This is a genomic window from Streptomyces sp. NPDC001020, from assembly GCF_053599115.1.
Genome location: NZ_JBSFLQ010000010.1, coordinates 170936 through 224551, shown reverse-complemented (window position 1 = coordinate 224551; position 53616 = coordinate 170936). Strand labels below are relative to the sequence as shown.

Below are 53616 nucleotides of genomic sequence, written 5' to 3'. Positions count from 1 at the left end.
TGTTGATGTCGCAATCCACACCGAACCCGGAAGGCCCTCACTCGTTCAAGATCACTCCACCGTGAACCCTGTCACCAACCTCCGTGGACAGAACACCTAGGGCGTGTGGGTCGGCACAGTCCCTGCGACTCTCCCGGCTACGCTCGCGCGGGAGCGCCCCGCAGCGCGTGGCTGCGGGGCGCCTTGTGGGATCTAGTCGATCTTCTGCCCGTCGTACGTACCGCCCTTGCAGGTGTTGTCCGTCAGATCGGCCGTTCCGCCGCCCTGCTTGCACTGAGAAGGGGTGACGTAAGACGGGGCGCCCTGTGCGGCGGTGGCGGTGGCGGTGGCGGCGCCTGCGAGGCCGAGTCCAGCTAGGGCTGCCGTGGCGATGGCGGCGGCGAGGATTCGTCGAATGCGCATTTGGTTCCCCTTTCACGGATTGCCTCGGTTGGGACACTTGCCAGTTTGATCTTCACCCATGTGGGTGGCACGTCATGTTGAGCCATCCGGGTGACAGCGCTGTCGGGTGCGGGGTCGGTGACGCCGCCCGTCGGACAGCCCTAGAAGCGTCCTGAAGATCTTGAAATTGCGCCCGGCTCACGCCAATTCATGCCGATTGGCATTTACCGGCATTCCAGGGCGAGTCGGGCGGCCGGGGCGCCCGTCACGCGGGTACCAGTCGGCGAAGTCCTCGTCCCCCACAGCCCGTCCAGCCGGTCTCTCACCCACATCGCTGCCGTACCGTCCGGGTTGCTCGCCCGCGCGATCTGCGTAGTCAGAGAAGGGACTTGCTCACCGGAATGCGGGCGGAGCGACAACGGACACCTCGAGAACTGCATCGGCCTTCGAAACAGCCCGAGCATGCCCGCTGATCATGCTGCCGCACCGGGAAACACCAAGATCCCCGACAGAGTCAAGCTAGTGGCTCGTCACGAAGCCTTGACCTGGTAATCGACCTGCTGCTCGTTGGTCAGCAGACTGTCTCCAAGACATGATCTTGGAGGTGGTCGTGGGGCGTCGACCGAGTGTGTTTGTCCGGCCGGTGAGCATGGAGGAGGGCCGTCGGCTGCAGCGGATCAGCCGGAGTGCGAAGGACCCGGTGAAACTCCGCCGGGCGATCGTGGTGCTGATGTCCGCCCAGGGGCAGACAGTCAAGGACATCACCGCGCTGATGCAGGTCAGCGAGGACTACGTCCGCGATGTCATCCACGCCTTCAACGAGCGGGGGTTCGACGCCTTGGCCCCAAAATGGAGCGGGGGACGCCGCAAGACGATCAGTGACAAGGTGCGTGAGCACATCTGCCTGATCGCCCGGACGTCCCCCGCCGCCTGGAAAATCACCGCGTTCTCGACCTGGAGCCTGAGCAAGCTCGCCGAGCACCTCGTCAAGCAGAAGGTGGTGGCGGCCATCAGCCGGGAGACCCTGCGCCGGATCCTGCGCGAGGGCAAGATCTCCTGGAAGACCACCACCACGTGGAAGGCCTCCACTGACCCGGAGTTCATCGCCAAGATGCACCGCGTCCTGGCGTTGTATGACACCCCGCCGACGGACGGGCGGGTGATATGCGTCGACGAGTTCGGGCCGGTGAACCTGATGCCACGCAAGGGCAAGGCGTGGGGGCCGGTGAGGCGTCCGCGCAGGCTGCGGGCCACCTACAATCGCCACGACGGCGTGATGCACATGCTCGCTGCCCTCGATCTGGCCACCGGCAAGCTGTACTACCGCATCCGCCCGCGAAAGCGCTGGCGGGAGTTCCTCGGCCTGCTCAAGGCACTGCGTGCCCGCTGGCCTGGGGAGAAACTGTATGTGGTGCTGGACAACTTCTCCCCACACAAGCACGCCAAAGTCCGCGAGTGGGTGGCTGACCACCAGGTCGAACTGGTCTTCCTGCCGACCTACGGCTCCTGGCTGAACTGGATCGAGGCCGAGTTCGCAGCCCTGCGCTACTTCGCACTCAACGGCACCGACCACCGCAGCCACGACGAGCAGAACGCGGCCATCGCCGCCTACATCCGATGGCGCAATGCCCGCGCCGCACCGAAGACAGCCTTCGCGCCCGACTCACCGATCCGTTCATGGACCGATTACCCGGCCAAGGCTGCGTGACGAGCCAACTAGCTCCCCGTGACGAACCAGTGAGATTGCCACGTTGGTTGGGTCCTGCAGACATCGATCTCGGTAGTGACGCCCGGCTCGGTGTGTGACGGGCGGGAAGTCGAACGTGCGCCGCTTCGGCGGTTGTTGAAGCGGCGCCAGCGATGTCAGGCCAGGGAAACCCCGCGGCCGGCGAAGAACTCGGCGAACTCGGCCACAGGCAGGCTCGCGGTACGAGCCTGTTCGGTGTGGCCGGAGGGGTTGCGGAACTGCACGGTGTCGCCCTGGCGACCGGTGACGAGCACGAGGTGCCCGCCCTTTCCCGGGGCCGGGTTCTCGGGGCGTCGGATCTCTTTGTGAACGGAGGCCATCACCAGCCGCTCCTCGTCGAGCAGGTCGAGGAGGCTGGGCATCGTCAGGTTCGGGTGTACCTCGGCGCCCAGGTGGTGGACGGCACGGACTCGGACGCCTGGGCGAGGAAACTGACGCTCGCCTGGCCGAGAACGCCTGCGCAGGCGCGGACGGTCTCAGGTCTGCCCCGTGACAGGCCTTGCCCGTCCGCTGCTTGCTGAAGAAGCTACGAGCCGCCGGCAACAAACCGCCAACTTCTCCGGACCCTCCCGCCGTTGTCCTTCGGTTGGTGCCGTGTTGGGCAATCCCTCGCTTTCCGGTGACCGAGAATCGAGCTTGATCGCAAAAACGGTTACTACGATCCTTTTCGATCCTCAAATGGTCCTTATTCAGGGGGAATTGGGATGAGACCCAAGAGTATGGTCGACGGCCGCCGGGCGCGGGCCACGCCCTGTGCCCGGCCAGTCAGGCGGCTCGGCGGTCTGCCGAGGGGCTGTTGGCGTAGTCGCGGATCCGTGCGCAGCTATGGGTGATCAGACGGGACACATGCATCTGGGAGATGCCCATCCGCTCGGCGATGCTCGCTTGGGTCATGTCCTCGAAGAAGCGGAGGTAGAGGATGGTGCGTTCGCGTTCGGCGAGGTGCTTGAGTCCGTCCTTGGCTGCTTCACGGTCGACGACGAGGTTGTAGCCGGGCTCGGTTTCCCCGAGGGTGTCGGACAGGCTGAAACCGTCGTCGAACGTGCCGACTTCGGCATCCAGGGACAGCGCGCTGTAGCTCCCCAGGGCCTCCAATCCGGTGCGGACCTCGTCGAGGGTCAGGCCGGATGCTGCGGCGATCTCGTCGATGCCGAGCTCGGTGTCGTGGCCGGGCTGGTTCAGCAGCTCGCGGCGTGCACTGCGGACCTTGTTCCTCAGGTCCTGCACGCGTCGGGGTACGCGGACGTCCCAGGCATGGTCGCGGAAGTAGCGGCGTAGTTCGCCGGTGATGGTCGGTACGGCGTACGGCTCGAAGGCGCCGCGCTCGGGCTCATAGCGATCGACGGCCTTGACCAGCCCCATTGCCGCGACCTGCCGAAGATCCTCCTGGTTCTCGCCCTTGTTCCGGAAGCGGCCGGCGATGCGGTGGGCCATCGGCAGCCACGCTTCGACAAGTTCGGCGTTCAACAGGTCGTGTTCCGGGCCCGATGAGGCCCTGGCGAGTCGTTCGAAGGTCTGCTGGGTGTCAGGGGCGTCGTCGTGTGGGTGACGGGTTCGTCATCAGGAAGGTACTCCTCAGGACTTGCTGTCAACGATGTGACTGCGAGACGCACGTGACCGGCATCCGGGCACACTGCTCCCGCAGCTGCGCCTGTGGTCCCAAGCACTCCACTTCGACTGCCCTGCGGCCCGGCGGGCAAACAGCACTGGTCCGGACGGGGGCGCCCGTGGCTTCGCCGAGGAGGCGCCCTTCTCGCGGAGTCTGGTGGAGGCGATCCACTCGGCTCGCTCGCACTGTCAGGTGTCGCCTTGCGCGTCCTCCTGTGCGGAGCGGCTCGGGGTGAGGGTGTCGGCCGCCTCGCCGATGCGGCCCCCACGCTGCCTGCCTCGGTCGTCGGCCTTGAGCACGGCCTGTTCCAGCTCGTCGAGGACCTCTTCGCGCGCAGTCCGCGCCGGGGCTTCGCTGTGTCCCTCGCGCTGGCCGGGTTCCGCGTCTGCGCCGTGTTCTTGTGCCACCTTTCCTCCTTGGGCCAGTGGGTGTATGTGCCGTTCGCAGACCGCCGTGCGGCCTGAATCGGGACGAGTTCGCTCATCCGCATGACGCCGGAGTACCCATCGGCGAGCCGGCCATGCCGGACCAGCAGTTTCCGCACTGCAAGAGGGGGAACCCGGACCGGACTTGTGATCGTGACGAATGCTTGACGGACGACCATCGGAAGGAGCGCCGCCATGGCGGAAGCAGGAACGACGCAGACCTGGGCGACGACCGGGTTCTCTCCCGATACTCCGCAAGGGGCGACGGAGCCCACCCCGGACTTCCCCGCGAACAAGCAGCAACCTCCGGGGCTGGAAAGGGGCCGGCGTACGTGTACCTGGCGTCCGACGCGGACTCCAGTTTCACCGTGGGTGAGGTGCTCGCGGTGACCGGCGGGGAGACGGACACCCGCTGACCTGCGGCCGGTCACGCACGCCGACGGCCTATGTGCAGCAGGCGGTCCATCTGTGCGTACGGGGATCGCAGCGGGCATGAACATCCCCGACGCCGCCGGTCCGAGCCTGGGCACGATGCGGGTCGTCCGCAGGCGATGAACGCGGACTCTGATGGCGTCGGCTGGAGAAGGATCCGTGCTGGATGGCAGTTCCTGGGTACCCGGCCCCTATGGACGCTCCCACCGCTTTCCCTTCCCTCTCCGCCGCGATCGCCCCGTTCGCCTCCGGTTCCGTCATCGCACTCGCTCTGGTCTGGGCCGTGTGGCTCGGTATCAGGATCCGGCAACGCGAACCCGGCCACCCGGACCCTGCCGAGCAGCCGAAGCTCCCTGTGTCGGGCTCCATCCGCGAGGTGCAGGAGGTGCGGGAACCCGACGAGGTGCCACAAACGGACGAGCACAACGCCCGGCTCACCCCGCATCAGCTCAGGGGCCACGGCAACATGCCCACCAAACGCAGCGAGAACCAGAGGCCTCGTCGTTGGAGCCGTAACAGCAGTGGAGGCTTCGGCAGTGGCGGTCCCGGTCGTACATGAGCTTTCGCTCCCTCAACGATGGACTCAAGAGAGTGAGTTCGGCCCCACAGGCGGCACTGCGGCGATCGGCGGGCTCGGGCTCTGCTCAGCCTCGGACCTCGGGATCAGGTCCCTCCCGGCGGAATTGGTCGGCCGTCGCGATCACCGAGTCCCGGCCCGGAACCGCACGGCCCGCTCCGTCTCCGAAGTACCGCCCCACACCCCGGTCGTCTGCCCCGTCGACATGGCCCACTCCAGGCACTCGTCGGTCACCGGACAGCCGCTGCATACCCGCTTGGCGGCCTGGGTGTCCTGCAGGGAGCGGCCGGCCGTGCCGATCGGAAAGAACAACTCGGGGTCCTCACCCACGCAAGCAGCGCTGTCCATCCAATTCATCTTCGTTACCGGCATGCGCCGTCGAGTGCCCTCGCCTCTGTGCCGAAAACGCGGGGACCCGCGTCGGGGTCGAAAGGCCACAGGGGATCAAGGCGAATCGGGGACCGCGGAAGTCAACCCGCGGCCTGCCAGGCACCAGTTGCGCCCCTGCCGTGAACAGGCTTCTACCGACGGGTCGTTGCGCGGCGCGCCCAAGCGGGTGCGGTTGACTCCGAGGGCCGCCGACCCAGGGCTCGGCAGTCGGTTGTGGCAACTGTCGGAGCGGCTGACCGGGGTGAACTTCGCACTTCCGGCTGCCGCCTGAGCCGCGTACGTGACCGTCGGGCCCCCGCCACCGGCGGAACTGTTTCAAGTCAATTTCGCAGGTGGGGTGGGGAGTTGTCGCATGACGAGTGGACATCTCCCGCGCCTCCGGTACGTTCTCGGGCAACCCGGGCCGAGGGGTTTCCGGGCGGACGGGGATGTCCGATGCCGAACGATGTCAGTGAGCCCGGTGTCCACGAGCTCGAGGAGCTGCTGGACGGGCTGGTGCCCTCGCTCGTGGGGCGGCGGCGGGACGGCGAGCGGTGTGACGCCGTGCGACCGCGGGGCCGCCTGCCGGTGCTGCGGGTGGCGGGTGAGCCCGGTACCGGCAAGAGCGCCCTCCTGGAAACCCTCCGGGAGTCGTACGGGCCGTGGGTGCCGCTGGTCCGGGTGGACTGCGGGGACGAGAGGCTGGGACAGCCCGCGCTGCGCAGGGGCGCCGACACCCTGGAGACCTCTGACGTCTCACCGGTGACGAGTCTGCTGTACGTGTTCTCCGACCGGCTGACCGCGCGGGCGGACCGCTCACCGCTGCGTATCGTGTTCCCCCGGCTGCTGACCGGTCTTCTCCTAGTGTCCGCGTGGCAGACCGAGGAGGACGGACTGGCGCCCGCGGCCCTCCGTCAGGCGCAGAGCGATCTGGAGGCGCACCTTCCCGAGCGGGGGGCGAAGTTCCGGAAGGCGCTGCTGGCGTGGCTCACAACCGTTCTGGGGTTGCTGCCCGGCCTGATTCCCGGCTTTCCGCAGCCCGGGACGTTCGACGAGCTACGGGTGCTGATCACGCGTCAGCTCGAACATCCCGACAAGGGAGCACTCGACTGGTGGTACAGACAGCTGAGCGGTTACCAGGGCGACGGTCTGCGCCGGCTGGTGGATTCGGTATGGGATTTCCGGCGGGGCGGGGAGCGGCGGTACATCGCCGAGGCCCGGCTGGTGGCGGCGTTCCTGGCGGACGTCTGCGAGCACTACGGGACCCGGGCGCGGCTGGCGGCGGCCGGGCGTCCGCTGGTCCTGCTCGACAACACCCACTCCGCGCTCGGCGAACGGTTCCTGGCGCTGCTGACGGAGGCCGCGGGGACCGTGCCGGAGGGCCAGGGGTGGCCGGTCGTGGTGGCCACCGCGCTGGGCCGGTCCGCCGCGCACCCCACACCGTCGGCCGCTGCCGCGTGCCTGTCGGACGAGCGTCTGGTGACCTGTGGCATGCCGGCCCTCACCGACGGCGACATCCGGGTCCTGCTGCGGGCCGTCCCCGACCACGAGGACGAACTCCCGCACTTGGTGCACCGGTTCGGGCAGGGACGTCGGGGCTGTACGCACACCCTGGTGACGCGGGCCGTCCGTGCCCACCGCGAGGGCGGAACCGTCCGTGGCCGGGACCTCCTCGACCTCACCGGCCCGGAGCTCCTGGCCGCGCTCCTCCCCGACGCCGGGCTGCGGGACACGCTGACCGTGCTCTCGGCGGCCCGGGACCGGGCGGCGGCCGAGCGGCTGTGGCACCAGTTGCGTCCCGAGGACGACGCCGGGGCCCGGGTGGAACAGGCCGAGCGCTACCTGCGTGAGCGGTGCCTGGACGGGGACCCGGCCGTGGGTGTCCTGCTCGAACACGCCCTGCTGAGGGACCCGCGCCGGGAGCGCGTCCATCTGATCCTGCGCGCCGGGTGCAACCCCCGCAACCGCGAGGAGTACGAGCCGGGTCACGAGGACGGCTACCTCTTCCACACCCTGGCCCTCGGCCGTCTCGAACCGGTCGTTCGCGCGCTGCACCACCGTTACGCCACCGGGGACCCCACGGCGTGGCTCGCCTCGGTCGACCGCCTCTGCGCGGCGCCCCGGCCGCCCGTCGCCCCGGACCCGGGACCCGCCGACGCGGGGGAGGTGCGGCCGTGCCCAGCCTGCCCGGCCGGGGAGAACAGCCGGGAGCACTGGGCGGTCCGGCGGCTCGTCGGCACGGTGTGGGAGCTGTCCGCCCCGGACCGCTGGAGGGTCGACGAGCGCGAACTCGACGCCGTCCACGGCGATCTGGAAATCCTGCACGGCGGCCGCGGCGGCGCCGACACCATCTACCGGGAGGCCGCCCGGCGGTGGCGGGACCGGCTGGCGAAGCACCACCAGGCCCCGTACCTGAACGCGGACGAGGAGGGCACACGGTGATACGTCGGGTAGGGGAGTGGTTCAGGCGTCTGGGCCGTGCGCTCCGGCACCGGTGGCGTGTGATGGGCCCGCTCGGGCACGTGGTGACCGGCGTGGTGGTACTCGTGGTCGTCGCTGTGGTCGTCCTGGGCACGTACCGGCTGACCCGGCCGGAGCTGTCCTGCGCCGCCGGGGTGGCCCGGCACAGCCGCGGAGCGGAGTGCATCGGGGTCACCGACGGCTGGTACAGCTTCTCCGGGCAGCTCGACGCGGTCAGCGCGCGGATCGCCGAGGAGAACCGGCGGGCGGAGAAGAGCCCGTACGTCACGATCGCGCTGGTGTTGCCGATGGCGGCGGTCGAGCCGTTCGAACGCCACAAGGTGCTGGAGCAGGTGCAGGGCGCCTACCTGGCGCAGTACCGCGCCAACGAGCTGTCCAACGACCAGACGCCGAAGATCCGGCTGCTGCTGGCCAACGCCGGCCGCAACCACGAGTACTGGCGTCAGATCAGCGACGACCTCGCCGGCCGGGCGGCCACGAAGGAGAACCTGCGGGCCGTCCTCGGGTTCGACGTCAGCGTGGCCGCCACCAAGCAGGCGATCGAGTACCTCACCGTCCAGAAGGGCATCCCCGTGGTGGCCGGTCCGGTCACCGCCGCCGACATCGGCCCCTACCGCGGCTTCGCCCGCATCGTGCCGACCACCTCCGACCAGGCGCAGGCGCTGGCCTCGTACGCCAAGGGAACCGACCCGCGCACCACACTCGTCGTCGAGGACCAGCGCGACGACGACAACTACATCTCCGAGCTGCGCAACGCCTTCCACCGGCTGACCGCCGGGTCCCCGCGCGCGCCCGAGCGCTACTACTCACCGGACGACTTCAACGCGGACGGCAACACCTCCACCGTCTTCCGGCAGATGGTCACCAGCCTGTGCGGCTCGAAGGCCAAGGTGCTGTACTTCGCCGGCCGTCCCGTGCAGTTGCGCCAGCTCATCAACGAACTCGGCCAACGGCCGTGTGTCGAGAAGACCTACAAGATCATCACCGGTTCCGGCGCCTCCACCATCACCTCCGACCCCAAACTCGACTGGGGTGCCCTGTCCAAGGGGGTCACGGTCCAGTACGCCGCCAACGCCCACCCCGGCGCCTGGAAACCACGGCCGGGCATGCCCAGGACCGGCGGCTCACCGGCCGCGTTCACCACGCTCCAAGACCTCACCGCGCGGGCCGCGTACCCCCCGGCCGGGCGCATCGGACCAGTCAGCCTGACCGACTCGCGCACGATCATCGCCTACGACGCCGCGCTCACCGCCGTCACAGCGGTCCGCGCCAACGCGGTCGGCCAGGGGTCGAACATCCCCTCCCTGGAGGACATCCGCAGCGCCTGGCTGCGGCTGCACGGCACCAACAAGGTGGAGGGCGCCTCCGGCTGGATCTGTCTGGACAACCACGGCAACCCGTACGACAAGGCGGTCTCGGTCGTCCAGCTCGACCCGCGGACCAAGGACCTCGACTTCGTCGCCACGGCCTGGCCCAACGGCGCTCCTCCGGCGGCGGACTGCACAGCGGCGAGGTCCTGATGACCGGCGGCTTCCGGGGAGCCCCGGCACCACCGGACCGTGCGAGCACCACCCGCCTGCCGACCAGTGGGCTGACCGCGGCCAGGAGCAGCGAGAGCAGGATCGGGGTGCAGACGTCGATCCTCACGCACCGTCTCGCGCGGACCGCCGGGCGTTCCCGCTGTCACCCGATCGGCTCAGCCGTGCCCGTGGGGCCGGGCGGGCACCGCCGGTCCGTACTGCACCCTTGGGGTGCCCGCGTTAACTTGTCCCTGTCTTGCGGACTTCTTTCCTGATTTCCACCATCGGCCCTACGGCTCGCGGGTGAGATTCCCTTACGGTCTGTGGGGGGTGAGGGGTGGACATGGCCAAAAGCTCGAACACCACACTTGCGGGCGTCCGTCGGCTCGCGGCGCCGTCGGTCGCAGGCGTGTCGTGGCGCGACCGCGGACAGAGCCTGATCGCCCTCGTGGCGGCCGCCTTCACGCTGGCCCAACTCGTCCTCGTACGGCCGGGCATGGGACTCGGCTGGGACGAGACGGTCTACGTCAGCCAGATCAGCCCCCATGCCCCTGCCGCGTTCTTCAGCGCACCGCGTGCCCGGGGCATCTCTTTGCTGGTCGCCCCGATCACCTCATGGTCCTCGTCCACCGCCCTGCTCAGGGTCTATCTGGCAGTGCTGTCGGGAGCCGCGCTCTTCCTCGCCCTGCGGGTGTGGCGGGACCTGTTCCCGGCCCGTGTCCTCGCCCTCGGCGGCGCGCTCTTCGCCGGCCTGTGGGTGACCCTCTTCTACGGCCCCCAGGTCATGCCCAACTACTGGGTCGCGATCGGTGCCCTGGCCTGCACCGGCTGCTTCCTGCGCGCCCATGCGGACGGCACCGACCGGGCCGCCCTGTGGGGCGTCGCCGTGAACGCCGCGCTGATGGCCTGGATGCGGCCCACCGACGCGGTCTGGACGACCCTGCCGCTGCTCGTCCTGCTGGTCCTCGTACGGAGGTGGCGGCGTCTGCCGCTGCTCCTGGCGCTGGTGGGCGGGCTGGCCGCCGGAGCGCTCGAGTGGATCATCGAGGCGTACGTCGGCTACGGGGGGCTCCTCCAGCGCCTGTCCGACGGGTCCCGGGTCCAGGGCGGCCTGGGCTGGCACCTCGCCGTCGCCGACCAGTTACGGAGCCTCAACGGGCGCTCGCTGTGCCGACCCTGCACCGGCGCGATGCCCAACCCGATGGTGACCGCGTGGTGGTGCGTGCTGCCCCTGCTCGCCGTGCTCGCGGTGGCCGTGGCCGTCCGGGCCGGGCGCCCGGCCCGCACCCTGGTGCCGCTGGCCTGCGCGGCGACCGCGGCGATCCCCTACCTCTTCCTGATCGGGTACGCCGCGCCCCGCTTCCTGCTCCCCGCCTACGCCCTGCTCGCCATCCCCGTCGCTGACGCCCTCCTGAGCGTGGTCACCGCGCCGGACGGCAGATGGCGGCCGATCACCTCGATCGTCGTGGCGATCGTGCTCGCCGTGCACCTGGGGGTGCAGTACACGGTCCTGCACGGCGTCGTGAACCGCACCACCGCCAGCCACCGAGCCTGGTCCCGCACCGCCGCCGAACTCCACCGGCTCGGGGTCCGGCCGCCCTGTCTGCTCACCGGGAACGAGGCCATCCCGATCGCCTTCTACGCCGGCTGCTCCTCCGCCGCGACCAGCGGTAACAACGCCAACAGCACCGCCGCCGACATCGCCCGCACCGCACGCCGCATGCCCGCCGCCCACCTGGACACACCCAACGGGCGTCCGCCGTCGTACGCGCGTGACTGGCCCGCCCACACCGTTGACGGCGTTCGCATTCTCGTGGCCCCCACGACCGGAGGGGGCGGACACGGATGACTCCTGAGACGGGCACCGACCTGGCACCCGTCACACGACAGCCGCCCGGCACGTCGGCGGCGGCCCTGCGCAGACGGGTCCCCTGGCGTGCGGCCGGTACCCTCGCCGTACTGGTGGGCGCCGCGTTCGTCGCCTGGCACCACTGGCCCGTGATCGAGACCGGCGCCGACCGGCTCGCGGGAGCCGACCGGGGTTGGCTGCTGCTGGGGGCGTTGGCCACAGTGTCGACCTGGATGTGCTCCGCGCTCGCCCAGCAGGGCGCGGTGGCCGAGGCGCTGCCCGGCGGGCGGTTGCTGGCAGTGCAGTTCGCCGCGTCCGCCGCCAATCATGTGCTGCCCCAGGGGATCGGCGCGGGCGCCGTCAACCTGCGCTTCCTGAGCCGCTGCGGACTGCCCGTGGCCCGTGCGGCGACCGCGCTAGCGGTCAAGACCGCCGCCGGGGCCGTGACGCGGGGCGCGCTGATCGCAGGCCTCGCGCTCACCGGCCCCGGTCTGCTGAGCCTTCCGCATGTCTCCCCGGTGGCCGTCGCGGTCACGCTCCTGGCGGCCGTCGTGCTCGCGGTGGTGCCCGGACCGCTGCGACGCGCCGTGCGGAGAGTGCTGGCGGACGCACGGACCGTGCACCGGCTGCCCGGCCGGGCAGCCGCCCTGTGGGGCGGCTCGCTCGCCTTCGCGTCACTGCACTCGCTGGTGGTGGTCGCCGTCACCCGGTCCCTGGGCCTGCCGCTGCCGCCCGGCCGGGTCGCGCTCGCCTATCTCGTGGCGAGCAGCGCGGCCGTGCTGCTGCCCACCCCCGGCGGCATCGGCTCCCTGGACGCCGCGCTCGCCCTCGCGCTCACGTTCGCCGGAACTCCCGGCGGCGCGGCGGCCACCGTGGTCCTCGGCTACCGCCTGCTGACGGTGTGGCTGCCGCTGGTGCCCGGTCTCGTACTGCTCGGCGTGCTCGTACGGCGCAAGGTGCTGTAGACACGCGGGACCGGCGATGAGCGTGAGCGTTATGCGCCGCCGCGGTCAGGATGCGTTCAGGCTTCCGGTGAAACCGTCGGGCCTCATGACCTATGAGACGTCCGAGACGGCGGGGCCGCAGAGCTCCGCCACAGCCGCACACGCCCCCCGCCTCCGCTGGAACAAGGTCCCCGAAGTCACCGTCTACTTCTGGGTCATCAAGGTCCTGTGCACGACGGTCGGCGAGACCGCGGCCGACTTCCTGAACTCGAACATGGGCATGGGCCTGACCGGTGTGTCGCTGCTGATGAGCGCGCTGCTCGCGGTGCTGCTCGTGGTGCAGTTCCGCACCAAGGCATACCGCCCCGGCGTGTACTGGCTCACCGTGGCCCTGATCAGCGTCGTCGGCACCCTGATCAGCGACAACCTCACCGACAACATGGGTGTCCCACTGACGACCAGCACCACGGTGTTCGCGATCGCCCTCGCGATCGTGTTCGCCGCCTGGTACCGCACCGAGCGGACCCTGTCCATCCACCACATCGACTCCGTGCGCCGCGAGTCCTTCTACTGGCTGGCGGTTCTGTTCACGTTCGCCCTCGGTACCGCGGCCGGTGACCTGGTCGCCGAGAAGATGGACCTGGGCTACTGGGTCTCCGCCGTCCTGTTCGCCCTGGCGATCGCGGCGGTCGCGGTGGCGCGCCTCACGCTCGGTCTGAACGCCGTCTGGAGCTTCTGGATCGCCTACATCCTCACCCGTCCGCTCGGCGCCTCGATGGGTGATTACCTCTCCCAGCCGACCGGCGACGGCGGCCTGGGGCTGGGCACCACGGTGACCAGCGTGCTGTTCCTCGCGGTCATCCTCGGCCTGGTGATCTATCTGTCGGCGACCCGGAAGGACGTCACCGAATCCCAAGCGGCGCGACACGCGAGGTGAGGGCCCTTCAGGCATTCGGGATCGGCGTGAAGAGGCTGCTGCCGGCGAGCGGGGGGGGGGGTGATTCACCCGGCGGGCAGGTGGACCACGAACCGCGCCCCCGGGGTGTGGTCCGGCTCGTGGCGCACCTCGCCGCCCGCCGAGCGGGCCAGGCGTCGCGAGAGTGGCAGTCCCAGGCCTGCTCCGCCGTGCCCGTCGTCCGGATCGGCCCGCCGTCCGGGCTGGAAGAGCTGCCCGGTGAACGACTGCGGTACGCCGGGCCCGTCGTCCGTGACGTCGATGCGTATGCCGTCGAGGGTGCGCCGGGCCTCGACGGCGACGTACGAGCGGGCGTAGCGCAGGGCGTTGGTGAGCAGCGGGCCGACGATCCGTTCCAGGAGGGCGTCCTGGGTTCCGACCTTCAGGTGTGTGTCCTGGGCGCGTACCTCGACCGTCACTCGGGCCGGGGCGTCCAGACTCGCGGCGAGGTGTCGTAGCGTCGGCAGGACCTCGGCCGTGCCGGGAACCGTGGGGGCGCCCTCACGGGCGTCTTTCAAGAGGGTGTCGCAGATGGTGCGCATCGACTGGGCGGCGTCCGCGATCGCCGCGTGGGTGGCCAGGGTGTCGGTGTCCGAGCGTGGACGGGCTTGCCACCAGTCGAGCTCGGCGACGATCCGGCTGAGCGGTGTGCGCAGCTCGTGCGACAGCTCGGCGGTCAGCTGCCGCTCGTGGCGAAGCACGGCCCGGATGCGGTCCAGGAGCGCGTCCAGCGAAGTACCGAGGCGGGCCAGTTCGGTCGGCCGCTCCACCGCACCGAACCGTTCCTGGGAGGCGACGGCGCTCCACTGCGTGGCCTGGTCGGTCATCGTGCCCACCGGGCGCAGCGCCCGCCGCACGGCCAGGCGTGTCAGGGCGTAGGTGCAGGCGAGCATCACCGCGTCCAGGGCGAACGACCCGAGCAGCAGCGTGTTCGCCGAACTGCGGTACGGGGACAGGTCCAGGGCGGTGACCACCGTGGCCGTGGTGCCTGCGGCGTGGTGGGGTACGGGCCGTGCGCACAGCCGGACCGGATCGTGGGGGCGGCTGTCGGCCGTGACGCAGTGCTGACTGCCGCGAGCCACCAGCCCGTCCGCGATCCGCGTCAGCGGCCCGTGCGCCGTCGTCGAGGAGGGCTGTTCGAGCAGGCGCCCGTCGGCGTAGATCCATACGTTGGCGTCGAGCAGCGCGTCGTCGGCGGCCTCCAGGACGCGTACCTTCGGGCCACGGGTGTCGACGGTCGCGGCGACCGCGGCGGCTCGGGCGCGCAACTCGTCGTCCGCCTGGTGGGCGAGGTGCCGCCGGACCACGGCGTTGAAGGCGATGGTGAGGATCACCATCAGCAGCGTGGCGGTGGTGAGCGCCACCAGGGAGAGCCGGCCGCGCAGGGTGCGCGGCACGAACAGGCTTGCCGTCCGGGCCGTCATGACAGCCGGTGGCCGATGCCGCGCGCGGTGCCGATCGTCAGGGAGCTTCCCGACTCGCGCAGCTTGCGGCGCAGCCGGGTCAGATACTGGTCGAGCGTGTTGTCGCTGACCAGGGCGCCTTCGGGCCAGCCGGCCCGGATCAGCTCGCGGCGGCGCACGATGTCCCCGGGTGCCGCCAGGAGCGCCGCGAGGAGCCGGAACTCCGTCGGTGTCAGGTCGACCTGACGGCCGTGCACCCTGAAGCCGTGCCGGACGGCGTCCAGGATCAGGTCCCCGGTGGCGGCCGCCGGGCGGGGTGCCGCCCGCTTGAGTGCCGCCCGCAGCCGGGCGGCGAGTTCGCTGAGGTGGAAGGGCTTGGGCAGGTAGTCGTCGCCCCCGGCGGAGAAACCGGAGAGCCGGTCGGTGAGCCGGTGGCGGGCTGTCAGGAAGATCACCGGGGCGAGGAAGCCGTTCCCCCGGATCGCCTGGCACACGTCCCGTCCGTCCGCGTCGGGCAGCCCGATGTCCAGGACGGCCGCGGAGACGTCGTCACCGGCCAGCCGCAGGGCGGTCGCGCCGTCGGAGGCGGGCACGGTGTCGTATCCCTCGTCGCGCAGGCCGCGCAGCAACACGTCCCGCAGGGCGTGGTCGTCCTCGACGACCAGGATCTTGTGGCGCATGGTTCTCCGTCGGCTCGTTCGTCCGGTCCGCGGCATCCTGGGGGAGCCGCCCGTCCCGGGGACCTACATGGGCGTACTCACCCGCCCCGGGCCGGCCTCCTGCCGGGGCGCGGACGCTGTGAGCAGGGGGCGCAGCCGAGTGGCCTCCAGCCGCAGTGCCAGGGCGTCCGGGCGACGGCGCAGCGGAAGCACCGTGACGGCCGAGACGAGGGCTCCGACAACGAATCCGACCGCCACGTCGTGCGGGTAGTGGGCGCCGACCCAGACCCGGGAGGCCGCCATCGCGGCCGCCGCCACCAGTGCGACGTAACCGATCCGGCGCGAGACGAAGAACAGGGCCACCGCGGCGGCCGCGGCTATCGCCGCGTGGTTGCTGGGGAACGACCAGTCGCCCGGCGCCGGACACGCCTCCAGCGTGGTCACGTGCAGGCTCTGGCAGGGACGATTCTCGCGGATCAGAAGCTTCAGCCCGGAGTTCGCCGCGTATGCGAGGACGACCACCAGCGGGACCGCCAGGGCCACGAGCGCGGCGCCGGAGCCCGTGCGGCGCGCCCGCCACCAGGCGAGAACCATCAAGGCGGCGAACAGTCCCAGCCCGTACGCCGACCAGGCGGAGATCACGGAGTCCAGCCAGGAGGGGGCGCGACGGGCCAGGTCCACCACGTCCGTGTAGGCCGAGCCGTCGATCGTCGAACCGTCGAACGCGTCCATCATCGGCGGACACCCTCCTTGGCGGTCTTACGGGAGCGCAGCAGCTCCAGGGCGAGTGGGATCAGCGAGACCGCGATGATCAGCGCGATCAGCGGCAGCAGGTACTTGTCCACGTTCGGCACGGAGGAACCGAGGGCGTATCCGGCCAGAGTCAGGCCGACGCTCCATACGAGGCCACCGACCACCTGCCAGAGGGTGAACGTCCGCGCGGGCACGTGCAGGGCCCCTGCCATCGGGTTGAGGACCGTACGCACCACGGGGACGAAGCGGGCCAGGACGATCGCCTTCGCGTGTCCGTACCGCGCCAGGAGCTCCTCGGCGCGCTTCGCGCCGTCGTGGAGCCGGGGCGAGCGGCTGCGGGCCAGCAGCGCGCCGCCCGCCTTGCGTCCGAGCAGATAGCCGCACTGGGAACCGGCGAGGGCGCCGACGACGGCGGCCACCAGCAGCGGGAGCAGCGACAGCTTCACCCCGTGCTGGCCCGAACCCGTGCACAGCAGACCCGCCGTGAACAGCAGGGAGTCGCCGGGCAGGAAGAAGCCGATGAGCAGGCCCGTCTCGGCGAACATCACGATGCCCACCCCCAGCACGCCGAAAGCGGCGAGCAGGGACTGGGCGTCCAGCACATTGACCGCCAGCTGTGACCCCAGGGACCAGGATGTGGCCATCGTCGCGAGCCCTTCCGTGAGGGAGGCCGGGCGCGACGCGGCGTCACCCGGCGGCTGACTACAAATATGTAGACCGTCTACTGAACTGTAGACGATGATGGGATGGCGAGCGTTCCCGCGCTCACCGTGACGGGTGAACGCGGCCTGATCCCACGGTGGCCACGCCACGGGCTCCGGCCCCTGTGCCGGCCACGGTAGCCGCGGGCGCCGACCGTATGCGCGCGGCGCGTCAGGCCGGGTACGCGTGCGTCTGCGCAGCCTTGACGGCCGCCCAGACCGGAGCGCCCGGATGCAGGCCCAACTCGGCCGCGGCGACGGTGGTCAGGTCCGCGGCGAGGGACAGTTCGCCGGAGAGGTCCACACGGATCTGGTCCCCGTGGATCTCCAGCCCCGCGACCTCGCACCGCCACAGGTTGCGTGCGCTGGAGCCGCTCGGCCGGTCCCGGTACAGGGTCACCGCTCTCGGCGGGAACGCCACGAAGACGGGCCCGGACAACTCCTCCGTGGTCGCGATCACCGCACCGGAGTCGAGCCGCACGGTGTGACCGTCGGCCCGTCCCCGGTAGAGGTTCAGGCCGACCAACTGCGCGATGTAGTCCGTACGAGGGCGGCGGGCGATGTCGGCGGGGGATCCCTCCTGGACCACACGGCCCCGCTCGATCACGACCAGCCGGTCGGCGAGCACCATGGCGTCCAGCGGATCGTGCGTGACCAGGACGGCGACCGCCTCGAACTCGGTCAGATGGCGGCGGAGCTGGGCGCGCACCTCGAGGCGAGTGCGGGCGTCGAGCGCGGCGAGCGGCTCGTCGAGCAGTAGCAGCCGGGGGTGGATGGCCAGGGCGCGGGCGAGGGCGACGCGCTGGGCCTGGCCGCCGGAGAGCCTGCGGGGTCTGGCGCTCGCGTGGTCGGCGAGACCCATGCGTGTCAGCCACACGGCGGCCTGCGCGCGCGCCTCCGCTTTGGCCGCGCCCCGGCAGCGCGGCCCGAAGGCCACGTTGTCCAGTGCGGACAGGTGCGGGAAGAGCAGATAGTCCTGGAAGACCACGCCGACCGGGCGGCTCTCGGGCGGCGTACCGTCCAACCGGGCGCCGTCCAGCCGCAGATGTCCGTCGGAGAGTGGGACGAGACCGGCGAGCGCGCGCAGGACAGTGGTCTTGCCGGCGCCGTTCGGGCCGAGTACGGCGACGACGTCGCCCTGCGCGGCGGTCAGCGTGACGTCCAGCCGGAAGGAGCCGCGGTCGACGACGAGCCGAGCGTCAAGACCTGCCTCCCGCGCGTCCTTGGTGACGCCTTTGGCGCTGCCGTCGTGGATGCTGGTCATGAGGGGACCGTCCAGAAAGGGCGCGGTGCACGGGAACCGGTGGTCATGACGCCCGCACCCAGCGGTCGCGCAGCCCCGCCAGGACAGCGATCGAGACGGCCAGCAGCACCAGGCTCAGCGCGATCGCCGCGGCCGGGTCGTTCTGCAGGGCCAGATACACGGCCAACGGCATCGTCTGCGTACGGCCGGGGAAGTTGCCCGCGAAGGTGATCGTCGCCCCGAACTCGCCGAGCGCCCGCGCCCACGCCAGCACGGCACCCGCCGCGATGCCCGGCGCGATCAGCGGCAGAGTGACCCGGCGGAACGCGGTGAAGCGGGAGGCGCCGAGCGTAGCGGCCGCCTCCTCGTAGCGCGGATCGGCGGCCCGTAGCGTGCCCTCGACGCTGATCACGAGGAACGGCATCGCCACGAACGCCTCGGCCACCACCACCCCGGCCGTGGTGAACGGCAGCGTTGTCCCGAACCACGCCTCCAGCCACCGCCCCACGATCCCGTTACGCCCGAGCGCCAGCAGCAATGCCACACCGCCCACCACGGGCGGCAGTACGAGGGGAAGGGTGACCAGGGCCCGCACAAGGCCCCGACCCGGAAAGTCCGTCCGCGCCAGCAGCCACGCCAGCGGCACGCCCAGCACCAGGCTCACCGCGGTGGCGGCGGTCGCGCTCACCAGGGACAGGCGCAGCGCCTGCCACACCTCCGCACTGGTCAGCTGGGCCGGCAGACTGCGCCAGGGGGCCCGAACGAGCAGGGCGACCAGCGGCAGCAGCAAGAAGGCCAGGCCGGCCAGTGCGGGCAGCAGCAGCGGCAGCGGGGTCCTGGGGCGGCGGACACGCCCGCGCCGAGGCCCGGCCGCCGGGGGGCCGGGTGCGGCGTCGGTCGTGTCGAGGGGGGTCATGGCGTGAGGAACCCGGCCTCGGTCAGGACCTTCTGGCCTTCCGCGGACCGCACGAGCGCGATGAACTTCGTCGCCGCCGTCGCGTTGGGCGCGTTCTTGAGCAGGACGATCGGGTAGTCGTTGATGGCCTTGGCCGACTCGGGGAACTCCACGCCCTCCACCTTGGCGCCCGCCGCCCGCACGTCGGTGCGATAGACCACCGCGGCGTCGGCCTCCCTCAGCTCCACCTTCGTCAGCGCGCCCTTGACGTCCTGCTCGTACGACACCGGCGTCAGTTTCAGACCGCCCGCGTCCAGCGCCTTCTGCGTCGCGGCTCCGCACGGCACCGTCTTGTCGCACAGCACGACCTTCAGGCCGGACGTGGTGAGGTCCTTGAGGGAGGAGATCTTGCCCGGGTTGCCGGGCAGGGTGGCGATCTCCAACTGGTTGCGCACGAAGGTGACGGGAGCGCCGGCCGCCTCCTTCTTGTCCGTCACCATCGCCATGGTCTTGGGGCTGGCCGCAGCGAAGACGTCCGCCGGGGCGCCGCCGGTGATGCCGGCGGCGAGCGTGTCACTGCCGCCGAAGTTGAAGGACACCTTCGTACCGGGGTGCTCCCTCTCGAATTCCTTCCCGAGCGTCGTGAAGCCCTCCTTGAGGGAGGCCGCGGCGAAGACCGTGACCGTGCCGGACGGCTTCGCGGACGCCGACGAGGAGCCCGAGTCGGAGGAGGAGCAGGCGCTCAGGGCCAGCAGCGCGGCGGCCCCCGCACCGGTCACCCGCAGTGTCCGGCCGGTCCGGCGCGCGAAAAGTGTCATCACGGATCCACTCCCTCCTGTTCGCCCAGAAGGGATTCCCAGACCCCTCCGACGCGTCGATCACCGATCATCATACTGACGCAGATGCGAGCCGTATGTCTTCTGTCGCGTTGCATAAGCTGACTGAAGAGCGGTGCACGGTATGCATATGCGTTCGTAGAGCGGTGGTGGTCGGGTGGGGTGTTCGCTGGGATACGCCCGCGCAGGTCGCGGAGGAGTCCGGCTCAGGCCCGGTCGATGTGCACGTTCGTCGATTTCACGCGGGCGGTGGCCTCCACCCCGACCTCCAGGCCCAGCTCCTCCACGGCCTCCCGGGTCAGCAGCGAGACCAGACGGTGTGGCCCCGCCTGGATCTCCACCTGGGCGGCCACGTCACCGAGCTTCACGGCGGTGACGATCCCCGGGAACGCGTTACGGACCGAGGTGTACGAGGGGGCGTCCTCGCCACCGGTGTCGTCACTGGCCAACTCGACCGAGAACGCGGCCAGGTCCCGGCCGTCGATGACCCGGCGCCCGCTCTCGTCACGCCGGGTGGCGACCCGGCCGGCGTCCGCCCACCGACGCGCGGTGTCCGGGCTCACCCCCAGAAGGCGGGCGGCCTGACCGATTGTGTAGGACTGCATGAGCGCCACGATAGGCGCCCGCGCCGCCCCGGCCGAAACACGCCCGGACGGGTTCCTCCCGCGCCGGATCTGCAGGAAACCGGCGTGGCCGCCCGCCCCCGCGTGGCAGGATCCGGGCCCATGGGTGTGTCCTGGACGGTACGGGGCCTGCGCGCGGCGGTGTTCGCCCTCGTGTGCGTGCTGCTGGCCGCGGGTGGACACACGCTGGCCACCGGCGCCGTACCGCCGGTGTGGGTGGACGCGGCCGGCTTCCTGCCCGTGTTCGCGGGCAGTGCGGTGCTCGCCGGGCGTGAGCGCTCGTTGCCCGGGATCGCCGCCGCGATGCTCGCCGTGCAGGGCGGACTGCACCTCGCTTTCGGAGCGGCCGGCTCGCCTCGGACGCCGATGGGCATGCCGGGCATGTCTCAAGGCATGCACATGGTCGCCCGGTCACATGCGCTGGCCTTCCATGCCGGCGCCGCGCACCTGGCAGCGGCTCTGCTCGCCTCCTGGTGCCTGCGGTGCGGTGAGGCCGCCCTGTGGTCGCTGCTACGCAGGGCAGCCGCCCTCGTCCCGGGCATCGCGGCCTGGTGGCGCGCGGCGCCACTGCCCGCGTACGCCAGACCGCCGCGCCCGCGCACCCGTGGGCGCCACCTCATCCGGCAGGTGCTGCTGCGCCACTCCCTGTCCCGGCGCGGCCCGCCCCCGGCAGCCCCGTACGCGAACTGACCCCCCCAACCACGAGCACGAGTACGGAGCTTGACCACCCATGTTCCCGATGCGTACCACCCTGCGCCGCGCCGGCGTCGTCGCCGCCCTAGCCGCCACCGGCATCCTCACCACGGCGGGCGCTGCCTTCGCCCACATCACCGTCCACCCCGAGAGCTACGCCAAGGGTGCCACCGACGGCGTGCTGACCTTCCGGGTGCCCAATGAGGAGGACACCGCCGCGACCACCAAGGTGCAGGTCTTCCTGCCCACCGACCACCCGGTCCTGGGCGTGCTGGTCAACCCGAAGGACGGCTGGACCGCGCGGGTGACCACCACCAAGCTCAAGACGCCGGTCAAGACCGACGACGGCACCGTCACGGACGCCGTGTCCGAGATCACCTGGACCGGCGGGCGTATCCGGCCCGGCCAGTACCAGGACTTCAATGTCGCCTTCGGTCAACTCCCCGAAAACGTGGATCGGTTGACCTTCAAGACGTTGCAGACCTACTCCGACGGGAAGGTCGTCCGTTGGATCGACGCGGCCCAGAAGAGCGGGGCGGAGCCGGAGAACCCGGCGCCGGTCCTCCAACTCACCGCCAAGAGCGCCGACGGCGAGGGCAGTTCCGCCTCCTCCTCCGCCCCCACCGCCGAGAAGTCGGGCGGTTCCACCACGAAGGCGGCCTCCACCAGCGACTCCACCGCCCGTGGGCTCGGCGCCGCCGGCCTGGTCCTCGGGGTACTGGGTCTGGCCGCCGCGGGCTTCGCCATCGTCCGCGGCCGTGGCGCCCGCACTTCGGCCGAGTGATCCGGTCCGCGCCCGCCGACGTCAACTGTCAACCGCCGCTCATGCGGTGGTTACTCCGCTGGCCGGGCCGCCGGCAGAGGATATAGACGGCTGAGGCGCAGCCTGCGATCCGGTGTCGTGCCTCCGCGAGCGCGGCACGCATACGGCTGGCGGACTTGTGTGGCCGCTGCCTCTTCGAGACCCGACAATCTCGAAGAGCGCAGCGGCCAACAGGGCCATGGATCACGTGCGTCGAAGCCTCCAGCCCAAAGCCGCTACACCGACCGCGTGGGCATCAGCACGCTGTGAAGTGTGTGCTCGAAGCGTGCTCGTCATGCTCGTCACAGCGTGGCGAGGAACTCCGGGATACGGGCTCCGGCACGGACCAGGGCGACGAGGTGGGGCGCGTTCGCTGCGCGCCAACGGGCCCGGGGGACTCGACGAGCTTGAACACCATCGCTCCCGTCCTCGCGGTCGGGGACGGCGTCCTCGGCTTCTGGAAAGCCCTGGCCGGGATGGCCGGAGGCAATGGATCGGCCTCAGCCTGCCTGCCCTACGGGCGGGAGTCAGGTCATGGATGCGAGCGTGAAGTGACGCACCTGAAGTGGTGCAACGAGGTACTCGTCCTCGCCCGGCAGAACCACGGGCTGGTCACGCCAGTGTTCGCCCGCGTAGTTCACCAAGTCCTCCTCGCTGCGCCAACGGCTCACATACAGCAGCGAGTCAGGCGGCGCGAGCAGTACCTCGTGGTCCACCAGACCTGGGTAGCGGTCGGGGAACTCGCGCACCGCTGAGATGATCACGTCGCGGAATGCTTCGAAACGTTCGGGACGTACGCGTGCCTCACTCACCCTGACGATCACGTCCACCACAGTGTCACACCCGCAGACGCGGTGCCCCCTTCTTGCCGCCAACTCCACAACCTTGCTCTCGCGGACCAGGCTGAGGCAGCGGGGCACAGCTCAGTCGGGCCACGGCCAGCCAACCCTGGATCGGCTCCCGAAACGCTTGCAGGGCTGCACGACCGCATGGATGTTCCGGCGTATCGAAGATCACATGGAGGTGCCTGGGGACGTGCCCGTAGGTGTCTCGTCGCCGCCGACTGTCGGCCTGGAGGTGAAGAATCCGGTGCGAGGGCGGTAAGAGCGCTCCGCGGGACGGGGGTTGGCTACTGCGTGTCGCTGTTGGGCCGAACAGGTGACCATGAGTAAGAATTGGGCGGTGCAGACAATGAGTGCGAGCCAGCGCGGGGAGGGCCGGTGAACAGTCACGATGTCACCGACGAACAGTGGGAAGGGCTCGCTCAGGTCGTTCCGTTGCGTGGCCGGGACGCCTGGCCGTCCGCGGTCAACCACCGATCGATCCCCGAGGCCGAGACCGAGGCGCGGCGCCGTTTCGTGGTCCTGCGGATCAACGTGTTCGCGGACGCCCGCGAGGTCGCCGAGACACTGATGGCCGGGATCCCCGTGCTGCTCGACCTCACGGGCGCGGAGACCGAGGTCGCCAAACGGGTGCTGGACTTCAGCACTGGCGTGGTCTTCGGCCTGGGCAGCGGGATGCACCGGGTCGACCGCAACGTGTTCCTGCTGACGCCTCCGGGAACCGAGGTGCGGGGGCTGATGGAAGGCGCGGGGGTTCCCGGCGTCTGAGGTCTGGCGGGGCGAGGCTGGGGAGGTGTTCCCGGCTCCGTCGGTCCGCGTACCCGAGCGGGGGCGGGCCGGCGGGGGTGGACCGGCGACGGTGGTAGACCTGAGCCGTGACAGAAGAACCCGGACACCAGCGGAAAGACCTTGACGTGGCGCGGTTGCAGCGGCGGCTCGCGGACTTCGCCGCGGCGCGCGACTGGCAGCCGTACCACACACCCAAGAACCTGACGGCAGCGCTCAGCGTGGAGGCGTCCGAACTGGTCGAGATCTTCCAGTGGTTGACGCCGGAGGAGTCGGCGCGGGTGATGGAGGACCCCAGTACTGCCCACCGGGTGACCGACGAGGTCGCGGATGTGCTCGCGTATCTGCTCCAGCTGTGCGAGGTGCTGGGCATCGATGTGCTGGCGGCGCTGGACGCGAAGATCGACCGCAACGAGGAGAGGTTCCCGAAGCCGGGGCAGGAGTGAGGGGACGCGGGCCGGACGCCATGGCCGGCTTGCGTTTCGCGGCCGGACCTCGCACATCCGACTGTCACTCTCCGGAGTTATAGAGTTGATTCCGGCCTCCTGGTTATCCACAGATTTCGGACTAGCTCTGGCTTTTCGTCTCGCGTTCCCTCACTCTGGGTAGTGGACAACGGAGTTCGCTTGGACGTGCGGGAGCGCGTCGGGACAGAGCGGGGGAAACGCATGGACGCGGTGCGGCTCATCATGGCGAGCAGGGTTGCCCTCGCGGGGGATTGCGACGGGCCGAGGGTCATGACGGAGGCGTGGCAGGCGTACGCCCTGGCGCAGGCGATCGGCAGTCGCCTCGCGGTTTCGGGACCACCCCAACTCCGCGGTGAGGCACTGGGGTTGACCGAGTTGGCGGGCAGAGGGTGCGGCGTCCTGGACACACCGTGCATCGATGTGGCCGACCTTCGCGCCGCCCAGCTGACAGACCTGGGCGATGCCCGCATGGCACTCCTCGACCTTGGCGCCCTCCTCATGGAACTGGGCATGGCCCTCGTCGCGGTCGCGAGCGCGGCGGACGATGAGGGAACGTACTGGCAGTGCATGGAGGCCATAGACGCGGCGGACGAGTCGCGGGACCGGGTCAGGGAGATGCTGCGCAGACTGGCGGCAAAGGACGGAGAGACCAGGGAACGGAACAGGACGGCAGGCTGAGCCCGCATTCTCCGACCGGCGGAGCTTTCCCCGACCGGCGACCGGAGAGCCCGGTTGGACCGGTAGGGCTCACGGGCAGCCGGACGTGCAGGATGGAGGCATGGATTTCCGCATTTTCACCGAGCCCCAGCAGGGGGCGACCTACGACACCCTCCTCAGCGTCGCCAAGGCCACCGAGGACCTGGGCTTCGACGCCTTCTTCCGGTCCGACCACTATCTGAAGATGGGCTCCGTGGACGGCCTCCCCGGCCCCACTGATGCCTGGATCACCCTCGCCGGCCTCGCCCGCGAGACCAAGCGCATCCGCCTGGGCACCCTGATGACCGCCGCCACCTTCCGTCTGCCCGGCGTCCTCGCCATCCAGGTGGCGCAGGTCGACCAGATGTCCGGCGGCCGCATCGAGCTGGGCCTGGGCGCGGGCTGGTTCGAGGAGGAGCACAAGGCGTACGGCATCCCGTTCCCGAAGGAGAAGTTCCCCCGCCTGGAGGAGCAGCTGGCAATCGTCACCGGGCTGTGGGGGACCGAGGTCGGCAAGACCTTCAGCTTCCACGGGAAGCACTATGACCTCACTGACTCGCCCGCCCTGCCCAAGCCGGCCCAGGCCAACGTCCCGGTGCTCATCGGCGGTTTCGGCGCGACCCGCACCCCGCGGCTGGCCGCGCAGTACGCCAGCGAGTTCAACATGCCGTTCGCATCGATCGAGGACAGCGAGCGCCAGTTCGGCCGGGTCCGCGCCGCCGCGCAGGAGGCCGGACGCGCCGCGGACGCCCTGACGTACTCGAACGCGCTGGTGGCCTGTGTCGGCAGGGACGACCAGGAGGTGGCACGCCGAGCCGCCGTGATCGGCCGCGAGGTGGACGAGCTGAAGGCCAACGGCCTGGCGGGCACCCCGGCCGAGGTCGTCGACAAGATCGGCCGGTACGCGGAGATCGGCTGTCAGCGGGTTTACTTCCAGATCCTCGACCTCGAGGATCTCGACCATCTGGAGCTGATCTCCTCGCAGGTCCAGTCGCAGCTGACGTGAGCGGACACGGCCTCGTCCCGGTTCCGGCACAGCCCGGCCCGGGGTGAGGTCGGCACGGGACGTCATGGCATCCGGGCGGAACGCCGGTCGTCGGCCCGGAGCGCTCGCCCGGCGATAAACGAAGGCGGTGGTCGGCCGTGATGTGCGAAGGTGAGGTCGTCGTCCTGCCGCGCCCTCAGGATCACCGGCCCCTGAGGGCTTTCGTGTGTACGGCGCCAGCAGATGTCCACCCCGTCGGAGAGGTTCTCCGCATGTTCCTGACCATCACCACCACCGGCACTCCCGAGCGCCCGGCGACCGACCTCGGTTTCCTGCTGCACAAGCACCCCGATCGGGCTCAGTCGTTCTCCACCTCTCATGGCAGGGCGCACGTCCTCTACCCCGAGGCGGATGACGCGCGCTGCACGGTCGCGCTGCTGCTGGAGGTCGATGCGGTGGCGCTGGTACGCAAGGGCAGGGGCAAGGGCCGTGGTGGCGCCCCCGGCGCGGCGCTCGCACAGTACGTCAACGACCGCCCGTACGCGGCGTCCTCACTGCTCGCGGTGGCGCTGAGCAGCGTGTTCTCCAGTGCGATGAAGGGCGTGTGCGCGGCACGACCCGAACGCGTAGGTGCGGCACTGCCGTTGCGGATCGAGATACCCGCACTGCCCGCGCGCGGCGGCCCCGGTCTCGTAAGCCGTCTGTTCGAACCGCTCGGCTGGACGGTCACCGCCGTAGCGGTGGCACTGGACGCAGAGTTCCCGGAGTGGGGCGAGTCCCGTTACGTGGGCCTCGTGCTGGAGTCCTCGGAACTGACGCTGGCCGAGGCCCTGCGTCACCTCTATGTTCTTCTGCCGGTGCTCGACGACGCCAAGCACTACTGGGTCTCCGCGGACGAGGTCGACAAGCTGCTGCGGGCCGGCGAGGGCTGGCTGCCCGACCACCCCGAGCAGCAGTTGATCACCAACCGCTATCTGTCGCGCCGCTGGTCCCTGACTCGGCAGGCGAGGGAACGCCTGGAGCTGGTGCGGCTGGCCGAGGCGGACGACAGTGAGGTCGAGGAGATCGACAACGCGGTCGGGGAGGAGACCGGGACCGAGGAGATGGCCGGGGCCGAGCACGGGACCGGAGCCGGGACCGGGGCCGACGGTGAGGTCGGGACGCAGGAGAAGGCGACGTCCCTGGCCGTGCAGCGGCGGGACGCCATCGTCGCGGCGCTTCGGGCATCCGGTGCCGGCCGGGTTCTCGATCTCGGTTGCGGACAGGGCCAGTTGATACAGGCGCTGCTCAAGGACCCGCGGTTCACGGAGATCGTCGGTGTCGACGTGTCGATGCGGGCACTCACCATCGCCTCGCGGCGGCTGAAGACGGACCGCATGGGGGAGCGGCAGGCGTCGCGCGTCACGCTGTTCCAGGGCTCGCTCGCCTACACCGACAAACGGCTCAAGGGGTACGACGCCGCCGTGCTGAGCGAGGTCGTCGAGCACGTCGACCTGCCCCGGCTGCCCGCTCTTGAGTACGCGGTGTTCGGCTCGGCCCGTCCCCGTACGGTGCTCGTGACGACCCCGAACGTCGAGTACAACGTCCGCTGGGAGACCCTTCCGGCCGGGCACACCCGCCACGGCGACCACCGCTTCGAATGGACGCGGGAGGAGTTCCGGGCCTGGGCGATCCGGGTCGCCGAACAACACGGCTACACCGTGGAGTTCACCCCGGTCGGACCCGACGACCCCGAGGTGGGGCCGCCCACGCAGATGGCCACGTTCGAACTGAGCGCGGCGCCGATCAGTCCGAAGGAGGAGAAGGCGGCATGACCGAGACCAAGGGGCGCACCCTGCCCGTCACCGACCTCTCCCTCGTGGTCCTGATCGGCGCGTCGGGGTCGGGCAAGTCGACTTTCGCCCGCCGTCACTTCAAGCCGACCGAGGTCCTCTCGTCGGACTTCTGCCGTGGCCTGGTGGCCGACGACGAGAACGACCAGAGCGCCAGCCGCGACGCGTTCGACGTGCTGCACTACATCGCGGGCAAGCGCCTTGCGGCGGGGCGGCGTACGGTCGTCGACGCGACCAGCGTGCAGCAGGACAGCCGACGTCAGCTGATCGAACTGGCCAAGAAGCACGACGTTCTGCCCATCGCGATCGTGCTCGACGTACCGGAGGAGGTGTGCGTCGAGCGCAACGCGGCCCGCTCCGACCGGGCGGACATGCCGCGCCGGGTCATCGGACGGCACACGCGCGAACTGCGTCGCTCCCTGAGGCATCTGGAGCGGGAGGGCTTCCGCAAGGTGCACGTCCTGCGGGGCGTGGAGGAGGTCGAGAACGCGACGGTCGTGACCGAGAAGCGGTTCAACGACCTGACCCACCTCACCGGCCCCTTCGACATCATCGGTGACATCCACGGCTGCTCGTCGGAGCTCGAGGCGCTGCTGGGCAGGCTGGGCTATGCCGACGGCGTGCACCCGGAGGGCCGCACGGCCGTTTTCGTCGGCGACCTCGTGGACCGCGGCCCGGACAGCCCAGGCGTCCTGCGCCGGGTCATGTCGATGGTGGCGTCGGGCAACGCGCTGTGCGTGCCCGGCAACCACGAGAACAAGTACGGGCGTCACCTCAAGGGCCGCAGGGTCCAGCACACGCACGGGCTCGCCGAGACGATCGAGCAGATGGAGGGCGAGAGCGAGGAGTTCAGGCAGCAGGTACGGGAGTTCATCGACGGCCTGGTCAGCCACTACGTCCTCGACGGCGGCAGGCTGGTCGTCTGCCACGCCGGTCTGCCCGAGAAGTACCACGGCCGCACCTCCGGGCGGGTCCGCTCGCACGCGCTGTACGGCGACACCACGGGGGAGACGGACGAGTTCGGCCTGCCGGTGCGCTACCCATGGGCGGAGGACTACCGGGGCCGCGCGGCAGTGGTGTACGGCCACACACCCGTTCCGCAGGCCACCTGGCTGAACAACACCATCTGCCTGGACACGGGTGCCGTCTTCGGTGGCCGGCTGACCGCGCTGCGCTGGCCGGAGCGGGAGCTGGTCGACGTACCGGCCGAGCGGGTCTGGTACGAGCCGACCCGGCCGCTGTCCACTCAGGCGCCCGGCGGCCACGACGGCCGACCGCTCGACCTGGCGGACGTGCACGGTCGCCGGGTGGTCGAGACGCGGCAGGCGGGCCGGGTCACGGTCCGGGAGGAGAACGCGGCGGCGGCATTGGAGGTCATGAGCCGTTTCGCGGTGGACCCGCGCCTGCTGCCATACCTGCCGCCGACGATGGCGCCGACCGCTACATCCCACGTCGAGGGCTACCTGGAGCACCCGGCCGAGGCGTTCGCGCAGTACCAGGAGGACGGGGTCGCCCGGGTCGTGTGCGAGGAGAAGCACATGGGCTCGCGGGCCGTGGTCCTGGTGTGCCGGGACGCTGAGGCGGCGCGTCGCCGCTTCGGCGTGGACGGCCCGACGGGCTCGCTGTACACGCGCACCGGACGACCGTTCTTCGACGACGCGGTGATGGCGGAGGAGATCCTGGGCCGGCTGCGGGAAGCCGTGTCGACGGCGGGCCTGTGGCAGGAGCTGGAGACGGACTGGGTGCTGCTGGACGCGGAGCTGATGCCGTGGTCGTTGAAAGCGACCGGGCTGTTGCGCACGCAGTACGCGGCGGTCGGCGCGGCGTCCGGGGCGGCTTTCCCGGGCGCGCTGGCTGCGATCGAAGGGGCGGCGGCGCGGGGCGTCGACGTACGGGAACTGCTGGCCAGACAGCGTGAACGGGCGTCGGCCGCGACGGCGTTCACGGCGGCCTACCGCCGCTACTGCTGGCCGACACAGGGTCTGGAGGGCGTCCGCCTGGCCCCCTTCCAGGTCTTGGCGGTGCAGGGCCGAAGCCTGGCGGCCCTGCCCCACGACGAGCAGTTGGCGCTGATCGACCGGATGGTCAAGCACGACGGGAGCGGGCTGCTGCAGACGACGCGACGGCTGTTCGTGGACACCGGGGACCCGGAGTCGGTGCGGGCGGGCGTCGACTGGTGGCTGGAGATGACGGGGCGGGGCGGCGAGGGGATGGTCGTCAAGCCGGTGGAGGCGGTGGTGCGGAGCGCGACGGGCCGTCTGGTGCAGCCGGGCGTCAAGTGCCGTGGCCGTGAGTACCTGCGGATCATCTACGGCCCGGAGTACACCCGCCCCGAGAACCTGGCGCGTCTGCGGCAGCGGTTCCTGAACCACAAGCGGTCGCTGGCGATCCGTGAGTACGCGCTGGGTCTGGAGGCGCTGGACCGGCTGGCGGAGGGCGAGCCGTTGTGGCGGGTGCATGAGGCGGTGTTCGGGGTGCTGGCTCTGGAGTCGGAGCCGGTGGATCCCCGTCTGTGACGGGACCCCCACCCTCCGTGGCCGTTGTGGTGTGCGGTCGGAGTGCCGCGCACCACAAACGGTCGGGTTCGTGCCGAACAGCGGATGAACGCGCGCCCGGACGGTCAGGATGAAGGCATGGGATTCCATGTCGACTCCGAGGCCGGGCGGCTGCGCCGCGTCATCCTGCACCGACCGGATCTCGAACTCAAAAGGCTCACCCCCAGCAACAAGGACGCGCTCCTCTTCGACGACGTGCTCTGGGTGCGCCGGGCGCGCGCGGAGCACGACGGGTTCGCCGACGTGCTCCGCGACCGCGGGGTCGTCGTCCATCTCTTCGGTGATCTGCTCACCGAAGCCCTGGAGGTCCCGGCGGCCAGATCGCTCGTGCTGAGTCGTGTCTTCGACGAGAAGGAGTACGGGCCGCTCGCCACCGACCACCTCCGCGCCGCCTTCGAGACCCTGCCCGCCGCCGCGCTCGCCGAGATCCTCGTCGGCGGCATGACCAAGCGGGAGTTCCTGGACGTCCACCCGGAGCCCACCTCGGTGCGGTTCCATGTGATGGACCTCGACGACTTCCTCCTCAGGCCCCTGCCCAACCATCTCTTCACCCGTGACACCTCCGCCTGGATCTACGACGGTGTCTCCATCAACGCCATGCGCTGGCCCGCGCGGCAGCGCGAGACCGTGCACTTCGAGGCGATCTACCGGCACCACCCGTTGTTCCAGGACGAGGCCTTCCACGTCTGGTCCAAGGGGCAGGCCGACTATCCGTCCACCATCGAGGGCGGTGATGTGCTGGTCATCGGTAACGGCGCGGTGCTCATCGGCATGAGCGAGCGCACCACGCCCCAGGCAGTCGAGATGCTTGCGCACAAGCTCTTCGCCGCCGGGTCGGCCCGGACCATCGTCGCGCTCGACATGCCCAAGCGCCGCGCCTTCATGCACCTCGACACCGTGATGACCATGGTCGACGGCGACACCTTCACCAAGTACGCGGGGCTCGGCATGCTCCGCTCCTACACCATCGAGCCGGGTGCCGACGAGAAGGAGCTGAAGGTCACCGACCACCCGCCGGAGCACATGCACCGCGCGATCGCCGCCGCGCTCGGCCTGAGCGAGGTGCGGGTGCTGACCGCCACGCAGGACGTGCACGCGGCGGAGCGGGAGCAGTGGGACGACGGCTGCAATGTGCTCGCGGTCGAGCCCGGGGTCGTCATCGCCTACGAACGCAACTCCACCACCAACACGCACCTGCGTAAACAGGGGATCGAGGTGATCGAGATTCCCGGGAGTGAGCTGGGTAGGGGGAGGGGAGGGCCTCGTTGTATGAGCTGCCCGGTCGAGAGGGAGGCCGCGGGCGGATGAGGCTCCGCATAGAAATGTAAGGCGTCGTATAGACTTACATTCGTCTACTTGTTCGTCTCTGCCTTTCGTACCTCTGGAGCGCCCCATGGCGACAGTCCCGACCTCCCTCGTCGGCCGCCACTTCCTCAAGGAGTTGGACTTCACCGCAGAGGAGTTCCGCGCGCTGATCGAGCTGGCCGCCGAGCTGAAGGCGGCCAAGAAGGCCGGGACCGAGACGCAGTACCTCATGGGCAAGAACATCGCGTTGGTCTTCGAGAAGACCTCGACCCGTACGCGCTGCGCCTTCGAGGTCGCCGCCGCCGACCAGGGTGCGCACACAACGTACCTGGATCCCGTCGGCTCGCAGATCGGGCACAAGGAGTCCGTCAAGGACACCGCGCGTGTGCTCGGTCGCATGTTCGACGCGATCGAGTACCGCGGGCACGGACAGGGCGTCGTCGAGGAGCTGGCCGCGTACGCCGGGGTCCCCGTCTACAACGGACTCACCGACGAGTGGCACCCCACCCAGATGCTCGCCGACGTGCTCACCATGACCGAGCACTGTGACAAGCCGCTCGACCGGATGGCCCTCGCCTACCTCGGCGACGCCCGGTACAACATGGGCAACTCCTACCTCGTCACCGGCGCCCTGCTCGGCATGGACGTCCGCATCGTCGGCCCCAAGCATCTGTGGCCGGACGACACCATCATCGAGGTGGCCCAGCACCTCGCCCGTTCCTCCGGCGCCCGGATCACGCTCACCGATGACGTGAAGGAGGGCGTGCGCGGCGCCGACTTCGTCGCCACCGACGTATGGGTGTCGATGGGCGAGCCCAAGCAGGTCTGGGACGAGCGCATAGCGCTGCTCGGCCCGTACGCCGTGACCATGGACATGCTGCGCGCCACCGGCAACGACGACGTGAGGTTCCTGCACTGCCTGCCGGCCTTCCACGACCTCGGCACCGACGTCGGCCGCGAGATCCACGAGCGGCACGGACTCACCGAGCTGGAGGTCACCGACGAGGTGTTCGAGTCCGAACACTCCGTCGTCTTCGACGAGGCGGAGAACCGGATGCACACGATCAAGGCGGTACTGGTAGCCACCCTCGGCTGACCGGCCCCGCCCGGACCCTCCCGTACGATCGTCGGCGGGCCCGGAACCACCCCCTCCGTGGCCCGCCGTGTGACCGCCCCCAAGCTCTCGGCCTCCCCCACAGGCCCCCACGAGCGGCGGCACCCTTGCGGTCGCCCACGCAAAACCGAAAGAGCACCACCTCCATGCCCGGCTCACCCGCCAACCGCTTCCGTATCAAGTCCCCCACACAGCTCGTCGCCGAGTCCGGCGCAGACCTCGAAGGTCATGGCCTCAAGCGCCACATGGGCCTGTTCCACCTCGTCTGCTTCGGCGTCGGCGCGATCGTCGGCACCGGCATCTTCGTCGGGCTCTCCGAGTCGGTCGCCCAGGCCGGTCCCGCAGTCGTCGTCTCCTTCGTGCTCGCCGCCATCACCTGCGTCTTCACCGCGTTCGCGTTCGCCGAACTGGGCGGGGCGATTCCGGTCTCGGGCTCCTCGTACTCCTTCGCCTACGCGGGCCTCGGCGAGGGCACGGCCTTCCTCGTCGGCTGGTGCCTGCTGCTCGAGTACGGCATATCGGTGTCCGCCGTCGCGGTCGGCTGGAGCCAGTACGTCAACGAACTGCTGCACAGCCTCACCGGATGGAACCTGCCCGCGGCGCTCTCCGCCGGGCCGGGTGACGGCGGGGTGATCAACCTGCCCGCCGTGATCGTGATCGCCCTCGCCTCCGTTCTCCTCGTGCGTGGTGTGCGCGAGAGCGCACGGGCCACCGCCGCCATGGCCGTCCTCAAGCTCGTGATCCTCGTCGCCTTCTGCGCCATCGGGTACAGCGCCTTCAAGGACGGCAACCTGACCCCGTTCTCCCCGGCCGGGCTCGGCGGCATCGGCGCCGGTACCACGGCCGCCTTCTTCTCGTACATCGGCTTCGACGCGATCACCACCGCGGGCGAGGAGGCCAAGAACCCCCGCCGGGACATCCCGATCGCCATCCTCGTCTGCATCGGCGTGGTGACCCTGCTGTACTGCGCGGTCGCGCTCGCCGCGATCGGCGCCATCGGCGGCCCCGAGGTGGGCGGGCGGCCCGCCGCGCTGTCCTACGTCGTCAACCAGGTCACCGGCTCCACGATCGGTGGTGGTGTCATCGCCTTCGGTGCGGTCGTCGCCATCGCCTCGGTCGTCCTCGCGGTGATGTACGGCCAGACCCGCATCCTCATGTCGATGTCGCGGGACGGGCTCATCCCGCGGGTCTTCGAACGCGTCTCTCCGAAGACCTCGACGCCGGTGGCCGGCACCCTGATCGTGGCGATCGTCTTCGCGATCCCGGCGGCCTTCGCCTCGCTGGACTCCGTGGTCAACCTGTGCACCATCGGCACGCTCGCCATCATGGCCGTCGTCAACATCGCGGTGATCGCCCTGCGCCGCGGTGAGCCGGGCCTCGCCCGCACCTTCCGGGTGCCGCTCTACCCCGTGATGCCGCTGCTCGGCGTCGCGTTCTGCCTGTACCTGATCTACCAGACGGGCTGGACGACCTGGGTGCAGTTCGCGGTGTTCCTCGCGGTCGGTTCCCTTGTGTACGTCCTCTACGGGCGGCGGAACTCGCGGCTCGCCGCGAGCACGGACGGGGTCACGCCGGACGCCACTGCCGCGGAACGACAGGCAGTCTGAACCAGACCGCCTTGCCGGACTCGGTGAGGCGGTGGCCACAGGACGAGCTGAGGCTGCGGATCAGCAGCAGACCCCGCCCGTGCTCCTGCCAGGGGTCGGGGTCCTCGGTGACCGCCTGCGTCAGATTGCCGGGCGGCGCCGGGTCGGGGTCGTGCACCTCGACCTTGCAGCCCGTCGGCAAAAGTTCGACCACCAGTTCTATCGGGCCGTCCCCCACGGCGTGCTCCACGGCGTTCGCCACCAGCTCGGCGGTGAGCAGTTCCGCGGTGTCGCCGTCGGTCGTGTGCTTGAGCTCCGTCAGCGCCGTGCGGACCAGGGCGCGGGCGACGGGGACGGCCGCGGCGGTCTGCGGCAGGGCGATGCGCCAGAAGGCGGGTGCGGGGGGTTCGTACAAGGCGGATCCGTTCCTGGCGCAGGGTGTCCTGCTCTCAATATGAGGGCATGGTACGGCGCGCCCCATACGGGGCGGTCGGCGGGTTTCGCCCGGAAACCGCGTCGGTCCCGGTGCTGGTCGCCTACCTCCACCGACGCCCCGCCGAACCCGGCGGTGCCCCTCGTTACCGGCCTGTCGAGAAGGTGTGACGTGACGCCAGGCCCGTCCCTGAGCGAAGAATCTTATCGCGCACTCATGACGACGGTCACAAAGAGGTGATAACTTCGTCGCAGAGCAGCAGTCCGGACAGCGCGCCCGTCCGAGGAGGCCGCACGTCATGAGTCCCTTCACCGGCTCCGCCACTCGTACGTCCGACTGGCGGCACCTGCGGTGCGAATGCACCGACGGGGTCGCCACGGTCACCCTGGCCCGCCCCGAGAAACTCAACGCGCTCACCTTCGGCGCCTACGCCGATCTGCGCGACCTGTTGGCCGAACTGTCCCGGGAGAAGTCCGTACGGGCCCTGGTACTGGCCGGTGAGGGGCGCGGCTTCTGCTCCGGCGGCGACGTCGACGAGATCATCGGCGCCACGCTGTCCATGGACACCGGTCGGCTCCTCGACTTCAACCGCATGACCGGCCAGGTCGTACGGGCGGTGCGGGAGTGCCCGTTCCCGGTGATCGCGGCCGTGCACGGGGTGGCCGCGGGCGCCGGCGCCGTGCTGGCGCTGGCCGCGGACTTCCGGGTGGCCGACCCCTCCGCCCGCTTCGCGTTCCTCTTCACCAAGGTCGGGCTCTCCGGCGGCGACATGGGTGCCGCCTATCTGCTGCCACGGGTCGTCGGACTCGGGCACGCGACCCGGCTGCTCATGCTGGGCGAACCGGTGCGGGCCCCCGAGGCCGAGCGGATCGGACTGATCAGCGAGCTGACCGAGGAGGGCCACGCCGACGAGGCCGCCCAGGCGCTGGCCCGCAGGCTCGCCGACGGCCCGGCGCTCGCCTACGCCCAGACGAAGGCCCTGCTCACGGCGGAGCTGGACATGCCGCTGGCCGCGTCGGTCGAACTGGATGCCTCCACCCAGGCGCTGCTGATGAATGGCGAGGACTACGCCGAGTTCCACGCCGCCTTCAGTGAGAGGCGTGCGCCGAAGTGGCGGGGGAGGTAGACATGACGGCCGTACGGACAAAAACAGCGCGGCCGCTGCGTGTCGCCGTCGTCGGCGGTGGTCCCGGCGGGCTGTACGCCGCCGCCCTCCTCAAGCGCCTCGATCCCGCCCGCGAGATCACCGTCTGGGAGCGCAACGCCCCCGACGACACCTTCGGCTTCGGTGTCGTCCTCTCCGACGAGACCCTCGGCGGCATCGAGCACGCCGACCCGGTCGTCCATGCGGCGCTCAGGGAAGAGTTCGTGCGCTGGGACGACATCGACATCGTGCACCGGGGCGTGCGCCACACCTCGGGCGGCCACGGCTTCGCCGCGCTCGGCAGGCGGCGGCTCCTGGAGATCCTGCACGAGCGCTGCCGCTCGCTCGGCGTCGACCTGCGCTTGCGGACCGAAGCCCCGGAGCCGGCCCAGCTCTCGGCTGCGTACGACCTGGTGATCGCCGCCGACGGCGTCCACAGCGCGACCCGCGAGGCATACGTCGAAGCATTCGGTCCCTCGGTCGAGGAGCACCGCTGCCGCTACATCTGGCTCGCCGCGGACTTCGCCTTCGACGCGTTCCGTTTCGAGATCGCCGAGACCGAGCACGGCGTGATGCAACTGCACGGCTACCCCTACGCTCACCCCTCGACGATGCCCTCCGGGCCGCAGAACCCGTCGGGCGCCTCCACAGTGATCATCGAGATGCGTGAGGAGGTATGGCGGGCGGCCGGTTTCGCGGAACTGGAGACGGCCGAGACGATCGAGCGCTGCGCCAAGATCTTCGCCGACGCGCTCCACGGCCGGCCGCTACGGTCCAACAAGTCGACCTGGACCGCCTTTCGCACGGTCGTCAACGAGCACTGGTCGCACGGCAACCTGGTCCTCCTCGGCGACGCCGCGCACACCGCGCACTTCTCGATCGGCTCCGGCACCAAACTGGCGGTGGAGGACGCGCTGGCCCTGGTCGCCTGCCTGGAGGAACACGCCTCGCTGCGCGACGCCCTGGTCGCGTATGAGGAGGAGCGGCGCCCGGTCGTCGCCTCCACCCAACGCGCGGCCCGCGCCAGCCTGGAGTGGTTCGAGAACCTCGCCCTCTACCTCGGCCAGCCCTCCCGGCAGTTCGCGTTCAACCTGCTCACCCGCAGCCGCCGGGTCACCCACGACAATCTGCGCATGCGGGACGCACGCTTCACCGAGGCGGTGGAGCGGGACTTCGGCTGCCCGCCCGGCACGCCCCCCATGTTCACCCCCTACCGGCTACGCGGTCTGACCCTGCGCAACCGGGTGGTGGTCTCGCCGATGGACATGTACTCCGCCGTCGACGGCGTCCCGGGCGACTTCCACCTCGTCCACCTGGGCGCAAGGGCGCTCGGCGGAGCCGGTCTGGTGATGACCGAGATGGTGTGCGTGAGCGCCGAGGGCCGGATCACCCCGGGCTGTGCCGGGCTCTACACCGAGCGCCAGGCCGAGGCATGGCGGCGGATCACCGGCTTCGTGCACGCACAGGCGCCGGGCACCGCGATCGGCGTTCAGCTCGGACACAGCGGCCGCAAGGGCTCCACCAAGCTGATGTGGGAGGGCATCGACGAGCCGCTGGAGGAGGGGAACTGGCCGCTCGTGGCCGCCTCCCCGCTCCCGTACAAGCCCGGAAGCCAGACACCCTGCGAGCTGACTCGCGCCCAACTGACCGACATCCGCGAACAGTTCACGGCCGCCGCCGGTCGGGCCGCCCGCGTCGGCTTCGACCTCCTCGAACTCCACTGCGCCCACGGCTATCTGCTCTCCGGTTTCCTCTCACCGCTCACCAACCACCGTACGGACGCCTACGGCGGCACCCTGGCGAAGCGACTCCGCTTCCCGCTGGAGGTCTTCGACGCCCTGCGGTCGGTGTGGCCCGAGGAGAAGCCCATGACCGTACGGATCTCCGCGACCGACTGGGCCGAGGGCGGTACCACGGCCGAGGAGGCCGTCGAGATCGCCCGTGCCTTCGCCGCGCACGGCGCGGACGCGATCGACGTGTCGACCGGGCAGGTGGTGGCCGAGGAGCAGCCGGCCTACGGGCGCTCGTACCAGACGCCGTTCGCCGACCGGATCCGCCACCAGGCCGGTGTCCCGGTGATCGCCGTGGGCGCCATCTCCTCCTGGGACGACGTCAACTCGCTGATCCTGGCGGGGCGCACGGACCTGTGCGCCCTCGCCCGGCCACACCTGTACGACCCGCACTGGACGCTGCACGCGGCGGCCGAGCAGGATTACAGCGGGCCGAGCGCGCTGTGGCCGGCGCCCTACCGGGCGGGCAGCCGACGCCCGCAGACCGGACGCACGGACGCCCCGAAACCCCGACTCACCCTCGGAGCCTAAGTGAGGGCCGGGTTGCGGAGCCCCTTTTTCGGGCGCCGGCGGCATGCTGGTGGGCGCGGACGATATTCGACTTCCGACAGTTCATGGTGACGTATCCCCGCCGTGATCCACCAGTCAAGATCATTTGACGACAGCGCCGCACCCCCGAGTCGGCGAGCGCGGCGGCGAGCCCTAGGGGGTGTGTGCTTCGCCCACCGCACCGCACCGACCTCTCCGCCTCGCGGGAGGCGGGGATTGTCTGACGCCCCATTGTGATTCGCGGGTGTACAACCCCGTGTGGATGCCAGCTGTCTGTAAGGCGCTGGAGGGATGAGCCTTCGGTGCCTTTCCGTACGGAGATTGGGGATCAGGTGGGGAAGCAGGTCTGGAGAGTCGTCGTGGCCGGTGGTGCGGCGGCGGTGTTCACGGCCGTGGCCGCGATGCCGGCCGGGGCGGCCGAGGGTGGGGTCTCGTTCACCCGTGTCCAGGTGAACGGCGGCAAGCCGATTGTGATCGGGGTGTCGAAGGAGGTCGCGGTGCCCGCCTCCTTCCGGATGGCGACCACTCACGAGTGGAAGTGGCCAGCGGTGTTCCTGTACCGCGGCGGTGCGGGTGATCGGCTGTGGCACGCCATCGAGACGAGCGACTGCATCAAGGTGAGCTCGGGCGTCTGCGACTTCAACGAGACGATGTACTTCAACCCGAGCGTGTGGGACATGCGCAACAGCGAGGCCGGGGCCTGGAAGGTCGGGGCCGAGGTGTACTTCAAGGGCGGCGGTGGTGACACCGACGACAAGGGTCTGACAGTCCACGTCAAGCGCAACTCCCGGCTGACCGTCAACGCCTCGCCCGAACCGGTGTCCAAGGACAGGACCATCACCGTGACCGGAAAGGTCACGCGGGCCAACTGGGAGACCAGGAAGTACGCCTCCTACGGAGGCCGCCTGGTGAGCCTGCAGTTCAAGCCTACCGGCACCGTGTCCTACACCACGGTGAAGAAGGTGTACGCGAACGGCTCGGGTGATCTCCGGACGACCGTGAAGGCATCCAAGACGGGTACGTGGCGCTGGGTGTACTACGGCAACACCACCACCGGGCCGTCGACGTCGTCCGGGGACAACGTCGTGGTGAAGTGATGTCCGCGGTGCCGGCGGGCTGGTGGGGGCCGAGCCGGCGGTAACGGCTGCGACGGTCAAGGCGTCGGTCCGCCGAGATCGCGGCGGACCGACGCCTTACGTCCTGGCCGACCGCGAGCGGCCCGTGCACGGGCCGCAGTGCAACGTGAGCCAGCGCGCCGTGCGGACCATGAGGCCGGTCACCGCTCTGGTGGGCAGGGCCGGATCTCGATGAGGCGACGACGACCACGGTCTTCAAGGCCGTCCCCGCCGTACGGGATCGGACGGGTTCGACGTCGTGGGTGTACCGGCGGAGCCGGGCTGGGGTGAGCTCGGACGACCGTGGAATCGACCGACACCAGCCACTCGATGCTGCCCGCCACGTCCACCTTCGCCTGCGCCGCCCGCAGCATCCGGTCGAACGTCCCGTCCGCTGCTCACCTGCAAAACGTGTGTGTGGCGTGACCCACGGACCATAGTGCTCGGGCACATCCCGCCAGGCCGTCCCGGTCCGGAACTTTCACACGATCCCGTTCAGGACCCTGCGGTCGTCCAGCCTCTTCCGCCCCCGCAACGACTCAGGCAGCAACGGCCGGACGAACTCTCACTCGGCATCGGACAGTTCATGGCGACTTATCAGGTCATCATGATCCACCAACGCTGATCAATTTGACGACACTGCCTGGAGCCGCGGCAGGCGGAGGCTACAGACCCGCGAAGACCGCCCCCGCCTCCCGCAGCCGCTCGTGCAGCGCCCGGAAGACCACGGTCGAGCGGGCACCCGGCCAGTCCTCGGGGAGCAGTTCGGCCGGCAGTCCGGGATCGACGTACGGCAGATGGCGCCAGGAGTCCAGGGCGAGCAAGTAGTCGCGGTAGGCCTCCTCGGGCGGGGTGTCCTCGCGGGTCTCCCAGCCGCGCAGCACGGGAGCGTGGCGGTCGAGGAAGGCCTCGTGCTGCTCGGCGATCCCCGCCAGGTCCCACCAGCGCGCCACGGCCTGCACGGTCGGCGCGAAACCGAGGTGCTCACCGCGGAAGAAGTCCACGTACGGGTCGAGACCCAGTCGCTCCAGGGTGTGCCGGGTCTCCTCGTAAAGGCGCGCCGGGGCGATCCACACCCCGGGGGCCGCCGTCCCGAAGCCGAGTCCGGCGAGCCGGGAGCGCAGCAGGTGCCGCTTCTGCCGCTCCGTCTCCGGTACCGAGAACACGGCGAGCACCCAGCCCTCGTCCTTGGGGGACGTCGTCGCGTACACGCGCCGGTCGCCGTCATCGAGCAGTTGCCGCGCGTCCGGGGACAACGCGTAACCGGCAGCGCCCGTCGTCGTGCGCTCCGGTACGAGCAGCCCGCGCCGCTTCAGCCGCGACACCGACGACCGTACGGAGGGCGCGTCGACGCCGACCGCGGCGAGCAGCCGGATCAGCTCGGCCACCGGCACCGGGCCGGGGACGAAACGGCCGTACGCGCCGTAGAACGTGACGATGAGGGACCGGGGAGCGTGCTGATCGGACACGTTGATCACTTTAGTTCGTCCCTGTCACCCATCGCCTTCCGTGGGTGCCGACTTGACGTCCGCACCGGCATCCGCGATCCCGTCGGCGGCGGGGTCCCCGCGCAGCCGGAACCGCTGGAGCTTGCCCGTCGCCGTGCGAGGCAGCGCGTCCAGGAAGACGAATTCTCGCGGGCATTTGTACGGCGCCAGTTCGGCCATCAGGAAAGCGCGTAACGCCTCCGGGTCACGGGGCGCGCCCGCCCGGAGCACGGTGTACGCCACCACTGTCTGCCCGCGCGCCTCGTCGGGCCGGCCGACGACCGCCGTCTCGACGACGTCGGGGTGGCGCAGCAGGGCGTCCTCGACCTCGGGTCCGGCGATGTTGTAACCGGCCGAGATGATCATGTCGTCGGCGCGTGCGACATAGCGGAAGTAGCCGTCGGGTTCGCGGACATAGGTGTCACCGGTGATGTTCCAGCCGCCCTGGACGTACTGCTGTTGCCGCGGGTCGGCGAGATAGCGGCAGCCGACCGGTCCGCGCACCGCGAGCAGTCCGGGTTCACCGTCGGGCATGGGCGTGCCGCTCGTGTCCTGAACCCGCGCCTGCCAGCCCGGTACCGGAACTCCCGTGGTTCCCGGGCGGATCAGGTCGTCCGCGGCGGAGACGAAGATGTGCAGCAGCTCGGTGGCGCCGATGCCGTTGATGATGCGCAGCCCGGTGCGCTCGTGCCAGGCGTGCCAGGTCGCGGCGGGAAGGTTCTCACCGGCCGACACACAGCGCCGCAGTGACGTGATGTCGTACCCGTCCAGTTCGTCGAGCATCGTGCGGTACGCGGTCGGCGCGGTGAACAGCACGGAGACCCGGTGTTCGGCGATCGCGGGCAACAGTTGCCGGGGGCCCGCCTGTTCGAGCAGCAGGGAGCTGGCGCCGACCCGCAGCGGGAAGACCACGAGCCCGCCGAGCCCGAAGGTGAAGCCGAGCGGAGGGCTGCCCGCGAAGACGTCGTCCGGGTGTGGTCTGAGCACGTGCTGGGAGAAGGTGTCCGCTACGGCCAGCAGATCGCGGTGGAAGTGCACACAGCCCTTCGGGCGACCCGTGGTCCCCGAGGTGAAGGCGATCAGTGCCACGTCGTCCGCCGCCGTGTCCACGGGAGCGTACGGCTCCTCGGGCGTCGGCAGGCGCAGCAGGTCATCGGAGGCGTCACCGCCGAAGGTGGTGATGCACAGCCCGGGGACGTCGGCCTTCACCAGGTCGTCGACCGCGCGGACGTCGCACAGCGCGTGGCCGACCTGGGCGATCTCGCACATCGTGCGCAGCTCGTGCGGGCGCTGCTGGGCCAGCACGGTGACGGCGACCGCGCCCGCCTTGAGCACCGCGAGCCAGCACGCGGCCAGCCAGGGGGTGGTCGGGCCACGCAGCAGTACCCGGTTGCCGGGAACGACGCCGAGGCGGGAGGTGAGCGCGTGGGCGATCCGGTCGACTCGGGTGCGGAGCTGTCCGTACGTCCACACCTCGCCGTCCGCGGTACGGAAGGCCGGACGCCCGGGGGCGGTGTCGGCGAGCAACTCGACAGCGGCGTTCAGCCGTTCGGGGTAGCGCAACTCCGGCAGGTCGAAGCGGAGCTCGGGACGCTGCTCGGGAGGTGGGAGGCGGTCACGCGCGAAGGTGTCGAGGTGGGCGGTGCGGGTTACCTCGGCCGGCGTCGGTGCCGACGCGGTGTCCGTGGCGCTTGCGGCGTCCCTCGGGTTCATGGCGGTTCGCCCCCTTGTCGTGGTGGGCTCGCGCATCGAGCGTATCGTGTTGGTGACGACAGTCAATGCTTCGCGATACGGTCGGGCGAACAACCCGCACGCCCCCGGAGCGCCGTCCGTCGTGTCCGGGAGAGGGGACCGGCCATGACCGCATTCTCACTCGACCCGGCACGGACCGCCTGGCGCGCGAAGCTACGCGCGGCGGCCGAGCAGCGGCTCTGCCAGCTCGCGGAGAAGGGCGAGCCAGGCCGCGTCAACCGCGCACTCGTCACCGAACTCGGTCGACTCGGGCTGCTGGAGAGCCTGTTCACCTCGGGCGCGGTCGACCTGTGCGTGATGCGGGAGTCCCTCGCGTACGCCTGCACCGAGGCGGAGACGGCGCTCGCCCTGCAGGGCCTGGGCGCGTATCCCGTGCACGCGTACGGCACGCAGGAACAGCGTGACCGCTGGCTTCCCGGTGTCCGCGCCGGTTCCACAGTGGCGGCCTTCGCCCTGACCGAGCCGGGCGCGGGCTCGGACGCGGGGGCGCTCGCGCTGCGGGCGGAGCCGGACGGGGCGTCGTGGGCCGGCGAGGCCGAACGCGGTGGTTCGGGTGGTGCCGGCGGCGGGGACGGGACGCCGAGCGCGTCGACCGGCCCGGCCGACGACGCCTTCGTCATCGCCGAGCGCGACGGTCACCGCGGCTGGCGGCTCACCGGGGAGAAATGCTGGATCTCCAACGCCCCCGAGGCCGACTTCTACACCGTCTTCGCGCGCACCACCCCCGGTGCCGCATCCCGTGGCGTGACCGCCTTCCTGGTGCCCGCCGACCGTGCGGGCCTGACCGGCACCCCGCTCGAGATGCTCTCGCCGCACCCCATCGGCGCCCTCGCCTTCGACGCCGTGCCCGTCACGACGGACGACCTCCTCGGCGAGCCCGATCGCGGCTTCCAGGTCGCCATGGGCACCCTCAACCTCTTCCGCCCCAGCGTCGGCGCGTTCGCCGTCGGTATGGCGCAGGCGGCCCTCGATGCGACGCTCTCCCACACCGCGGAGCGGCGCGCCTTCGGCGGCAGGCTGAAGGACCTCCAAGCCGTCTCCCACCAGGTCGCCGAGATGGCCCTGCGTACCGAGGCGGCCCGCCTCATGGTCTACGCGGCGGCGACGGCCTACGACGCGGGCGCCCCGGACGTCCCGAAGCGCGCCGCCATGGCGAAGCTGCTCGCCACCGAGACCGCGCAGTACGTCGTCGACGCCGCCGTCCAGTTGCACGGTGCCCGCGCCCTGCGCCGCGGTCACCTCCTCGAACACCTCTACCGCGAAGTGCGCGCACCCCGGATCTACGAGGGCGCGAGCGAAGTCCAACGCGGCATCATCGCCAAGGAGTTGTACGCCACCGTGGAGGCCCCGTGACCACCGAGCGCACCGACCCGCCCACCCTCTCCCGCGTCAACCCACCCGATCTCTCCCGGCCTTCGGGTTTCTCGCACGCCGTCGTCGCCACCGGGTCCCGGGTGGTGTTCCTGGCCGGCCAGACCGCCCTCGACGCGGACGGCAAGGTGACCGGCGACACCCTGCCCGAGCAGTTCGAGCGGGCCCTGACCAACCTGCTCGGCGCGCTGCGTGCCGCCGGCGGCACCCCCGCCGATCTCGCCCGCGTCACCGTCTACGCCACCGATGTAGCCGCCTACCGCACCCACGCGCACGAACTCGGCGGCATCTGGCGGCGACTGGCAGGCCGCGACTACCCCGCGATGGCCGTCGTGGGGATCACCCGCCTCTGGGACGAGGAGGCGCTTGTGGAACTCGACGGCTTCGCCGTGCTCAGGTAGGGCCTGTGCCGGGCAGGCGGGGGCGGAAGGCCGGACACTCCGTAGGTGGCTGAACTCAACTCGCCACCGAAGGGGTGACGATCACACCCCCGCGCCGGGCCTACCGGTACCTGTGGAGACCCCCACACCAGGAGGTACTCCCATGTCCCTGCGCCACGTTGCCGTCGCGGTCGTCGGTGCCGCCCTGCTCCTGTCCGCCGCCCCCGCCGCGGGCGCCCCCTCCGGCCCGCACGACCAAGTGACGATCGACCGGACCGGACATCTCACCGGTTACGGTGTGATCACCGTCTCCGGTACTTATCGCTGCCTGAGAAGCAGCGGCCCCGTCTTCGTCTCCTCCTCGGTCACCCAGGGCGACCCACATGTGCGCCACGGTGTCGGCGGCACCCTGGCGACCTGCGACGGCGCCAGGCACCGCTGGACCAACTCGCAGATGAGCCCGGGAACTTACCGGCGGGGCCGGGCGAACGTCGAGGCCACCGTGATGGAACTGAGCGGCATCGGACTGCCGCTGCCCCACTTCCACGCGGCCCGGCGACAGGATGTCAACCTGGCCAGAGGTTGACCGCCCGGCACCCGTGGGGGCCGGAGGAAATTCCCTACCGTGGCGGCCGGGAAGCGCCGAAACTCATCTCATGGCTGACATGGGGTCGTTCCGGGAGGCGGTCACCGCGTGGGCGGCGGGTGGCCCAGGCGATGCCGCGCGGGAGCTGGCCGCGCGGCTGCCCGTCCGAGCAGCCGTCCTGCTCGAAGGGCTGAGCGATGTCGCGGCGGTCAGCGCGCTGGCCGCATGCCGCGGCCGGGACCTGGATGCGGAGGGAGTCTGCGTCCTGTCGATGGGCGGTGCGATGAACGTCGGACGCTTCGCCCGCCTCCTCGGGCCACCCGGCCTGGATCTGCGCCTCACGGGACTGTGCGACGAGGCGGAGCGTCGCTACTACACGCGCGGCTTGGAGCGGGCCGGTGCGGCGCGACAAGAGTTCTTCGTCTGCACGGCGGATCTGGAGGACGAGCTCATCCGTGCGCTGGGCGCGACACGGGTGGAGGAACTCGTCCGGGCGGAGGGCGACCAGCGCGCCCTGCGGACTTTCCTGCGCCAGCCGGCACAGCGGGGCCGCACCTCACAGCAGCAGTTGCGTCGATTCCTCGGAACGAAGAAAGGCCGCAAGATCCACTACGGCCGTGTCCTCACCGAGGCCCTCGACCCCGGCCGCGTGCCCGCCCCGCTCGACGGTCTGCTCGCCAGTCTCTGAGCGCCGGGTCACGCCCGGCATGGGGGAGGGAAAGTCAGAGCACGCCGTCGGAGAAGGCCGGCCCGGTCGGCTGTCGGCGTCGACCGGGTGGGTACCTCACGCCGGATACGGGTCGTAGCAGTCGAGAATCGGGTGATAGAGCACGGTCCAGGTGTCCGGGCCGATGACGCCGTCCTTCGTCAGGCCGTGGCAGCCCTGGATCCACTTGATCTTCTTGAGCGTGTTGTCGCCGAAGGCGCCGTCCACCTTGAACTTCGGCACCCCGTTCCAGACGTTGGAAAGGCACTGGGCCTGCTTCACGGCCACTCCCGTGGACCCGTACTTCAACATCGGCCGGTACGTGGGGGAGGCGTACGACTCCCACGTACGCCCTGAGGACGTCAGCATCCGTGTCCGGAGGAAAGGCAGCGACCGGGTCCTCGCCACGTCCCGCTCACCGGCACCGACCAGTGCGCCCCCGAGTACGACCTCCGACTTGCCCGGCCCCTCGCCGAGGACCTCCGCCGCCCACAGGAACGGCTCGCAGAGCCCCGCCGCCTCACCCCCGCTCGTCCGCCGGGGGTTTCGACGTCCGCGCGGCAGCAGCCGCCCGGCAAGCGCGCCAAAACCGTCCCGACCAGGCCCCGGACGGACTCTCGGATCGAAAAACAAGCAACGGGCCAGGTGCCACGACGTCGGCAAGACAGCCAAAAGCGCCGACTCGATCAAGGAACACTGAGCCCAGCGAGGTTGAACGCCAAGCTAAGGCTTGCGCCCGATGGCCCCGTAGGAGTCGACGTGCGGGGCCGGGGCGCCGGGTTCCGGGCGCCATTGGGTGCATGGGGCGACGCCGGGGGCGACGAGGTCGAGGCCTTCGAAGAAGGAGGCGATTCCCTCGGGGGTGCGGAGGCGGTACTGGACCGGGGTGCGGTCGTTGTGCTCCTGCTGGGCGGAGCGGAGTTCCTCGTTGGTGTCGGTGCCGTCGCAGACCAGCAGGTGGCTGCCGGACGGGAGCGGGGCGAGCAGGCGGCGGACCAGGTGGCGGGCCTCGTCGTCGTCCATGACGTGGCCGAGGATGCCGCTGAGGATGAGTGCGACCGGCTGCTCGAAGTCGAGGACCTGGCGGGCGGCCTTCATGATGGTCTCGGGTTCGTGCAGGTCCGCGTGGAGGTAGTCGGTGGCGCCCTCGGGGGCGCCGACCAGGAGGGCCCGGGCGTGGGCCAGGACCAGCGGATCGTTGTCGACGTAGACGATGCGGCACTCCGGCGCCACACGCTGGGCGAGTTCGTGGGTGTTGTTCTCGGTGGGCAGGCCGGTACCGACGTCCACGAACTGCCGTATCCCCGCCTCCGCCGCGAGGTAGGTGACACCACGGCCCAGGAACGCCCGGAAGGCGCGGGCGTTCTCGGCGATCTGGGGGAAGGCCGCCTGGAACTGTTCGGCGGCCTCCTGATCGGCCACATAGTTGTCCTTGCCGCCCAGCCAGTAGTTCCACATCCGCGCCGAGTGCGGTACCGAGGTGTCGATGTCCGGCGTCGGCCGGGCCGGCCCTGAGGGAGTGATCATCATGTCGCTTGACTCCTGTCCCACAAGGCACGCTGACTGAACCAGCATGATAAGCACGGAAGTTGACCCCATCACAAGTAGGATCAGGAATCCGGCCGACCCCGCGGTTGAGCCCCCTTGGCGAGGTGGCACGGGTGACTGGCAAAGCCCCGTGCCCGGCACGTACATCCTCCACTCCGGCCCGCCGACCTGGCGCCAGCGTTTCCTGAGCGCCGTCGCCTACGCGGGTGACGGCGCCCGGCTCAAGGGCCTGGCCGCCCTCGTGGAGCCGGCCACAGCCTCGGAACGCACGCTCGACCATGGCTCGACCCCGGCGCACTTCCCGGTGTCCAGGCAGCCGTCGCGGAGATCTCCTCGGCCGCCGAAGAACTGGCTGCCGTGGCGGAGGCGGCACACGGCACCTTCTTGCCCGAAGTCGTCTCCACACCCGAACTGCCCGAAGCCGTCCACCGGCTCATGGAGGGCCGTCAGGGATTCGCCGGAATGCTGTCCAGCGGCATCCGGGCCGACCGGAAGCTCGTGGCCCGGCTGACACACAGTGGCTCATGGCGTGGCGAGCTGTACGACAAGCTGCCACTGGCCGACGCCTGGTGCACCGCGCACCGGAAGCTACGGGCGCTGACCTCGACCCACGCCGAGCTGATCGGACGCTATCGGGGCACGGCTCTGCCTGACGTCCCGGCACTGCGCAAGGCACTCGTGCACGCCGAAGCGGTCCACGCACTCGCGCCGGAAACCGTCACCGATCCCCACCGCCGGAGCCTGCTGGCCGCTCACCTGACTGATGCGCCAACGACTGGAGCCGCCAGCGCGAGGCACTTGCCGGGTACTTCGAGCCCGAGCGCGCGGAGGAGCTGCGACGCGAACTCGCCGAATCGCTCTCCACGGCCAAGTCCGTCCTGACCCGCCTGGACCGCGACCCCTTCGGCCCAGAGGCGTGGACCAGTTGCGCCGACGCACTGACCTTGCTGCGCCGCTACCACCTTGACGGACTGCCCGACCAGCTTGCACGCCGCGGGGTCTTAGCCGAGGGCTTCCCCGCCGCAATGGAGCGTGCGGTGCTCACCGCGTGGGTCGAAGACCGCGGCGGGAGCAGCGACAACCCCCTTGAGGCCGCCAGAGTGGCCCAGCGCGTCATCCACCACTTCGATACCCGCCCCGAGCACACCCTCGGCGTCGTCGCGCTGTCGAAGGCGCAGGCGGAGACGATCGAGGAGGCGGTGCAGAAGGCGAGGGCGGCCCGCCCGGACCTCGACCACCTGTGCGTGGTTGAGGTGGAAGGACCCGTCGAGAAGGAGGTGATCTACACCCGGGTCCGTCTCGCGTGGGGCATCGGACGAGCCGGCCAGGTGGTTCGCGACCGCATAGACCGAGCTCTTCGCCGCCTGCTCAAGCAGGGCAAGATCGTCCACGTCGGTACGGCCTACGACATGCCCGGCCACGAGACGGAGTATTCGCAGGTCAGCAGGCATATGGGGAGGTGTCGTGCCCCTTGCCTCCAAGAGGCACGACAACGGGCCGATCAGATGTCGCGGAAGATCTCGATCTGCGCCCCGACCGAGTTGAGTCGCTCGGCCAGGTCCTCGTAGCCGCGGTTGATGACGTACACGTTCCGCAGCACGGACGTGCCCGGGGCCGCCATCATCGCCAGCAGCACGACCACGGCGGGCCGCAGTGCGGGCGGGCACATCATCTCGGCGGCGCGCCAGCGGGTCGGACCCTCGACCAGCACCCGGTGCGGGTCGAGGAGCTGCAGCCGTCCGCCGAGCCGGTTCAGGTCGGTCAGGTAGATGGCCCGGTTGTCGTACACCCAGTCGTGGATCAGCGTCTTGCCCTGCGCGGAGGCCGCGATGGCCGCGAAGAACGGGACGTTGTCGATGTTCAGGCCGGGGAACGGCATCGGGTGGATCTTGTCGATCGGCGCCTCGAGCTTGGAGGGCCGCACGGTCAGGTCCACCAGGCGGGTACGGCCGTTGTCGGCGACGTACTCGGGCGTGCGGTCGTGATCGAGCCCCATCTCCTCCAGTACCGCCAGCTCGATCTCCAGGAATTCGATCGGCACCCGGCGCACCGTCAGCTCCGACTCGGTGACAACCGCGGCGGCCAGCAGGCTCATCGCCTCGACCGGGTCCTCGGAGGGGGAGTAGTCCACGTCGACGTCGATGTTCGGCATGCCGTGCACGGTGAGCGTGGTGGTGCCGATGCCCTCGACCTTGACACCGAGGGCCTCCAGGAAGAAGCACAGGTCCTGGACCATGTAGTTGGAGGAGGCGTTGCGGATGACCGTGACGCCGTCGTGGCGGGCGGCGGCGAGCAGCGCGTTCTCCGTCACGGTGTCTCCGCGCTCGGTCAGCACGATCGGCCGGCCGGGGGAGACGGACCGGTCCACCACGGCGTGGTACTGCCCTTCGGTGGCCGTGACATCGAGACCGAACCGGCGCAGCGCGATCATGTGCGGCTCGATGGTGCGCGTACCGAGGTCGCAGCCGCCCGCGTACGGCAGCCTGAAGCGGTCCATGCGGTGCAGCAGCGGGCCGAGGAACATGATGATGGAGCGCGTACGGCGGGCGGCCACGGCATCGATGGCGTCCAGGTCGAGGTTGGCGGCCGGCACGATCTCGAGGTCGACGCCGTCGTTGATCCACCGGGTCCGTACGCCGATCGACCCGAGCACCTCCAGAAGGCGGTAGACCTCCTCGATGCGGGCGACCCGGCGCAGCACCGTGCGCCCCTCGTTGAGCAGCGAGGCGCACAGCAGGGCCACGCAGGCGTTCTTGCTCGTCTTCACGTCGATGGCGCCGGAGAGCCGACGGCCACCGACCACCCGCAGGTGCATGGGCCCCGCGTAGCCCAGGGAGATGATCTCGCTGTCCAGGGCTCCGCCGATCCGGGCGATCATCTCAAGACTGATGTTCTGGTTGCCGCGCTCGATGCGATTGACGGCGCTCTGGCTGGTACCGAGAGCCTCGGCGAGCTGCGCCTGAGTCCAGCCACGGTGCTGGCGGGCGTCACGGATGAGCTTGCCGATACGTACGAGGTAGTCGTCTGACATGAGGTTGAGGCTATCTCAGATATGAGATGGCGCCTCCTGAGGGGGGTCATTCGGGTGACCGGGCGTCAGCGGCGCCTGAGGCCGATCGCAAGGAGGGCCACCTGGTGTGGCGAGAGCTGGGCGGCAATCAGACCGACCCGGAACCACAGGCTTGACGGTTACTCCATCCCGCGTCAGCCATCCGTCTGAGTCCCCCGTACGGGCCGTCTGCCGGTTGGGGCGTACGGGAACAGCTGGTGCAGTCAGTTCCGACTCGCCAAGGAGAACCGTTGAAGAGCCTGCTCCACGCTGCCGGTATCGCCGTCACCGCAGCCATCCTGTGTCTGACCACCGTTACCAGCGCCAGTGCGGCCACCGGGACCCTCTATCTCAACGGCAAGGCCATCAAGAACCCGAGCGGCTGCTACAACTCACGCCTCAGGCCGCTGGGCATTCAGAACCACACCAATGAGGCTGTGCTCGTCTTCCGTGGAAGTGACTGCACTGGGACGGCCGAGGGCGTGGTAGCGCCGAGGCGGAGCCATGTGTTCGAGTTCGGGGCGAGCGTCTACGTCCCCTGACCTCGACAACGTCTCTCCAGGCGTCTTCATCCCGTGCTTGTCACTCAGGCTGTTGCCGTTCGGATCTTGAGCGGGGTTGACCGAACCGGAATCTCGAGCAGGTGACTGCGGCGGGTGCCGGGCATGAGAGCAGGACCTCTTGGTAGCTCGAAGGGTGTCATGCCAAAGAGCGTCCAGGGGGCCCTGTTCGTGGGTGGCCAGGTGGCGGGCTTGCCGAACAGTCCATAGCGGTCTGCCATGGACGGGCCTACAAAGGGACAGCCTGTCCTACTCGCCCCGCTGGATGGCGTACGCGCGATCCGCGGCGGAGTGAACCGCCCCCCGTGAGTGGCTCATGGCGGGCGTGTCTCAGTCGTCCTCCAATGCTGTCCTGCCGGCGTTCCTCGCGTGCCGTGGGCCGCTGTCGTCGAGTTGTCGACGGCCCTGGTCCGCCGCGTCCGGCCCGTGCGGGGCGGCTGGGCAATCCTCCATGACGCGTCCGCGGAGACCGAGCGCGAGAGCATCCGCGAGTCCACCCGGGATGTTCCCCCACTGTCTCCCCGGATAGCCAGGCCTCAGTGGCCGCTCGACCTTTGCTGCGAGAGATCAGGCGGCTCCGGCATGACCAGCCCGCACCCATGTACTAGAGTTATCTCGACATCGAGATATCTGCCGAAGGCACCGCAGTCGCCATTCTGGTAAGGGATGCCTAAGTTAGCCTTACCTTAGCGGGTCGACCGAGACGCCGTGGCGGCAGGATTGCGGTGGTACGCGCACATCAATGAAGGAGACTGTCGTGTCGGCGAACAGCTTCGACGCCCGCAGCACGCTGCAGGTGGGCGACGAGTCGTACGAGATCTTCCGGCTGGACAAGGTGGAGGGCTCGGCCCGCCTTCCGTACAGCCTCAAGGTCCTGCTGGAGAACCTGCTCCGCACCGAGGACGGCGCGAACATCACCGCCGACCACATTCGCGCCCTCGGCAACTGGGACTCCCAGGCCCAGCCGTCGCAGGAGATCCAGTTCACGCCGGCCCGCGTGATCATGCAGGACTTCACCGGCGTTCCCTGCGTCGTCGACCTCGCCACCATGCGTGAGGCCGTCAAGGAGCTGGGCGGCGACCCGGCGAAGATCAACCCGCTGGCGCCAGCCGAGCTGGTCATCGACCACTCCGTCATCGCCGACAAGTTCGGCACGAACGATGCCTTCAAGGCGAACGTCGAGCTGGAGTACGGCCGCAACAAGGAGCGCTACCAGTTCCTGCGCTGGGGCCAGACCGCCTTCGACGAGTTCAAGGTCGTCCCGCCGGGCACCGGCATCGTCCACCAGGTGAACATCGAGCACCTGGCCCGTACCGTCATGGTCCGGGGTGGCCAGGCGTACCCCGACACCCTCGTCGGCACCGACTCCCACACCACCATGGTCAACGGCCTCGGCGTGCTCGGCTGGGGCGTCGGCGGCATCGAGGCCGAGGCCGCGATGCTCGGCCAGCCGGTCTCCATGCTCATCCCGCGCGTCGTCGGCTTCAAGCTCACCGGCGAGCTCAAGCCCGGCACCACCGCCACCGACCTGGTGCTGACCATCACCGAGATGCTCCGCAAGCACGGCGTGGTCGGCAAGTTCGTCGAGTTCTACGGCGAGGGCGTCGCCGCCACCTCGCTGGCCAACCGCGCCACCATCGGCAACATGTCGCCGGAGTTCGGCTCCACCGCCGCGATCTTCCCGATCGACGACGAGACCCTCAACTACCTGCGCCTCACCGGCCGCAGCGAGCAGCAGGTCGCGCTCGTCGAGGCCTACGCCAAGGAGCAGGGCCTCTGGCTGGACCCGAAGGCCGAGCCCGACTTCTCCGAGAAGCTCGAGCTGGACCTGTCCACCGTCGTGCCCTCGATCGCCGGCCCGAAGCGTCCGCAGGACCGCATCGTCCTGGCCAACGCCGCCGAGCAGTTCAAGCAGGACGTCCGTAACTACGTCGACAGCGTCGACGAGGCGGGTGTGGAGTCCTTCCCGGCCTCCGACGCCCCGGCGGTCCACCCGAACGGCACGCCGTCCAACCCGGTCCAGGTCACTGCCCCCGACGGCACGACCTACACCATCGACCACGGTGCGGTGACGGTCGCCGCCATCACTTCCTGCACCAACACCTCGAACCCGTACGTCATGGTCGCCGCCGCCCTGGTGGCCAAGAAGGCGGTCGAGAAGGGCCTGACCCGCAAGCCGTGGGTGAAGACCACCCTCGCTCCGGGTTCGAAGGTCGTGACGGACTACTTCGACAAGGCGGGCCTGACGCCGTACCTGGACAAGGTCGGCTTCAACCTGGTCGGGTACGGCTGCACCACCTGCATCGGCAACTCCGGCCCGCTGCCGGAGGAGGTCTCCAAGGCCGTCAACGAGCACGACCTCGCGGTCACCTCGGTCCTCTCCGGCAACCGGAACTTCGAGGGCCGTATCAACCCCGACGTCAAGATGAACTACCTGGCCTCCCCGCCGCTGGTCGTCGCGTACGCCCTCGCGGGCTCCATGAAGGTGGACATCACCCGTGACGCCCTGGGCACCGACCAGGACGGCAACGCGGTCTACCTGAAGGACATCTGGCCGTCGGAGGCCGAGGTCAATGACGTCGTCGCCAACGCCATCGGCGAGGACATGTTCAACAAGTCGTACCAGGACGTCTTCGCGGGCGACGCCCAGTGGCAGGCGCTGCCGATCCCGACCGGCAACACCTTCGAGTGGGACGCGGAGTCGACCTACGTCCGCAAGCCCCCGTACTTCGAGGGCATGGAGATGGAGCCGGCTCCGGTCGAGGACATCGCGGGCGCCCGCGTCCTCGCCAAGCTGGGCGACTCGGTCACCACCGACCACATCTCCCCGGCCGGCGCCATCAAGGCCGACACTCCGGCCGGCAAGTACCTCACCGAGCACGGCGTCGCGCGTCGCGACTTCAACTCCTACGGTTCCCGCCGCGGTAACCACGAGGTCATGATCCGCGGTACGTTCGCCAACATCCGTCTGCGCAACCAGATCGCGCCGGGCACCGAGGGCGGCTACACCCGCGACTTCACCCAGGAGGGTGGGCCGGTCTCCTTCATCTACGACGCCTCGCGCAACTACATCGCGCAGGG

At 70.1% G+C, this 53616-nt stretch carries 49 protein-coding genes and 1 pseudogene (1 of these 50 running past the window's edge); 30 read left to right on the top strand and 20 right to left on the bottom strand.

Annotation, left to right across the window (positions count from 1 at the left end):
* Nucleotides 1–192: 192 nt before the first annotated feature.
* On the bottom strand, nt 193–402 hold the full coding sequence (locus ACWDEX_RS12740; RefSeq protein WP_450463271.1) for a hypothetical protein: 210 nt from the start codon (nt 400–402) through the stop codon (nt 193–195).
* Nucleotides 403–1030: 628 nt separating this feature from the next.
* Here ACWDEX_RS12740 and ACWDEX_RS12735 point away from each other — a divergent pair.
* Complete coding sequence (locus ACWDEX_RS12735; protein WP_450463285.1) at nt 1031–2089, top strand: IS630 family transposase; 1059 nt, start codon at nt 1031–1033, stop codon at nt 2087–2089.
* 155 nt (nt 2090–2244) lie between these two features.
* Here ACWDEX_RS12735 and ACWDEX_RS12730 read toward each other — a convergent pair whose 3' ends face one another.
* The 3 genes from ACWDEX_RS12730 to ACWDEX_RS12720 all read right to left on the bottom strand — a co-directional run bounded on the left by ACWDEX_RS12730 (nt 2245) and on the right by ACWDEX_RS12720 (nt 4144).
* A complete protein-coding gene (locus ACWDEX_RS12730; protein WP_450463270.1) occupies nt 2245–2490 on the bottom strand; it encodes a hypothetical protein in 246 nt (81 codons plus the stop codon).
* Nucleotides 2491–2893: 403 nt separating this feature from the next.
* The gene (locus ACWDEX_RS12725; RefSeq protein WP_450463269.1) at nt 2894–3595 is read right to left on the bottom strand and encodes a SigB/SigF/SigG family RNA polymerase sigma factor; all 702 of its coding nucleotides are present in this window, start codon (nt 3593–3595) and stop codon (nt 2894–2896) included.
* Nucleotides 3596–3925: 330 nt separating this feature from the next.
* The gene (locus tag ACWDEX_RS12720) at nt 3926–4144 is read right to left on the bottom strand and encodes a hypothetical protein (protein ID WP_450463268.1); all 219 of its coding nucleotides are present in this window, start codon (nt 4142–4144) and stop codon (nt 3926–3928) included.
* Nucleotides 4145–4760: 616 nt separating this feature from the next.
* On the opposite strand from ACWDEX_RS12720, the gene ACWDEX_RS12715 reads away from it, so the two are divergent.
* Entirely contained in the window at nt 4761–5153 is a 393-nt protein-coding gene (locus ACWDEX_RS12715) for a DUF6479 family protein (protein ID WP_450463267.1), read from the top strand.
* A gap of 141 nt (nt 5154–5294) precedes the next feature.
* Here the strand turns inward: ACWDEX_RS12715 and ACWDEX_RS12710 are convergent, their stop codons facing one another.
* Nucleotides 5295–5528, bottom strand: a complete 234-nt coding sequence (locus ACWDEX_RS12710) for a WhiB family transcriptional regulator (protein WP_450463266.1) — start codon at nt 5526–5528, stop codon at nt 5295–5297.
* A 468-nt stretch (nt 5529–5996) separates the two neighbouring features.
* Here ACWDEX_RS12710 and ACWDEX_RS12705 point away from each other — a divergent pair, with 468 nt between their 5' ends.
* From ACWDEX_RS12705 to ACWDEX_RS12685, 5 genes are all read left to right on the top strand, one after another.
* Complete coding sequence (locus tag ACWDEX_RS12705) at nt 5997–7982, top strand: hypothetical protein (protein WP_450463265.1); 1986 nt, start codon at nt 5997–5999, stop codon at nt 7980–7982.
* Nucleotides 7979–9541 (top strand): ABC transporter substrate-binding protein, encoded by a 1563-nt coding sequence (locus ACWDEX_RS12700; protein ID WP_450463264.1) that lies wholly within the window; start codon nt 7979–7981, stop codon nt 9539–9541. The genes ACWDEX_RS12705 and ACWDEX_RS12700 overlap by 4 nt, the downstream gene beginning before the upstream one ends.
* A 343-nt stretch (nt 9542–9884) precedes the next feature.
* Nucleotides 9885–11390, top strand: coding sequence for a hypothetical protein (locus ACWDEX_RS12695; RefSeq protein WP_450463263.1), 1506 nt, complete (start codon nt 9885–9887; stop codon nt 11388–11390).
* Nucleotides 11387–12355 carry a lysylphosphatidylglycerol synthase transmembrane domain-containing protein gene (locus ACWDEX_RS12690; RefSeq protein WP_450463262.1) on the top strand — a complete coding sequence of 323 codons (969 nt, stop codon included), beginning with the start codon at nt 11387–11389 and terminating at the stop codon, nt 12353–12355. The genes ACWDEX_RS12695 and ACWDEX_RS12690 overlap by 4 nt, the downstream gene beginning before the upstream one ends.
* 85 nt (nt 12356–12440) lie before the next feature.
* A complete protein-coding gene (locus ACWDEX_RS12685) occupies nt 12441–13271 on the top strand; it encodes a COG4705 family protein (protein WP_450463261.1) in 831 nt (276 codons plus the stop codon).
* A 65-nt stretch (nt 13272–13336) separates the two neighbouring features.
* Here the strand turns inward: ACWDEX_RS12685 and ACWDEX_RS12680 are convergent, their stop codons facing one another.
* The 8 genes from ACWDEX_RS12680 to ACWDEX_RS12645 form a co-directional block, all read right to left on the bottom strand.
* Nucleotides 13337–14713, bottom strand: coding sequence for a sensor histidine kinase (locus ACWDEX_RS12680; RefSeq protein WP_450463260.1), 1377 nt, complete (start codon nt 14711–14713; stop codon nt 13337–13339).
* Complete coding sequence (locus ACWDEX_RS12675; RefSeq protein WP_450463259.1) at nt 14710–15372, bottom strand: response regulator transcription factor; 663 nt, start codon at nt 15370–15372, stop codon at nt 14710–14712. Before ACWDEX_RS12675 ends, ACWDEX_RS12680 begins: the two co-directional genes overlap by 4 nt.
* A gap of 63 nt (nt 15373–15435) precedes the next feature.
* The gene (locus ACWDEX_RS12670) at nt 15436–16086 is read right to left on the bottom strand and encodes a phosphatase PAP2 family protein (protein WP_450463258.1); all 651 of its coding nucleotides are present in this window, start codon (nt 16084–16086) and stop codon (nt 15436–15438) included.
* Entirely contained in the window at nt 16083–16748 is a 666-nt protein-coding gene (locus tag ACWDEX_RS12665) for a DedA family protein (RefSeq protein WP_450463257.1), read from the bottom strand. The genes ACWDEX_RS12670 and ACWDEX_RS12665 overlap by 4 nt, the downstream gene beginning before the upstream one ends.
* A gap of 229 nt (nt 16749–16977) precedes the next feature.
* Nucleotides 16978–18069: an ABC transporter ATP-binding protein gene (locus tag ACWDEX_RS12660; RefSeq protein ID WP_450463256.1), complete on the bottom strand. Its 1092-nt coding sequence runs from the start codon at nt 18067–18069 to the stop codon at nt 16978–16980.
* A gap of 43 nt (nt 18070–18112) precedes the next feature.
* A complete protein-coding gene (modB, locus tag ACWDEX_RS12655) occupies nt 18113–18964 on the bottom strand; it encodes a molybdate ABC transporter permease subunit (RefSeq protein ID WP_450463255.1) in 852 nt (283 codons plus the stop codon).
* A complete protein-coding gene (modA, locus tag ACWDEX_RS12650) occupies nt 18961–19761 on the bottom strand; it encodes a molybdate ABC transporter substrate-binding protein (protein ID WP_450463254.1) in 801 nt (266 codons plus the stop codon). The genes modB and modA overlap by 4 nt, the downstream gene beginning before the upstream one ends.
* Before the next feature lie 224 nt (nt 19762–19985).
* Nucleotides 19986–20384, bottom strand: coding sequence for a TOBE domain-containing protein (locus tag ACWDEX_RS12645; RefSeq protein WP_450463253.1), 399 nt, complete (start codon nt 20382–20384; stop codon nt 19986–19988).
* Nucleotides 20385–20504: 120 nt separating this feature from the next.
* Between ACWDEX_RS12645 and ACWDEX_RS12640 the strand changes: the two genes are divergently transcribed.
* Nucleotides 20505–21092 (top strand): hypothetical protein, encoded by a 588-nt coding sequence (locus tag ACWDEX_RS12640; RefSeq protein WP_450463252.1) that lies wholly within the window; start codon nt 20505–20507, stop codon nt 21090–21092.
* Nucleotides 21093–21132: 40 nt separating this feature from the next.
* Nucleotides 21133–21879 carry a YcnI family copper-binding membrane protein gene (locus ACWDEX_RS12635; RefSeq protein WP_450463251.1) on the top strand — a complete coding sequence of 249 codons (747 nt, stop codon included), beginning with the start codon at nt 21133–21135 and terminating at the stop codon, nt 21877–21879.
* Between the two features lie 545 nt (nt 21880–22424).
* Here the strand turns inward: ACWDEX_RS12635 and ACWDEX_RS12630 are convergent.
* The gene (locus ACWDEX_RS12630; RefSeq protein WP_450463250.1) at nt 22425–22721 is read right to left on the bottom strand and encodes an antibiotic biosynthesis monooxygenase family protein; all 297 of its coding nucleotides are present in this window, start codon (nt 22719–22721) and stop codon (nt 22425–22427) included.
* 396 nt (nt 22722–23117) lie between these two features.
* Between ACWDEX_RS12630 and ACWDEX_RS12625 the strand changes: the two genes are divergently transcribed.
* The 9 genes from ACWDEX_RS12625 (at nt 23118) to ACWDEX_RS12585 (ending at nt 34086) form a co-directional block, all read left to right on the top strand.
* On the top strand, nt 23118–23507 hold the full coding sequence (locus tag ACWDEX_RS12625; RefSeq protein ID WP_450463249.1) for a cell division protein SepF: 390 nt from the start codon (nt 23118–23120) through the stop codon (nt 23505–23507).
* 107 nt (nt 23508–23614) lie between these two features.
* Nucleotides 23615–23971, top strand: coding sequence for a nucleotide pyrophosphohydrolase (locus ACWDEX_RS12620; protein ID WP_450463248.1), 357 nt, complete (start codon nt 23615–23617; stop codon nt 23969–23971).
* Between the two features lie 222 nt (nt 23972–24193).
* Nucleotides 24194–24670 (top strand): DUF6099 family protein, encoded by a 477-nt coding sequence (locus ACWDEX_RS12615; RefSeq protein WP_450463284.1) that lies wholly within the window; start codon nt 24194–24196, stop codon nt 24668–24670.
* 100 nt (nt 24671–24770) lie between these two features.
* A complete protein-coding gene (locus ACWDEX_RS12610; protein ID WP_450463247.1) occupies nt 24771–25694 on the top strand; it encodes an LLM class F420-dependent oxidoreductase in 924 nt (307 codons plus the stop codon).
* A 251-nt stretch (nt 25695–25945) separates the two neighbouring features.
* Nucleotides 25946–27487, top strand: coding sequence for a 3' terminal RNA ribose 2'-O-methyltransferase Hen1 (locus tag ACWDEX_RS12605; protein ID WP_450463246.1), 1542 nt, complete (start codon nt 25946–25948; stop codon nt 27485–27487).
* On the top strand, nt 27484–30021 hold the full coding sequence (locus tag ACWDEX_RS12600) for a polynucleotide kinase-phosphatase (protein WP_450463245.1): 2538 nt from the start codon (nt 27484–27486) through the stop codon (nt 30019–30021). Before ACWDEX_RS12605 ends, ACWDEX_RS12600 begins: the two co-directional genes overlap by 4 nt.
* Before the next feature lie 117 nt (nt 30022–30138).
* A complete protein-coding gene (locus ACWDEX_RS12595; RefSeq protein WP_450463244.1) occupies nt 30139–31368 on the top strand; it encodes an arginine deiminase in 1230 nt (409 codons plus the stop codon).
* 85 nt (nt 31369–31453) lie between these two features.
* Nucleotides 31454–32461, top strand: a complete 1008-nt coding sequence (gene argF / locus ACWDEX_RS12590; protein ID WP_450463243.1) for an ornithine carbamoyltransferase — start codon at nt 31454–31456, stop codon at nt 32459–32461.
* 164 nt (nt 32462–32625) lie between these two features.
* On the top strand, nt 32626–34086 hold the full coding sequence (locus ACWDEX_RS12585) for an amino acid permease (protein WP_450463242.1): 1461 nt from the start codon (nt 32626–32628) through the stop codon (nt 34084–34086).
* On the opposite strand, the gene ACWDEX_RS12580 is transcribed toward ACWDEX_RS12585, so the two are convergent.
* Entirely contained in the window at nt 34046–34546 is a 501-nt protein-coding gene (locus ACWDEX_RS12580; protein ID WP_450463241.1) for an ATP-binding protein, read from the bottom strand. The two genes, ACWDEX_RS12585 and ACWDEX_RS12580, sit on opposite strands and share 41 nt — an antisense overlap.
* Nucleotides 34547–34796: 250 nt before the next feature.
* Between ACWDEX_RS12580 and ACWDEX_RS12575 the strand changes: the two genes are divergently transcribed.
* From ACWDEX_RS12575 to ACWDEX_RS12565, 3 genes are all read left to right on the top strand, one after another.
* A complete protein-coding gene (locus ACWDEX_RS12575; protein ID WP_450463240.1) occupies nt 34797–35624 on the top strand; it encodes an enoyl-CoA hydratase family protein in 828 nt (275 codons plus the stop codon).
* Between the two features lie 2 nt (nt 35625–35626).
* A complete protein-coding gene (locus tag ACWDEX_RS12570) occupies nt 35627–37963 on the top strand; it encodes a bifunctional salicylyl-CoA 5-hydroxylase/oxidoreductase (protein WP_450463239.1) in 2337 nt (778 codons plus the stop codon).
* A 350-nt stretch (nt 37964–38313) separates the two neighbouring features.
* A complete protein-coding gene (locus ACWDEX_RS12565) occupies nt 38314–39078 on the top strand; it encodes a hypothetical protein (protein WP_450463238.1) in 765 nt (254 codons plus the stop codon).
* Nucleotides 39079–39761: 683 nt separating this feature from the next.
* Here ACWDEX_RS12565 and ACWDEX_RS12560 read toward each other — a convergent pair.
* Nucleotides 39762–40574 (bottom strand): PaaX family transcriptional regulator, encoded by an 813-nt coding sequence (locus ACWDEX_RS12560; RefSeq protein WP_450463237.1) that lies wholly within the window; start codon nt 40572–40574, stop codon nt 39762–39764.
* 15 nt (nt 40575–40589) lie between these two features.
* Nucleotides 40590–42296 (bottom strand): AMP-binding protein, encoded by a 1707-nt coding sequence (locus ACWDEX_RS12555; RefSeq protein WP_450463236.1) that lies wholly within the window; start codon nt 42294–42296, stop codon nt 40590–40592.
* 144 nt (nt 42297–42440) lie between these two features.
* Here ACWDEX_RS12555 and ACWDEX_RS12550 point away from each other — a divergent pair, with 144 nt between their 5' ends.
* The 4 genes from ACWDEX_RS12550 (at nt 42441) to ACWDEX_RS12535 (ending at nt 45360) form a co-directional block, all read left to right on the top strand.
* Complete coding sequence (locus ACWDEX_RS12550) at nt 42441–43688, top strand: acyl-CoA dehydrogenase family protein (RefSeq protein WP_450463235.1); 1248 nt, start codon at nt 42441–42443, stop codon at nt 43686–43688.
* Complete coding sequence (locus tag ACWDEX_RS12545; protein WP_450463234.1) at nt 43685–44107, top strand: RidA family protein; 423 nt, start codon at nt 43685–43687, stop codon at nt 44105–44107. Before ACWDEX_RS12550 ends, ACWDEX_RS12545 begins: the two co-directional genes overlap by 4 nt.
* A 142-nt stretch (nt 44108–44249) precedes the next feature.
* A complete protein-coding gene (locus ACWDEX_RS12540) occupies nt 44250–44672 on the top strand; it encodes a DUF6299 family protein (RefSeq protein WP_450463233.1) in 423 nt (140 codons plus the stop codon).
* Between the two features lie 70 nt (nt 44673–44742).
* Entirely contained in the window at nt 44743–45360 is a 618-nt protein-coding gene (locus ACWDEX_RS12535; protein ID WP_450463232.1) for a TOPRIM nucleotidyl transferase/hydrolase domain-containing protein, read from the top strand.
* A gap of 96 nt (nt 45361–45456) precedes the next feature.
* On the opposite strand, the gene ACWDEX_RS12530 is transcribed toward ACWDEX_RS12535, so the two are convergent.
* Nucleotides 45457–45747, bottom strand: coding sequence for a peptidoglycan-binding domain-containing protein (locus tag ACWDEX_RS12530; RefSeq protein ID WP_450463231.1), 291 nt, complete (start codon nt 45745–45747; stop codon nt 45457–45459).
* Nucleotides 45748–45828: 81 nt separating this feature from the next.
* Between ACWDEX_RS12530 and ACWDEX_RS12525 the strand changes: the two are divergent.
* A pseudogene (locus ACWDEX_RS12525) lies at nt 45829–46078 on the top strand (NF041680 family putative transposase); the annotation flags it as partial.
* 23 nt (nt 46079–46101) lie between these two features.
* Here ACWDEX_RS12525 and ACWDEX_RS12520 read toward each other — a convergent pair.
* The gene (locus tag ACWDEX_RS12520; protein WP_450463230.1) at nt 46102–46908 is read right to left on the bottom strand and encodes an SAM-dependent methyltransferase; all 807 of its coding nucleotides are present in this window, start codon (nt 46906–46908) and stop codon (nt 46102–46104) included.
* A 375-nt stretch (nt 46909–47283) separates the two neighbouring features.
* Between ACWDEX_RS12520 and ACWDEX_RS12515 the strand changes: the two genes are divergently transcribed.
* Together ACWDEX_RS12515 and ACWDEX_RS12510 are read left to right on the top strand one after the other, a co-directional pair.
* On the top strand, nt 47284–47808 hold the full coding sequence (locus ACWDEX_RS12515; RefSeq protein ID WP_450463229.1) for a hypothetical protein: 525 nt from the start codon (nt 47284–47286) through the stop codon (nt 47806–47808).
* A 62-nt stretch (nt 47809–47870) separates the two neighbouring features.
* Entirely contained in the window at nt 47871–48494 is a 624-nt protein-coding gene (locus tag ACWDEX_RS12510) for a DUF3320 domain-containing protein (protein ID WP_450463228.1), read from the top strand.
* On the opposite strand, the gene ACWDEX_RS12505 is transcribed toward ACWDEX_RS12510, so the two are convergent.
* On the bottom strand, nt 48428–49957 hold the full coding sequence (locus tag ACWDEX_RS12505; protein ID WP_450463227.1) for a UDP-N-acetylglucosamine 1-carboxyvinyltransferase: 1530 nt from the start codon (nt 49955–49957) through the stop codon (nt 48428–48430). The genes ACWDEX_RS12510 and ACWDEX_RS12505 overlap by 67 nt on opposite strands.
* Nucleotides 49958–50226: 269 nt before the next feature.
* On the opposite strand from ACWDEX_RS12505, the gene ACWDEX_RS12500 reads away from it, so the two are divergent.
* Together ACWDEX_RS12500 and acnA are read left to right on the top strand one after the other, a co-directional pair.
* Nucleotides 50227–50517, top strand: a complete 291-nt coding sequence (locus ACWDEX_RS12500) for a hypothetical protein (RefSeq protein WP_450463226.1) — start codon at nt 50227–50229, stop codon at nt 50515–50517.
* Nucleotides 50518–51292: 775 nt separating this feature from the next.
* Nucleotides 51293–53616 carry the 5' portion of an aconitate hydratase AcnA gene (acnA, locus tag ACWDEX_RS12495; RefSeq protein ID WP_450463225.1) on the top strand. It continues 394 nt past the right edge of the window, so 2324 of the gene's 2718 nt are visible here — the first part of the coding sequence; its start codon is at nt 51293–51295; the stop codon falls past the right edge of the window.

Coding starts and splice junctions, on each gene's coding strand:
- ACWDEX_RS12740 (WP_450463271.1), bottom strand. CDS start 402: ATGCGCATTCGACGAATCCTCGCCGCCGCCATCGCCACGGCAGCCCTA.
- ACWDEX_RS12735 (WP_450463285.1), top strand. CDS start 1,031: ATGGAGGAGGGCCGTCGGCTGCAGCGGATCAGCCGGAGTGCGAAGGAC.
- ACWDEX_RS12730 (WP_450463270.1), bottom strand. CDS start 2,490: ATGCCCAGCCTCCTCGACCTGCTCGACGAGGAGCGGCTGGTGATGGCC.
- ACWDEX_RS12715 (WP_450463267.1), top strand. CDS start 4,761: ATGGCAGTTCCTGGGTACCCGGCCCCTATGGACGCTCCCACCGCTTTC.
- ACWDEX_RS12710 (WP_450463266.1), bottom strand. CDS start 5,528: ATGAATTGGATGGACAGCGCTGCTTGCGTGGGTGAGGACCCCGAGTTG.
- ACWDEX_RS12705 (WP_450463265.1), top strand. CDS start 5,997: ATGCCGAACGATGTCAGTGAGCCCGGTGTCCACGAGCTCGAGGAGCTG.
- ACWDEX_RS12695 (WP_450463263.1), top strand. CDS start 9,885: ATGGCCAAAAGCTCGAACACCACACTTGCGGGCGTCCGTCGGCTCGCG.
- ACWDEX_RS12690 (WP_450463262.1), top strand. CDS start 11,387: ATGACTCCTGAGACGGGCACCGACCTGGCACCCGTCACACGACAGCCG.
- ACWDEX_RS12685 (WP_450463261.1), top strand. CDS start 12,441: ATGACCTATGAGACGTCCGAGACGGCGGGGCCGCAGAGCTCCGCCACA.
- ACWDEX_RS12680 (WP_450463260.1), bottom strand. CDS start 14,713: ATGACGGCCCGGACGGCAAGCCTGTTCGTGCCGCGCACCCTGCGCGGC.
- ACWDEX_RS12675 (WP_450463259.1), bottom strand. CDS start 15,372: ATGCGCCACAAGATCCTGGTCGTCGAGGACGACCACGCCCTGCGGGAC.
- ACWDEX_RS12670 (WP_450463258.1), bottom strand. CDS start 16,086: ATGATGGACGCGTTCGACGGTTCGACGATCGACGGCTCGGCCTACACG.
- ACWDEX_RS12665 (WP_450463257.1), bottom strand. CDS start 16,748: ATGGCCACATCCTGGTCCCTGGGGTCACAGCTGGCGGTCAATGTGCTG.
- ACWDEX_RS12660 (WP_450463256.1), bottom strand. CDS start 18,069: ATGACCAGCATCCACGACGGCAGCGCCAAAGGCGTCACCAAGGACGCG.
- modB (WP_450463255.1), bottom strand. CDS start 18,964: ATGACCCCCCTCGACACGACCGACGCCGCACCCGGCCCCCCGGCGGCC.
- modA (WP_450463254.1), bottom strand. CDS start 19,761: ATGACACTTTTCGCGCGCCGGACCGGCCGGACACTGCGGGTGACCGGT.
- ACWDEX_RS12645 (WP_450463253.1), bottom strand. CDS start 20,384: ATGCAGTCCTACACAATCGGTCAGGCCGCCCGCCTTCTGGGGGTGAGC.
- ACWDEX_RS12640 (WP_450463252.1), top strand. CDS start 20,505: ATGGGTGTGTCCTGGACGGTACGGGGCCTGCGCGCGGCGGTGTTCGCC.
- ACWDEX_RS12635 (WP_450463251.1), top strand. CDS start 21,133: ATGTTCCCGATGCGTACCACCCTGCGCCGCGCCGGCGTCGTCGCCGCC.
- ACWDEX_RS12615 (WP_450463284.1), top strand. CDS start 24,194: ATGGACGCGGTGCGGCTCATCATGGCGAGCAGGGTTGCCCTCGCGGGG.
- ACWDEX_RS12610 (WP_450463247.1), top strand. CDS start 24,771: ATGGATTTCCGCATTTTCACCGAGCCCCAGCAGGGGGCGACCTACGAC.
- ACWDEX_RS12605 (WP_450463246.1), top strand. CDS start 25,946: ATGTTCCTGACCATCACCACCACCGGCACTCCCGAGCGCCCGGCGACC.
- ACWDEX_RS12600 (WP_450463245.1), top strand. CDS start 27,484: ATGACCGAGACCAAGGGGCGCACCCTGCCCGTCACCGACCTCTCCCTC.
- ACWDEX_RS12595 (WP_450463244.1), top strand. CDS start 30,139: ATGGGATTCCATGTCGACTCCGAGGCCGGGCGGCTGCGCCGCGTCATC.
- argF (WP_450463243.1), top strand. CDS start 31,454: ATGGCGACAGTCCCGACCTCCCTCGTCGGCCGCCACTTCCTCAAGGAG.
- ACWDEX_RS12585 (WP_450463242.1), top strand. CDS start 32,626: ATGCCCGGCTCACCCGCCAACCGCTTCCGTATCAAGTCCCCCACACAG.
- ACWDEX_RS12580 (WP_450463241.1), bottom strand. CDS start 34,546: ATGGGGCGCGCCGTACCATGCCCTCATATTGAGAGCAGGACACCCTGC.
- ACWDEX_RS12575 (WP_450463240.1), top strand. CDS start 34,797: ATGAGTCCCTTCACCGGCTCCGCCACTCGTACGTCCGACTGGCGGCAC.
- ACWDEX_RS12570 (WP_450463239.1), top strand. CDS start 35,627: ATGACGGCCGTACGGACAAAAACAGCGCGGCCGCTGCGTGTCGCCGTC.
- ACWDEX_RS12555 (WP_450463236.1), bottom strand. CDS start 42,296: ATGAACCCGAGGGACGCCGCAAGCGCCACGGACACCGCGTCGGCACCG.
- ACWDEX_RS12550 (WP_450463235.1), top strand. CDS start 42,441: ATGACCGCATTCTCACTCGACCCGGCACGGACCGCCTGGCGCGCGAAG.
- ACWDEX_RS12540 (WP_450463233.1), top strand. CDS start 44,250: ATGTCCCTGCGCCACGTTGCCGTCGCGGTCGTCGGTGCCGCCCTGCTC.
- ACWDEX_RS12535 (WP_450463232.1), top strand. CDS start 44,743: ATGGCTGACATGGGGTCGTTCCGGGAGGCGGTCACCGCGTGGGCGGCG.
- ACWDEX_RS12530 (WP_450463231.1), bottom strand. CDS start 45,747: ATGCTGACGTCCTCAGGGCGTACGTGGGAGTCGTACGCCTCCCCCACG.
- ACWDEX_RS12520 (WP_450463230.1), bottom strand. CDS start 46,908: ATGATGATCACTCCCTCAGGGCCGGCCCGGCCGACGCCGGACATCGAC.
- ACWDEX_RS12505 (WP_450463227.1), bottom strand. CDS start 49,957: ATGTCAGACGACTACCTCGTACGTATCGGCAAGCTCATCCGTGACGCC.